This window comes from Rathayibacter sp. AY1A2, assembly GCF_002930935.1.
Lineage (GTDB): Bacteria > Actinomycetota > Actinomycetes > Actinomycetales > Microbacteriaceae > Rathayibacter.
On record NZ_PSTP01000012.1, the window covers coordinates 53525 to 102755 of the forward strand.

Here is a 49231-nt window from a genome sequence, read left to right on the forward strand (position 1 = left end):
CTCGCGTCGACGTCGACCACGAGCTTCGCGAAGCGCAGAGCATCGCCGAGCCGCGCGAACGGCGAGAGCTCGGCGACGAGGGACGGCACGTCCGCCGCGGCGAGGTAGGTGTAGCGGCAGGTCGAGACCACGTAGTCGTCGACTCCGGCCGTCGCCGATCCGGTCGCGACCATGATGTCGCCGAGGTCGACCGGCGCGGTGGCGAGGCCGAGCGCCACCGCGGCGGTCACCTGGATGTCACCCACCAGTGCCGTCACGTGCACGCCGGCGGGCCAGGGCGGCAGGGAGCCGAGCTCGGTCGATCCCGTCCGCAGGCCCTTGCCCGCCGCCGAGGCGAGGGCGTCGATCATCGGCACTCCCGTGCACTCCCCCGCGTGCTCGGCGTCCTCCGAGACGGCGTCCCCGCAGGAGGCGAGCATCGCCGAGACGCTCAGCCGGCTCTGCGGGTCCAGTCCTGCGATCACCGCGGGGCTGACCTGGCCGGAGTCGTCGACCATTCGTCCGAGGCGCTCCGCGACGTCGGATCCCGTGTTCGGGGTGCCGAAGGTGAGGACGGACGAGACCATCGAGGCGACGGCGGTCCCGTCGACCGAGCCGCTCAGCGCCTGGCGGGCGGCGAGCCCTCCCATCGAGTGCGCGACGACGACGGCGCGGTGCCCGGTCGCGGAGACGAGGCAGGCGATCGAGGAGGCGAGCGCGTCGCTGATCCCCGGGTCGGTGACCCAGCGCGCGGCGAGCCGGCGGTAGTCGAAGGTGTAGACCGCGGCGCCGTCGATCTGCTGCAGCCGGCCGAGGAGGGACGGCTCGGGAGCGTGGAGCGGAGCGGTCGCCGACTCCGACGACACCATGTCGACGAGATGGGAGAAGGCCCCTGTGCGGTCGGCGTCGTGCGTCGCCGTGCCCAGCCAGCCGTGCAGCATCACGATGGGGACCAGGGCGGCGGCGGAGCGCGGCCGGACGTCGTCGCCCGTGAGCACGGGAGCCAGCTCCGCGACGCCGCAGGACGAGGGTGCGACCGCCTCGGCCGCCTCCGCCCGCTCCGCGGGCACCACGACGACGCCGACCACCACGAGCAGTGCGGCCAGCACGACGATCACGAGTCTCATCCGCGCGTTTCCTCACGTGCCGCGACCAGGACGGGGAACGGGTACAGGCTCGACCCGACGAGCACGCATCGAGTCAATCACCCCGCTCCTGCGGGGAAGGTCGCTCGTCGCGAACGGGCGGCCCCCCGTGCGGGTGACCGCGGGCCGGGGACGACGAAGGCCCCGCCGGTGTCCCGACGGGGCCTTCGATCGTTCAGCTCACCTGGATCAGCTGTAGTTGCCCGGCTCGTAGCCGTCGCTCGAGAACGAGTCGAAGTCGACGAACGAGAGGTCGGCGTCGCTGAACGCGGCGTCGTCGGCGAAGATGCGGTTGGGGTACCGCTCGGCCTTCGCCTCCTCGGTCGCCTCGACCGACACGTTCCGGTACTTGGGCAGACCGGTTCCCGCCGGGATCAGCTTTCCGATGATCACGTTCTCCTTCAGGCCCATCAGCGGGTCGCGCTTGCCCTCCATGGCCGCCTGCGTCAGGACGCGGGTGGTCTCCTGGAAGGACGCGGCCGACAGCCACGACTCGGTCGCGAGCGAGGCCTTGGTGATGCCCATGACCTCCTGGCGGGCGGACGCGGTCCGCTTGCCCTCGGTCAGAGCCGCACGGTTGACCTCGCTGTAGCGCGAGCGGTCGACGAGCTCGCCCGGCAGCAGCTCCGTGTCGCCGTGGTCGACCACGGTGACCTTGCGGAGCATCTGACGCACGATGACCTCGATGTGCTTGTCGTGGATCGGCACACCCTGCGAGCGGTAGACGCCCTGGACGCCGCCCACCAGGTGCTTCTGGACCTCGCGGACGCCCAGCACGCGCAGGACCTCCTTGGGGTCGACCGTTCCGACGTGCAGCTGCTGCCCGAGCTCGACGTGCTGGCCGTCCTCGATGAGGAGCTGCGAGCGCTTGAGCACCGGGTAGATGACCGCCTCGTCGCCGTTGTCCGGCTGGAGGATGACGCGGCGGGCACGGTCGGTGTCCTCGATGGTGATCCGGCCGGCGGCCTCCGCGATCGGCGACGCGCCCTTGGGGGTGCGGGCCTCGAAGAGCTCCTGCACGCGGGGAAGACCCTGCGTGATGTCGTCGGCCGAGGCCGATCCACCGGTGTGGAAGGTGCGCATCGTGAGCTGCGTGCCGGGCTCGCCGATCGACTGGGCCGCGATGATGCCGACGGCCTCTCCGATGTCGACGAGCTTGCCGGTGGCGAGCGAGCGGCCGTAGCAGGCCGCGCAGACGCCGACGGCGGACTCGCAGGTCAGGACGGAGCGCACCTTGATGTGGCGCACGCCCGCTCCGACCAGCTTCTCGATGAGCACGTCGCCCACGTCCTCGCCGGCCTCGGCGACGAGCTCGCCGGCCTCGTTCGACGCCGGGGTGGCGAGCGAACGGGCGTAGACGGAGTTCTCGACGTTGGAGTCCTTGATCCAGGCGCCGGTGGCGTCCTGGAGCATGATCGGCAGGTCGAGGCCCTTCGAGGTGCCGCAGTCCTCCTCGCGGATGATGACGTCCTGCGAGACGTCGACGAGTCGTCGCGTCAGGTAGCCCGAGTCCGCGGTGCGGAGCGCGGTGTCGGCCAGGCCCTTGCGGGCACCGTGCGTGGCGATGAAGTACTCGGCGACCGACAGGCCCTCGCGGTACGAGGAGATGATCGGTCGGGCGATGATCTCGCCCTTCGGGTTGTTCACCAGGCCTCGCATGCCGGCGATGTTGCGCACCTGCAGCCAGTTGCCGCGGGCACCGGAGGTGACCATGCGGTTGATGGTGTTGTCCGTCGGGAAGTTCGCGCGCATGGCCTTGGCGACCTCGTCGGTCGCCTCGGTCCAGATCTTCACGAGCTCCTGGCGGCGCTCGGCCTGAGTGGTCAGACCCTTGTCGTACTCGGACTCGACCTTCGCGGCCTTCTTCTCGTAGCCCGCGATGATCTCGGGCTTCGACGGAGGCGTGAGGATGTCGGACAGCGCCACGGTGACACCCGAGCGGGTGGCCCAGTAGAAGCCGGCGTCCTTGATCCGGTCGAGGGAGGCGGCGACCTCCACCTTCGGGTAGCGCTCCGCGAGGTCGTTGACGATCCCGGAGATGGTCGTCTTGTCGGCGACCTGCTCGAAGTAGGGGTAGTCGACCGGCAGCGCCTCGTTGAAGAGGGCGCGGCCGAGCGTGGTCTCGAGGAGGACCGGCGCGGTGACCTTGCCGTTCTCGTCGATCTCGACGCCCTCGGGTGCCTGACCCTGCGCGAAGTACACGTCCGACATGCGGATCCTGACCTTCGAGTTCAGGTGCAGCGAGCCCTGGTCCTTCGCGAGGATCGCCTCCGAGACGGAGGAGAACGCGCGGCCCTCGCCGGCGGCGCCCTCGCGGATCGTCGTCAGGTGGTGGAGGCCGATGATCATGTCCTGCGTGGGCAGGGTGACCGGACGGCCGTCCGAGGGCTTGAGGATGTTGTTCGACGCGAGCATCAGGATGCGCGCCTCGGCCTGGGCCTCGACGGACAGCGGCAGGTGGACGGCCATCTGGTCGCCGTCGAAGTCCGCGTTGAACGCGGCGCAGACGAGCGGGTGCAGCTGGATCGCCTTGCCCTCGACCAGCTGGGGCTCGAAGGCCTGGATGCCGAGACGGTGCAGCGTGGGCGCACGGTTCAGCAGGACGGGGCGCTCGCGGATGATCTCCTCGAGCACGTCCCACACCTGCGGGCGCGAGCGCTCCACCATGCGCTTGGCGGCCTTGATGTTCTGCGCGTGCGACAGGTCGATCAGGCGCTTGATCACGAACGGCTTGAACAGCTCCAGCGCCATCTGCTTGGGCAGACCGCACTGGTGCAGCTTGAGCTGCGGGCCGACGATGATGACCGAGCGTCCCGAGTAGTCGACGCGCTTGCCCAGCAGGTTCTGGCGGAAGCGACCCTGCTTTCCCTTGAGCATGTCGCTCAGGGACTTGAGGGCGCGGTTGCCGGTTCCGGTGACGGGGCGGCCGCGGCGGCCGTTGTCGAAGAGGGCGTCGACCGCCTCCTGGAGCATGCGCTTCTCGTTGTTCACGATGATCTCGGGGGCACCGAGGTCGAGCAGGCGGCGGAGTCGGTTGTTGCGGTTGATCACGCGACGGTAGAGGTCGTTCAGGTCGCTGGTCGCGAACCGGCCTCCGTCGAGCTGCACCATCGGGCGCAGCTCCGGCGGGATGACCGGGACGACGTCGAGGACCATCGCGGCCGGCGAGTTGCCGGTGGCGAGGAACGAGTTGACGACGCGCAGGCGCTTGATGGCGCGGATCTTCTTCTGACCCTTGCCCTCGGCGATCTGCAGGTGCAGCGTCTCGGCCTCGGCCTGGAGGTCGAACTGCTCGAGGCGCTTCTTGATCGCCTCGGCGCCCATGTAGGCCTCGAAGTAGACGCCGTACCGGTCGACGAGCTCGTTGAAGACCGCGTCCTCGGGCTTGAGGTCGCCGACCTTGAGGGTGCGGAACTGCTCCCACACGCTCTCGAGCCGCGCGATGTCCTCGTCGAAGGACTTGCGGATCTGGCCCATCTCCTTCTCGGCGCCGTCCTTGGTGCGGCGCTTCTGGTCGCTCTTGGCGCCCTCCGCCTCCAGGGCGGCGAGGTCGGTCTCCAGGCGCGCCAGGCGGTCCGCGATGCGGGAGTCGCGCTGGTCCGAGAGGGTCTTGATCTCGAGCCGGAGCTCGTTCTCGAGCCCGGGCATGTCGGCGTGACGGCCGTCGTCGTCCACGTCGATGATCATGTACGCCGCGAAGTAGATGACCTTCTCGAGGTCCTTCGGCGCCATGTCCAGCAGGTATCCGAGGCGCGAGGGGACGCCCTTGAAGTACCAGATGTGGGTGACGGGGGCGGCGAGCTCGATGTGGCCCATCCGCTCGCGGCGGACCGAGGACTTGGTGACCTCGACGCCGCAGCGCTCGCAGACGATGCCCTTGAAGCGGACTCGCTTGTACTTGCCGCAGGAGCACTCCCAGTCGCGAGAGGGTCCGAAGATCTGCTCGCCGAACAGGCCGTCCTTCTCGGGCTTCAGGGTGCGGTAGTTGATGGTCTCGGGCTTCTTCACTTCACCGTGCGACCAGCGACGGATGTCATCGGCCGTTGCGAGGCCGATGCGCAGCTCATCGAAAGTGGTTACGTCGAGCAATGTTTTCTCCTTGTCGGAAAACAGGGTGTCTCGTCAGAGACGGGAGGTCGTCAGATGCTGGCGCGGATCAGATGTCGTCGACGGAGGACGACTCGAACCGGGAGGAGATGTTGATGCCGAGCTCTTCCGCGGCGCGGTAGACCTCGTCATCGGTGTCGCGCAGGCTGACCGCGGTGCCGTCGGCCGAGAGGACCTCGACGTTCAGGCACAGGGACTGCATCTCCTTGATGAGGACCTTGAAGGACTCCGGGATGCCGGGCTCCTGGATGTTCTCGCCCTTGACGATGGCCTCGTACACCTTCACGCGGCCGAGGATGTCGTCCGACTTGATGGTGAGGAGCTCCTGGAGGGCGTAGGCGGCGCCGTAGGCCTCGAGGGCCCACACCTCCATCTCGCCGAAGCGCTGTCCGCCGAACTGCGCCTTACCACCGAGCGGCTGCTGGGTGATCATCGAGTACGGGCCCGTCGAGCGCGCGTGGATCTTGTCGTCGACGAGGTGGTGCAGCTTCAGGATGTACATGTAGCCGACCGAGACCGGGTCCGGGAAGGGCTCCCCGGAGCGGCCGTCGAACAGCTGCGTCTTGCCGGACGAGCCGATCAGGCGCTCTCCGTCGCGCGTCGGGGTGGTGGAGTCGAGGAGCCCTGCGAGCTCCTCCTCAGCCGCGCCGTCGAAGACGGGGGTCGCGACCTTGGTGCCGGGCGCCGCCTCGCGGGCGTGCTCGGGCAGGCGCGCGGCCCACTCCGGCTGACCCTCGACCTTCCAGCCCTGCTTCGCGATCCACCCTAGGTGGATCTCGAGGACCTGGCCGAAGTTCATGCGGCCGGGGACGCCGAGCGGGTTGAGGACGATGTCGACCGGGGTGCCGTCGGCGAGGAACGGCATGTCCTCGACCGGCAGGATCTTCGAGATGACGCCCTTGTTGCCGTGGCGGCCGGCGAGCTTGTCGCCCTCGGTGATCTTGCGCTTCTGGGCGATGTAGACGACCACGCGCTGGTTGACGCCCGAGCCGAGCTCGTCGTCGCCGTCCTGCGCGTCGAACACCTTGACGCCGATGATCGTGCCCTGCTCGCCGTGGGGCACCTTCAGCGACGTGTCGCGGACCTCGCGGCTCTTCTCGTTGAAGATCGCGCGGAGCAGGCGCTCCTCGGCCGAGAGCTCGGTCTCGCCCTTGGGCGTGACCTTGCCGACGAGGATGTCGCCGGGGCGGACCTCGGCGCCGATGCGGATGATGCCGCGCTCGTCCAGGTCGGCCAGGAGCTCCGGGCTGACGTTGGGGAGGTCGCGGGTGATCTCCTCCTTGCCGAGCTTGGTGTCGCGGGCGTCGACCTCGTACTCCTCGATGTGGATCGAGGAGAGGACGTCGTCCTTCACCAGGTTCTGGCTGAGGATGATCGCGTCCTCGAAGTTGTGGCCCTCCCACGGCATGAACGCGACGAGCAGGTTCTTGCCCAGCGCGAGCTCGCCGTTCTCGGTGGCGGGGCCGTCGGCGACGACCTCGCCGACCTCGATGCGCTCGCCGGCCGAGACGACCACGCGGTTGTTGTACGAGGTGCCCTGGTTGGAGCGGTCGAACTTGCGGAGGAAGTAGGTCTGCGTGCCGCCCTCGTCCAGCTGGACGGTGACGGAGTCGGCGGAGACCTCCTGGACGACACCGGCCTTGTCGGCGGTGATGACGTCGCCGGCGTCGATGGCCGCGAAGCCCTCCATGCCGGTTCCGACGACGGGCGACTCGCTGCGCAGCAGCGGGACGGCCTGACGCTGCATGTTCGCGCCCATGAGCGCGCGGTTCGCGTCGTCGTGCTCGAGGAACGGGATCAGCGAGGTCGCGACCGAGACCATCTGGCGCGGCGAGACGTCCATGTAGTGGACGCGCTCGGCGTCGACGAGCTCGACCTCTCCGCCCTTGGGGCGGACCAGGACCTTGCCCTCCGCGAAGCGGAAGTCCTTCGTGAGGGGGGCGTTCGCCTGGGCGACCAGGTACTCGTCCTCCTCGGACGCGGTGAGGTAGTCGATCTGCGAGGTGACGGTGCCGTCGACGACCTTGCGGTACGGGGTCTCGATGAAGCCGAACGAGTTGATGCGCGCGAAGGACGCGAGCGACCCGATCAGGCCGATGTTCGGGCCTTCCGGGGTCTCGATCGGGCACATGCGGCCGTAGTGCGAGGGGTGGACGTCGCGGACCTCGACGCCGGCGCGCTCACGGGAGAGTCCGCCGGGGCCGAGCGCCGACAGGCGGCGCTTGTGGGTCAGACCCGCGAGCGGGTTGTTCTGGTCCATGAACTGCGACAGCTGGCTGGTCCCGAAGAACTCCTTGATCGCGGCGACGACGGGGCGCACGTTGATCAGGGTCTGCGGGGTGATCGCCTCGATGTCCTGCGTGGTCATGCGCTCGCGGACGACGCGCTCCATGCGGGACAGTCCGGTGCGGACCTGGTTCTGGATCAGCTCGCCGACCGCGCGGATGCGGCGGTTGCCGAAGTGGTCGATGTCGTCGACGTCGAGACGCAGCTCGACCGGCTCGCCGTCGCGCACGCCGGGGAGGGCGGTGCGGCCGTCGTGCAGGGCGACCAGGTACTTGATGGTCGCGATGATGTCCTCGACCGTGAGCACCGAGTCGGACAGCGCCTTGTCGATGCCGAGCTTGCGGTTGATCTTGTAGCGGCCGACCTTCGCGAGGTCGTAGCGCTTGGAGTTGAAGTAGAAGTTGTCCAGCAGCGCGCGGGCGGCCTCGGCGGCGACCTGCTCGCCCGGACGGAGCTTGCGGTAGATGTCGCGGAGGGCGTCCTCCTTGGTGAGGATGTTGTCCTTCTCGAGGGTCAGCTCGATCGACTCGTAGCCGGCGAACTGCTCGAGGATCTCCTCGCTCGTCAGGCCGAGGGCCTTGAGGAACACGGTGACCGACTGCTTGCGCTTGCGGTCGATGCGCACGCCGACCTGGTCGCGCTTGTCGATCTCGAACTCGAGCCAGGCGCCGCGGCTCGGGATGACGCGGGCGGAGTAGATGTCCTTGTCGGACGTCTTCTCCTGCTGGCGCTCGAAGTAGACGCCGGGGCTGCGCACGAGCTGGGACACGACGACACGCTCGGTGCCGTTGATGATGAACGTGCCCTTCTCGGTCATCAGCGGGAAGTCGCCCATGAAGACCGTCTGGGTCTTTATCTCACCCGTGAGGTGGTTCATGAACTCGGCCTCGACGTACAGCGGAGCGGCGTAGGTCTTGCCGCGCTCCTTGCACTCCTCGATCGTGTACTTCTCGGGCTCGAGGTACGGGTTCGTGAAGCTCAGCTGCATCGTCTCGCTGAGGTCCTCGATCGGGGAGATCTCCTCGAAGATCTCGTCGAGGCCGGAGTTGGCGGGGAGGTCCTCCCGGCCGGCGGCCTTCGCCTCGGCGACGCGGGTCTTCCACGCCTCCGAGCCGACGAGCCAGTCGAAGCTCTCGGTCTGCAGCGCGAGCAGATCCGGAACGGTCAGGGTGTCGCTGATCTTGGCGAACGAGAGACGCGAAGCTCCGCGTCCGTTCTTGGGTGAGGTGGTGGTCGCGGTGGACGCAGCAGCCAAGGAAGGAACCTCCGTAGACCCTCGCGGGTCTCAATCTGTGGGATGTGTGGAGTGGGCTCCCGCCGGACGGGCCGCCACCCCTGCCCGCACGCCGTGCGGACCGAGGCGACTCGGTCTTGGGGGCGGGGCTAGAGTGTGGCAACGGCATCCACCATCTGATGCCGGGTTCCGGTGACCTGCCGACCGCGATATGAGGGCATGGGTACTCGGGAGCGCAAAGTACGAATATAGCCGCATCGCGCCACGCCGCGCAAGTGCGGATGCTTGCGCCGCCCCGCGGGGTCCGGTATACGAGGCCGCGGCCTCCCGGATCGATCCGACCGGGCCGGGCGCGGAGCCCCGCCGTCCCGCCGCCGCGGCAGACTGGTCGGATGCAGGAACGCACCGGCCGCCGACGCGGAGACGACTCCGAGCACCCCCGCGCCGTGCTCGCCAGCGGGTACACCGCGCGGATCGAGCCCGACCGCCACTCGCCCGAGGCGGCGACCCTGGTCGTCGACGGCACTCCGCAGTCGCACGTCGACCTCGCGGATCCGACGCACCTCTCGTTCGAGTACGTCCGCCGGATCGGCCACGCGATCGACCTCGTCGCCCCTGAGGGCGAGAGCGTCACGGCGCTCCACCTGGGCGCCGGAGCGCTGACCCTCCCCCGCTACGTCGCCGCGACCCGGCCGGGCTCGCGCCAGCAGGTCGTCGAGATCGAGGGCGCTCTGGTCGAGCTGGTGCGCGAGGCGCTCCCGCTTCCCCGCGGGGCGCAGATCCGCATCCGCCAGGGCGACGCCCGCGAGGTGCTCGGCAAGCTGCCGCCCGGGCTGCGCGGCACGGTCGACGTGGTCGTCGTCGACATCTTCTCGGGCGCGCGCACTCCCGCGCATGTGACCAGCGCCGAGTTCTACGGGGCGATCGCGCCGCTGCTCGCCCCCGGCGGCCTGGTCGCGGTGAACGTGGCAGACGGCGGCGCGCTCGCCTTCGCCCGCGCCCAGGCCGCGACGCTCGCCTCCGTCTTCGCGCACACCGCGATCATGACCGACACCCAGATGCTCAAGGCCAAGCGCTTCGGGAACGTGGTGATGCTCGCCTCGGCCGATCCGCTGCCGCTCGACGGCCTGCCGCGGCGCCTCGCCTCCGACCCCGCGCCCTCCAAGCTGGTGCAGGGGCGGGAGCTCGAGAACTTCATCGCCGGCGCCCTCGTCGTCACGGACGAGACCGCCACCCCGTCGCCGCTGCCGGCGCGGAGCATCTTCCAGGTGCGACGGGGCTGACCCGGGCCGCGCGTCGGGGCGCCGTCCGGGGACCCGCCGGTACACTCGACGCCGGGGTCAGCGACCCCGACCGTCCTCTCGTCCGCCGCGCGCGACGATCCGGATCCGCACTCCACGAGGAAGCATCGCCCTGAGCATCATCATCCGCCACGACCCCGCGACCCTCCACGAGGAGATCGACGTCGACGCCGCCCAGGAGCGCCTGGAGGAGATCGGCGCGCTGCGCAGCCTCGCCGCGCTCACCGAGAAGGCGGAGCTGCTGCGCCTGCTCGGGCGCGTCGACGAGGCGTGGGACCTCGCGAACGAGGCCGTCCGCCGCACCCGCTTCTCCGGCGACCGCGCCGAGCTGCTCACCGCCCGCGTCCGCCGCGCCCGCCTCATGCAGCTGCGGGGCCGCACCGACGAGGCCCTCTCGGAGCTCGCGCTCTGCGTCGAGGAGGCCCGCACGCACGAGTGGCACCTCGAGCACTCCTTCGCGCTCAAGCACCGCGGCCTCACCTTCTTCGAGCTGGGCGAGTACGGCCGGGCGATGCGCGACTTCGACGCCGCGACCGCCCTCGGCGAACGCGTCGGGGTCCCCGAGGAGGAGCTCGAGGTCGCGCGCCTGGGCTACGCCGCCGCCTCCGAGTTCCAGGACGGGACCGACCGCGAAGCCCGCACCGACGGCACCGCCCGCGGCCGCCGCCGCGCCGACGGCGACGAGTCCTAGGCAGCGCCACCGGTGGCCGACCTCGAGGACGTGGCCCGCTGGGCCGACGCGCTGATCGAGGAGCACCTCGACCCCTCCTGGTCCTTCGCGCTCGACCACGCGCGCACCCGCGGCGGCGCCTGCCACTGGACGCGCCGCCGGATCACGGTCTCGCGCCACCTCGCCGCCCGCTGGAGCGACGAGGAGGTCCGGCAGACCCTCCTGCACGAGGTCGCGCACGCGCTCGCCGGGCCCGACGCCGGGCACGGACCGCCGTGGCGGCGGATCGCGGCACGGCTCGGCTACACGGGATCGCGCACCCACAGCAACCCGACCGCGGACGAGCTCGCGCCGTGGGTCGGCACCTGCCCGGGCGGACACCTCTTCTACCGCCATCGCCGGCCCACCCGGCCCCTGGCCTGCGGCCGCTGCGCGCGCCGGTTCGAGCCCGCGAACGCGATCCAGTGGCGGCGCCGACCGGTCCCGGCGCCGTGACCCCGGACGAGGCCTCTCACGGCGGCCGCACGCCGGTCACCGGGCAGTGGCTCCCCGAGGCCGACGGCCGGCGCTGGTTGTTCGACTCCGGAAGCCTCGCACTCGACTTCGCCACGACCGGAGCACTGCCTCCGGGAGCGGCCGAGCACCTCGACTCCGATGCCGCCCTGGCCGCCTGGCTCGCCGAGCGCTTCGAGGCGGTCGTCCCCGAGAGCCGGGACGCGCGCCTCGACGACGCGCTGATGCTCCGAGGCGCGATCGCCCGGCTGGCCGTCGCGGCCGAGGCGGGCACCGCGCCCGACCCGCGCGACGTCGACGTGGTCAACCTGGTCGCGGCGATGCCCGATATCCCGCCGGTGCTGAGCGGCGGATCGCGGCAGGCAGGACGGCTCCACGCGGCGGGCAGGCAGGCGCTCGCGTCCATCGCCCGGGAGGCCGTGGGGCTGCTGGGCCCGGCCGTGGCCGGACGGCTGAGGCGCTGCGCGGATCCGGAGTGCCGGATGCTCTACCTCGACACGTCCCGAGCCGGGTCGCGCCGCTGGTGCTCGATGCAGCGATGCGGGAACCGGTCGAAGGTCCGGGCGTACCGGGCGCGCGCCGCCGCCCCGCGCGGCTGACGCACCGCCGCGGCACCGGGAGCGGCACCGCGGCGGGACGGGTCAGTCGGAGACGCGGACCGAGCGGTCGAAGGCGACGTAGCCCGAGAAGTCCTTGCCGACGCGGTCGAACGCCGTCGGGTAGGGGTGCGGGTACGACCAGGCCTTGTCCTTCTGCAGGCCGTCGCCGGTCTGCACCGAGAAGTACTGGCACTCGCCCTTCCACGGGCAGGTGTAGGGCGTAGGGCTCTCGACGAGCACGCCCTCGGCGATGCTCGACGGCGGGAAGTACCAGTTGCCCTCGATCGAGATCAGGTCGGAGTCGGGGGCGTCGGCGAGGACGACGTCGTTGAGGACGGCTTTCATGCGGGCCAGCTTTCGGTCGGGGCGGGGACGGAGGGACCGCCTCCGCCGAACGCTACGCCGGGGGCGGGCGAGTGGTCGAGGCGGCGGCTCGGATCCGCAGGGGCTTGTGCGCTCCGCGGACGCCCTGCACCGCTCGGAGGCCGCGCCCGCCGGAGCGGCGGGTCAGCGGAGGACCGCCACCTCGTCGACGGTGTCGACCCGGGCAGCGGCCCGGACCTCGTCCGCCCGCCCCTCGGCGGCGAGCAGGCGGCCGGACTCGGACGCGGTGAGCAGATGCGCGCACGCCCGGCGCAGGCCCTCGTAGGACGCGCAGGCCACCGCGGCCTCGGGCGAGACGTGGTCGATGCCCAGCCCGATGAGCGCGTCGACGACGGCGCCGGCCGCCAGCTGGTCCTCCATCGCGAACCGCGCCGCTCCGCTGTCATCGATGTCGCCGAGGGCGATCACGTTGACGCTGGTGCGCCCGCCGTTCTCGTGCTGGCGCTCCAGGATCCAGCGGGCGACGGCCGAGCGGTCGGCCAGGCCCGCGCGGACGACGCGGCCCTCCACTCCCCCGAGGTCGGGGCTCTCGCCTCCGGGCAGAGCGTCGACGAGCACCGTGACGTGGGCGGGGGCGAGCACGCGGAGGGCGCGGGCCCCCCACTCGAAGCGGATCTGGTAGGTCGACTGGTCGACGGAGGCGGCGGGAGCGGTCACCCTGACACGGTAGCGAGCACCGGAGGCGCATACACGTCCGGGGCTCCGCGCGCACCCGGTTCCCGCGCCGGGGCGGGCGGAGGAGGATGTCCCTCGTGAAGGTGATGCTCAAGCACGTGCTCGACACCGACGCCGACTCCGCCTGGCGCGCCCTGCAGAGTCCGGCCGTGTTCCGGGAGGTGATGTCCCCGCTCCTGACCGCCGCGTCGCTGGACGAGGGCGGCTTCCGCCCGACCTGGGGGCTCGGCTCCCACGAGGTCGCGATGGACGCCCTCGGGATCGTGCCGATGGGCGCGCAGGAGATCGACCTCTCCTACCGCCGCGTCCCCTCGATGCCCGACGTGCGGATCCTGCGCGACAGCGGCGGGCCCCTCACCGGCTCCCTCCGACTGATCACCGCGTGGGACCACCGCATGGCCGTCGCCCCGCTCCCCGACGGGCGCACGCTCTTCCGCGACCGCCTCGAGTTCTCGGCGGGCCTCGCCTCGGCCGCGCTCTGGCCGTCGATGTGGGCGTTCTGGCAGTGGCGCGGCATCCGCATCCGCTCCCTCGCCCCGTCCTGGCGCCACGATGTCGGTGCCGACACCCGCCCGCGCGGGGAGTCCGCCGCATGAGCCCCGACGGTGTCGCCGAGGAGGAGACCGAGCTGTCGCGCTCGGAGCTCCTGCGCCTCCAGTGGCCCTCCGCCGACGAGGAGGAGCAGGACGACGACGGCGTCTCGCCCCGCCGCCGCCTCACGACTGCGGTCGAGGTGTCGGACTGGCGCCGCCATGTCCAGGCCCTCTACGCGGAGGTGCGCCGGCTCTCGAACGTGGACCTGCTCGCCGCGCACGCGTCCTGGATCCGCGGGCGCAACGCGCTCTTCGCGCAGCACCCCTCCACCCCCCTCCTTCCGGCCGACCGCGCGCACTTCCGCTCGCTGCCGATCGCGCCCTACGACGCAGCCTGGCGCTTCGAGCTCGAGGTGGCCCCCGCCGAGGAGGCGCGGCGGATGGACGTGGAGACCGGCACCGACGGCACCGTCCCCTTCGAGCTGATCGGCACGGTCGAGGTGCCGGACGCCGGCAGCCTCGACGTCTGGCGCCTCGCGTCCTACGGCGGAGGCCTGTTCCTGCCGGTCAAGGACGCCCTCGCGGGGACACCCGGCGGCACCTACGGCGGTGGCCGCTACCTCCTGGACACCGTGAAGGGCGCCGACCTCGGTCCGGGCTCCGCCCCGGGGACGCTGGTCCTCGACTTCAACTTCGCCTACAACCCCTCCTGCGCCTACGACCCGGCCTGGGCCTGCCCGCTCGCCCAGGCGGGCAACCGGCTGCCGGTCGAGGTGCCGGTCGGCGAGCGCTACCGGGGCTGACACCGACCCTGGACGTTTTCGGAGGGGCGGCCGATAGCCTCCGGGCGGCGGCGTCGTGCGCCGGAAAGCAGGAAAGCCGCATGCCCCGTCCCGTCCTCCTCGTCACCGGAACCTCCACCGGCATCGGCCGCGCCACAGCGATCGAGGCCGCGCGCGCGGGCTGGCGGGTGGTCGCCACCGTGCGGGATCCGGAGCGGGCGGAGGGCCTGCGCGCCGCCGCCGCCGAGGCACGCGTCGAGCTCGACCTGCGGGCGCTCGACGTGACCGACGCGGACTCCGTCGCCGGCTGCCTCCGCGCCGTGGAGGAGGAGCTCGGCGGTCTCGACGCCCTCGTGAACAACGCCGGAGCCGGCCACCTCGGCACCCTCGAGCTGGAGGATCCGGAGGAGCTGCGCCGCGTGATGGAGGTCAACTTCTTCGGCACCGTCGCGGTCACCCGCGCCGCGATGCCGATGCTGCGCTCGTCCCGCGGTCGCATCGTCACCGTCTCGAGCGTCGGCGGCGCGATCGGGCAGCCGTTCAACGAGGACTACTGCGCGGCGAAGTTCGCGGTCGAGGGGTTCTTCGAGGCGCTCGCCCCGGTCGCCGCCTCCGTCGGCGTCCACGTGTCGCTGATCGAGCCGGGAGCGGTCCGCAGCAGCTTCGTCGAGAACGTCGGCATCGACGCGGCGGCGATGCTCGCGCAAGCCGGCCCCTACTCGCCGGCGCTCGGCGCCTACCTCGACCGCGCCGCGTCGTCCTTCTCCTCGACCCACGCGCAGGACCCGTCCGACGTCGCCGCCGTCATCCTGAAGACCCTGCGCGACCCGGAGCCGGCCTTCCGCGTGCAGACCTCGGACTGGGCGGGCGACTTCGTCGGGACCAAGCTGAGCGACCGCGACGGCTCCCGCGTGCAGGCCGCGATGCGCGGATGGATCGGCATCCACTAGAGTGGGACGGTGCGAGCGCAGCGACTGCGCTCCCCCGCGTCGTAGAACGCCCCTTGTCCCCTAGGACTCTGACCGTCGAGGATCCGTCCCGACCATCTGGCGCACGTGCATGAGGCCCCCGGCCGCGCGCACCGAATCGTACGGCGAACGGATGTGACCACCGTCACCTTCGCCCGAACGCCGATCACCCGCGCCCCGGCCACCGCCCGCGCGTCCTCGATCGGCATGATGCCCCCGAAAGGCACCACTCCATGTCGAACACCCCCCTCTCCTTCAGCGCCCTCGGCGTGCCGGCCCCCCTCGTGGCCGCGCTCACAGCGAGCGGCATCACCGAGCCCTTCCCGATCCAGGTCGACACGCTGCCCGACACCCTCGGCGGACGCGACGTCCTCGGCCGCGGCAAGACCGGCTCCGGCAAGACCCTCGCCTTCTCCATCCCGATGATCGCCCGACTCGGCGGCTCGCTCGCCGGCGGACGCCGCCGCCCCGGCCGCCCGCTCGGACTCGTCCTCGCGCCGACCCGCGAGCTCGCCACGCAGATCACCGCCGCGATGCAGCCCCTCGCCGACGCGTACGGCATCGTCACCACCACGATCTTCGGAGGCGTCTCGCAGCAGCGCCAGGTCGCCGCGCTCAAGCAGGGCGTCGACATCGTCGTGGCCTGCCCGGGCCGCCTCGAGGACCTGATGAAGCAGGGCTTCGTGAACCTCGACGCCGTCGAGATCACCGTCCTCGACGAGGCCGACCACATGGCCGACCTCGGCTTCCTGCCGGTCGTCACGCGCATCCTCGACAAGACCCCCCGCGGCGGGCAGCGCCTGCTGTTCTCCGCGACGCTCGACAACGGCGTGGACAAGCTGGTCAAGAAGTACCTCCAGAACGAGGTGCTCCACTCGGTCGACGAGGCCAACTCGCCGGTCGCGCTGATGACCCACCACGTGTTCGAGGTCGACGGCCTCGACGCCAAGAACGCTCTCGTGAAGACGCTCGCGTCCGGCACCGGCCGCCGCATCCTCTTCATGCGCACCAAGCACCATGCGAAGAAGCTCGCCAAGCAGCTCACCGGCCAGGGCATCCCCGCGGTCGACCTGCACGGCAACCTCTCGCAGGTCGCCCGCGACCGGAACCTCGCCGCGTTCGGCGCCGGCACCGTCAAGGTCCTCGTCGCCACCGACGTGGCCGCCCGCGGTGTGCACGTCGACGACGTCGAGCTCGTCATCCACGTCGACCCGCCGATGGAGCACAAGGCGTACCTGCACCGCTCGGGCCGCACCGCCCGCGCCGGCAGCGAGGGAGACGTCGTCACCGTCGTCCTGCCCACGCAGCGCAGCGACGTGAAGACCCTCCTCCGCAAGGCCGCGATCCAGGTCGCGCCCCAGCAGGTGACGGCCGACTCGGCCGCCGTCGCGAAGCTCGTCGGCGACGTCGCTCCGTACGTCACCCCCAGCGCCGTCGTCGAGCCCGTCCGCGGCCAGTCGCAGGGCGGACGCTCGCAGGGCGCCAACGCGCAGCGCAAGCGCGCGGCCCGCACCGAGGGCACCGCCGCACCCCGCGGCGGACGCTCGACGGGTGCCGCGACCGGCGGAGGCGACCGCCCCCGCCGCGACCGCACCGCCGCCGAGGGACCCGCCCGCGGCGGCGCCCGCGGAGGCCGCAGCCGCTCGGCCGCCGGTGCCCCCTCGACCTCGGGCGGATCGCGCTCGTTCTACAGCACCGCGACCGGCGGAGCGGCCTCGGCCGCTCCCGCCCGCGAGTCCGCCGGCGGCGGCGCCCGCCGCGGCGGCCGGCGCGCGCAGGGCTGAGTCCGATTGTGCGCCGCGGAGCGGCGCACCGCGGTCGGCTTCAAGCACGGTTGCGACGCGCAGAGCGTGTCGCGACCGGCTAGGCCGATCCGCTCGCACGCGGATCGACCGTTCGCCTCGAGGGGAGCGGCTGGTCCGGGGGCTGGGCGATCGGTGATCGCACGTCAACGCTCGTCCTGATCAGGGCGCCGACATCACGAAGGGCCGGGGCCCGCGACTACTGGTCGCGGGCCCCGGCCCTTCGTCGTTCACGCTTCACCTCTTCGAGCGGAGTCCCGCGCAGGGAGCTCCGGAAGTCCTCACCGCGTCCTGATCAGGCGATTCCCTGCTGCGCCGTCGTCGGGCAGGGGCGCCGCCTCTCCTCGCCCGGTCACAGAGGTCCCGTGGACGCCGGTTCCACGAGCCGAACGGCCGGCTCGCGCGCGAGCGAATCGGTCCAGGCGGACGCCCGACGCTCCAGCCGGCCCGCCATCCTTGCAAGCCGACCGCGGCGCGCCGATATCGGTGCGCAGAAGGGAGCACCGCGGCCGATCCGCGCCGCTAGGACAGGCGGCCGACGGAAGCGAGCGCGGCGCGGATCAGCGCGCCCCGCCCGCCCTCCATCTCGGCGGAGATCGCGTCGGAGCAGGCCTCGTCGGGGGTCATCCAGGTGAGCTCGAGGGCGTCCTGGCGGGGGTCGCAGGTGCCGGTGACGGGCACGACGTAGGCGAGGGAGACCGCGTGCTGGCGGTCGTCGGTGAACGGTCCCATGCCGGGCATCGGGAAGTACTCGGCGACGTGGAAGGGGAGCGGGCTCGCCGGGAGGAGGGGGAAGGCCATGGGGCCGAGATCCTTCTCGAGGTGGCGGAACAGCGCGTCGCGCAACGTCTCGCCGTACATCACGCGGCCCGAGACGATCGTGCGGGTGATCTGGCCGGAGGGGGTCGCGCGCAGGAGCACGCCGACCTCGGTGACCTGCCCGAGCCCGTCGACCCGGACGGGCACGGCCTCCACGTACAGCAGCGGGAGCCGCCGGCGGATCTCGGCGAGTTCGTCGTCGGACAGCCACCCGGAGTTCGGGTCAGGGGTGCGCACGCTCATGCAGCCATTCTCACCCTTCGCGGCTGGTGTTCCGACCGGCGGCGGCGATCCCGCACTCAGGGGGATGATGGTGCGATGGGAATCGACGCGAACGCGGTGCTGTGGTCCTCCTCCGAGCGCGACCGCGTCGGCAGGCCCCTCCTGGTGCTGCTGCACGGCTACGGCTCGCACGAGGGGGACCTGTTCTCGCTCGGCGCCTACCTGCCGCTGGAGCCGGTCCTCGCGTCCCTCCGGGCGCCTCTCGCCCTGGGCGGCGGGGCGAACGCGTGGTGGCCCCTCCGTGTCCCGCTGGTGCCGGACGAGCCGCGGGCCGATCCCGAGGCCGTCGAAGCGGCGGCGGCGGGGGTGATCGAGTGGCTCGACGGTTTGGAGCACCCGGGCCCGGTGGGGCTGCTGGGCTTCTCCCAGGGCGCCGCGCTGGCGGTGCAGCTGCTGCGGCGCGCGCCGGGCCGCTTCGCCTTCGCGGTCGCCCTGTCCGGGTTCGTGGTCCCGCTCGCCGAGGGCGACGACGCTGACGAGCGGCTCGCCCGCGAGCGTCCGCCGGTGTTCTGGGGCCGCGGGACGCTCGACACGGTGATCCCGGAGGAGCTCGTGCGGGACGCGGCGGCCTGGTTCCCGGAGCACACGGCGCTCGACGCCCGGGTCTACGAGGGCGTCGCCCACGGAGTCGGGCAGGCCGAGCTCGCCGACATCGGCACGTTCGTGCGTCTCGGCTTCGCCTGACGGGCGGACTCCCCCGCGTCAAGGGCTCGCCCCCGGGCCGCGGCCCCGGCAATGTCGGAGGTGGCAGGGAGGATGGATTCATGCCGGACATCCTCGAGCGCTTCTCCCCCGCCACGCGCGCGTGGTTCGAGGGCGCGTTCCCGGCGCCGACCGCCGCCCAGGAGGGCGCCTGGTCGGCCATCTCGAGTGGAGCGCACGCCCTCGTGGTCGCTCCCACCGGCTCCGGCAAGACGCTCTCGGCCTTCCTCTGGGCGATCGACCGGCTCGTGCAGGGCCCGCCGCCGGAGGATCCGCAGCACCGCACGCGCGTGCTCTACGTCTCGCCGCTGAAGGCTCTCGGCGTCGACGTCGAGCGCAACCTCCGCTCGCCGCTCGTCGGCGTCACCCAGACGGCGCTGCGGCTGAGCGCCGAGGGCATCGGCAGCGCGCCGGCCACGGTCACCGTCGGGGTGCGGTCGGGAGACACGCCCGCCGCCGAGCGGCGCGTGCTGCAGAAGACGCCGCCGGACATCCTGATCACGACCCCCGAGTCGCTCTACCTCATGCTCACCTCGGCGGCGCGCGAGTCGCTCCGCGGCGTCGAGACGGTCATCGTCGACGAGGTCCACGCGGTCGCGTCGACCAAGCGCGGGGCGCACCTCGCCGTCTCCCTCGAGCGGCTCGACGCCCTGCTCCCGAAGCCGGTGCAGCGCATCGGCCTCTCGGCGACGGTGCGTCCGCGCGAGGAGGTGGCCCGGTTCCTCGCCGGCCGCTCCCCGGTCGCGATCGTGGCTCCGGCGTCCGAGAAGCAGTGGGACCTCAGCGTCGTCGTCCCGGTCGAGGACATGTCCGAGCTGGGGACGGCGGCTCCGCAGGACGGATCGACGATGGGGGCCACCGGTCCGCAGAGCGGGTCGATCTGGCCGCACGTCGAGGAGTCGATCGTCGACCGGGTCCTCGCGCACACCTCCTCCATCGTCTTCGCGAACTCCCGCCGCCTCGCCGAGCGGCTGACCGCCCGGCTCAACGAGATCTACGCCGAGCGCCGCGAGCTCGCCGCGGAGCGGGCGCGCGAGGCGGGCGAGCCCGTCGCCGTCGGGGCCCTGCTCGCCGAGGCGGCCTCCTCCTCCGTCCGCCGCTCCCCGGCCGAGGCGATGGGAGCGGCCGGGGGCACGAGCGGCAGCGGGCAGTCCGCGCCCGACGAGGAGCCGCTGCTCGCCCGCGCCCACCACGGCTCGGTGAGCAAGGAGCAGCGCGCGATCATCGAGGACGACCTGAAGTCCGGCCGCCTGCGCTGCGTGGTCGCGACCTCGAGCCTCGAGCTGGGGATCGACATGGGCGCGGTCGACCTCGTCGTCCAGGTCGAGACGCCGCCCTCTGTCGCGAGCGCCCTGCAGCGCGTGGGTCGAGCCGGCCACCAGGTCGGCGAGGTCTCGCGCGGGTCCTTCTACCCCAAGCACCGGGCCGACCTTCTCCACTCCGCCGTGACGACGGAGCGGATGCGCTCGGGCCTGATCGAGGCGATCGCCGTCCCCGCGAACCCGCTCGACATCCTCGCGCAGCAGACCGTCGCCGCGACCGCCCTCGAGAGCCTCGACGTGGACGACTGGTTCGACACCGTCCGCCGCAGCGCCCCCTTCGTGTCCCTGCCCCGCTCCGCCTACGAGGCGACCCTCGACCTCCTCTCGGGCCGCTACCCCTCCGACCAGTTCGCGGAGCTGCGGCCGCGGCTCGTCTGGGACCGCGACGCGAACACGCTCACCGGCCGGCCCGGCGCCCAGCGCCTCGCCGTCACCAGCGGCGGCACCATCCCCGACCGCGGGCTCTTCGGCGTGTTCATGGTCGGCGAGCCGGGCTCGACCGGCAACCGCGTCGGAGAGCTCGACGAGGAGATGGTCTACGAGTCCCGCGTCGGCGACGTCTTCGCGCTCGGAGCCACCAGCTGGCGCATCCAGGAGATCACCTACGACCGCGTGATCGTGACGCCGGCGTTCGGCGAGCCAGGGCGCCTCCCGTTCTGGAAGGGCGACTCGCAGGGGCGCCCCGCCGAGCTCGGCGAGGCGATCGGGGCGTTCACCCGCGAGGTGGGCGCCGCCGCCCCCGAGACGGCCCGCGAGCGCTGCACGGCGGCCGGGCTCGACGAGTACGCGACCAACAACCTCCTCTCCTTCCTCGACGAGCAGCGCCTGGCCACAGGGCAGATCCCGGACGACCGCACCCTCGTGCTCGAGCGCTTCCGCGACGAGCTGGGCGACTGGCGGCTGGTGCTGCACTCCCCGTACGGGATGCAGGTGCACTCGCCATGGGCGCTCGCCATCGGCGCTCGCGTCCGCGAGCGGCACGGCGTCGACGGAGCGGCCATGGCCGGGGACGACGGCATCGTCGTGCGGATCCCCGACACGGAGTCGGAGCCGCCGGGCTCCGAGCTGTTCCTGTTCGAGCGCGAGGAGCTGGAGCAGCTGGTCACGAGCGAGGTCGGCGGCTCCGCCCTCTTCGCCGCCCGGTTCCGCGAGTGCGCGGCGCGGGCGCTCCTGCTCCCGAGGTACAACCCGGGCAAGCGCTCCCCGCTCTGGCAGCAGCGGCAGCGGGCGGCGCAGCTGCTCGACGTCGCCCGCACCTACCCGACCTTCCCGATCATCCTCGAGACCGTCCGCGAGTGCCTCCAGGACGTCTACGACCTGCCCGCGCTGCTCCGGCTCGCCGCGCGGCTGGACGGGCGCGAGCTGCGGATCCTCGAGGTCGAGACGCCGACCGCCAGTCCGTTCGCGCGGTCCATGCTCTTCGGCTACGTCGCCGCCTTCATGTACGAGGGCGACAGCCCGCTCGCCGAGCGCCGTGCCGCGGCGCTCTCGGTCGACGCGACGCTCCTCGGCGAGCTGCTCGGCCGGGCGGAGCTGCGCGAGCTGCTCGACCCGGCCGTCCTCGCGCAGATCGAGCGCGAGCTGCAGCGCGTCGAGCCCGAGCGCCGCCTCCGCGGGCTCGAGGGCGCCGCCGACCTGCTCCGGCTGCTCGGCCCGCTGACGCTCGACGAGCTCGGGGAGCGCCTGGTCGACGAATCGGTCGCCTCGGCGGACGTCGCGAAGGCGCCCGCGATCGAGCGCGCGGTGCTCGAGGCCGACGTGGCCGCGCTCGTGAAGGCCAAGCGCGTCCTGCCCGTGGGCCTCGGCGGTGAGCAGCGGTACGCCGCGATGGAGGACGCCTCCCGGCTCCGCGACGCTCTCGGCGTGCCCCTGCCGATCGGCGTCCCCGTCGCCTTCATCGACCCGGTCCGCGATCCGCTCGGCGACCTCGTCGCCCGCTACGCGCGCACCCACGGCCCCTTCACCGCCGCCGCCGTCGCCACCCGCCTGGGCCTCGGAGTCGCGGTCGTCACCGACACCCTGCGCCGCCTCGCGGGCGAGCGCCGCGTCTCGGAGGGCGAGTTCCGCCCCACCGGCACCGGGACCGAGTGGTGCGATGCCGAGGTGCTGCGCCGCCTGCGCAGCCGCTCTCTCGCCGCACTCCGCAAGGAGGTGGAGCCGGTGGACGCGGCCGCGTACGCCCGCTTCCTCCCCGCCTGGCAGCACGTCGGCGGCTCGCTCCGCGGCATCGACGGCGTGGCCTCCGTGATCGACCAGCTGGCCGGCGCGCCCATCCCCGCGTCCGCCTGGGAGTCGCTGATCCTGCCCGCCCGGGTGCGCGACTACTCCCCCGCGATGCTCGACGAGCTCACCGCGACCGGCGAGGTCCTCTGGGCCGGCGCGGGCACCCTGCCCGGCAACGACGGCTGGGTGAGCCTCCATCTCGCCGACACGGCAGGGCTGACCCTCCCCGTCCCCGCCGCCGAGTCCGTGACCCTGACCGAGCTCCAGCAGGAGATCGTCGGCGTGCTCGGCTCGGGCGGCGGCTACTTCTTCCGCCAGCTCTCCGACGCGGTCGGCTCCACCGACGACGCGGGCCTCGTCGAGGCCCTGTGGGAGCTGGTCTGGGCCGGGCTCGTCACGAACGACACCCTGGCGCCGCTGCGCACCCTCGTCGGCTCGACCGGCGGCGCCCACCGCCAGCCGCGCGCCCCCGCCCGCGCCCGCGCGCCCCGGGGCCGGATGACCGCCCGCCCCACGATGGCCACCCGCGTGGGGCCGCCGACCGCCGGCGGCCGCTGGTCGATCGTGCCGCTCGCGGAGTCGGACGCGACGAGACGCGGGCACGCGCTCGGCGAGACGCTGCTCGAGCGGTACGGGATCGTCACCCGCGGCTCCGTGCAGGCCGAGGGCGTCCTGGGCGGCTTCGCCCTCGCCTACAAGGTGCTGAGCGGCTTCGAGCAGCAGGGCCGCGCCCGGAGGGGCTACTTCATCGAGAAGCTGGGAGCAGCACAGTTCGGCACAGCCGGCAGCGTCGACCGGCTCCGCACGTTCGCCCCGCAGGACGAGGCGCAGGAGCGCTCACGACCGGTGCTCGCGCTGGCGGCGACCGACCCCGCCAATCCGTTCGGCGCCGCTCTGCCGTGGCCGCAGGGCGAGGGGCACCGCCCCGGTCGGAAGGCCGGCGCGCTGGTCGCCGTCGTCGACGGAGCGCTCGCGGTCTACCTCGAGCGCGGCGGCAAGACCGCCCTCACCTTCACCGCCGACGAGGCGGCCCTCGCCGACGCGGCCGGCGCCCTCTCGCAGCTCGTCCGCTCCCGCGGGGTCGAGAAGCTGACCGTCGAGAAGATCGACGGCGTCTTCGCGCTCGGCACGCCCTTCGGCGACGCCCTCGTCGCCGCCGGCTTCGTCGCGAATCCGCGCGGCCTGAGGATGCGCTCGTGAGCGCCGGAGGGAGCCCGCGTGCCCGAGGGTGACACCGTCTACCGATCCGCCCACAACCTCGCCGAGGCGCTGGACGGCGAGGTCCTGACCCGGTGCGACGTCCGCGTGCCGAAGTACGCGACGGTCGACCTCACCGGCGAGACGATCGACGAGGTCGTCCCCCGCGGCAAGCACCTGCTGATGCGGGTCGGCGACGCGCTGATCCACTCCCACCTCAAGATGGAGGGCAGCTGGCACCTCTACGCCCGTGGCGAGGGCGAGCGGCCGAAGTGGCACCGGCCGGCGTTCCAGGCCCGGATCGTCCTCGAGACCGAGGACTGGCAGGCGGTCGGCTTCGAGCTCGGACTCCTCGAGATCGTCCCGCGCTCGGCCGAGGAGGACGTGGTCGGCTACCTCGGCCCCGATCTGCTCGGCGCCGACTGGGACGCGGACGAGGCGTTGCGACGCCTGTCCGCCGATCCGGAGCGGCCGATCGGGCTCGCGTTGCTCGACCAGCGGATCATGGCCGGACTCGGCAACGTCTACCGCGCCGAGCTGTGCTTCCTGCGCGGCGTGCTGCCCACGCTCCCGGTCGGCGGGAGCGGCGACCTCGTGCGCACCATCGCGCTCGCGAAGCGGCTCATCACCGTGAACCGCGAGCGGATCGAGCGCACGACGACCGGCAACCTGCGCCCGGGCCAGCAGCTCTGGGTCTACGGCCGCGACCGCAAGCCGTGCCGGCGCTGCGGCACTCCGATCGAGCGCGGCGAGCTCGGCGACGACGAGCTGCAGCTGCGGGTCACCTACTGGTGCCCGAACTGCCAGAGCTGAGGGGCTACTCCTCGACCGCGGAGCGGCGCCCGGGGACGTGCTTCTCGTGGACGCCGACGTCCGTCAGGCGCTCGATGCGGTCGACGTGGCGGCCGGGCTCGCCGCCGTCCGCGACGATCCAGCTGCCGACGAGGAGGAACCCGTCGCGGCCGCCGGCCGTCAGCGGGCCCGTGATCGTGAACGACCCGAGCGCCGGAGTCGAGAACGCCACGCGCACCGGATCCCCGTGCTCGAGTCCCTCGGCCGAGCGCTCCCCGCCGACCTCGTCAGCGTCCGGAGCCAGGGCGATGCTCTGGATCTCGGTCCCCGTGCCGAGGAAGACGTCCGCGACGACGAGCTCGCCGCCGACGGCCTGCCGGACGACCCCCTCGATCCCGTAAAGGCCGTAGCGCGGGGAGCGGACGAGGACGCGCACCGAGTCGCCGATCGCGACCTCGGCGAGAGCACCCCGGATCGAGGCGACGTCCCTCCGCGCGGGAGGGGCGGACAGGGCGTCGAGGATCGGGCTGGGCATCCGATCAGGGTAGCCGCTCCGGGAGCGCACCCGCCCGGCGGATCGGCGGCGGATCCCGGCCGGCTGAGGCGCCGGGTCGCATCGGCCGCCGACGCCGCGCGCGAGCGGCGGAGCACCGGCCGGAAGGCTCCGGCACCGCGAGACCCCGGCACTGCGGCGACACCGGCACCGCCGGGAGACGCCGGTACTGCGGCAGGCGCAGTCACCGCCGGGAACGACGAAGGCCCCGCCTGAGCGGGGCCTTCGGACGATGCGGAGTCGGTGGGATTTGAACCCACGGAACCCAATAAAGGGTTCTCCACCTTAGCAGGGTGGTGCACTCGACCGGACTATGCGACGACTCCCGAGCGCCCGCTGGCGGACGCACGACGACCATCATAACCGCACCCGCGAGGGCCTCGCGACACGGGCGCCCGCCCCTCCGCGGGAAGGCGAGAAGCCGCCTACTGGTCCGACAGGGGCCGGCCGATCGTGCAGGTCTCCTGCTGTGCGGTCTGCCCGGAGACGTCGCTCGGGAGGGTGACCGGCCCGTCGGGTGCGCTCGTCGCGGGGGCGTCGGTCGCGGGGGCGTCGGTGGCCGGCGACTCCGTGGCCGCCGGAGCGTTGGTCGCCCCGGGCTCCTCCCCCGTCGACTGCGAGCCGCCGCCGGTGGTGCCGCTCAGCGCGATCGGCTGGTCGGCGAGGAGCGCCGCGTTCAGCGCCGCCGCCGCGTCCTCGCTGGGGTACACGCCGTTGCCGTCGATGAAGGTCGGGTACTGCACGAAGACCACGTTCGCGAGGTCGACGTCCTTCACCGCGAGGCCGATCGACACGAGGGTGTTCACGTTCTCGAGCGAGGTGGAGAGCTGCATGTTCGAGACGGCCGCCTTCGCGAGGCCGTAGAGGTTCACCGGGTTCGAGAGCGTCGACGCGCTCTTCACCTTGCGCACCAGCGATGAGAGGTACACCTGCTGGCTCGAGATGCGGGTGAGGTCGCTGCCGTCGCCGACGCCGTGCCGGGTGCGGAGGAACGCCAGCGCCTCGGCGCCGACGAGCGTGTGCGTGCCCGCGTCGAGGTTCAGCCCCGTGTACTCGTCCTGGATCGGAGTGGCGACGCAGACGTCCACTCCGCCGACCGCGTTCGACATCTCGATGACGCCCTCGAACTGGATGAGCGCCGCGTAGGGGATCTCGAGCCCGGTCAGCTGCTCGACCGTCTGCACGGTGCACGCCAGCCCGCCGGCCTCGAGCGAGGTGTTGATCTTCGCCGAGTCCACCGCGTCCGAGACGGCGCCAGTGGCCGGGTCGGTGCAGGAGGGGATCGGGACGTAGAGGTCGCGGGGGAAGCTGACGACCTCCACGGTCGAGTGGTCGGCCGAGATGTGCATGAGCATCGTGACGTCGTTGAGGTTCTCGGCACGCTCGCCGTAGGCCCCGGCGGCCGATCCGTCGGCGCTGTCGCTGCCGGCGAGCAGGATGTTGACGCCGCCCTCGATCGCCCCGATCCCGGGCACGTCGCCTCCGCCCGAGTCGATCCCGAGGTCGACGGACGGACGCGCGCTCCCCGCGATCAGCGAGGCGGCGATCGCCACGATGCAGACCACGCTGAGCACGCCGACACCCACGCAGGCCGCGAGGATCCGCGCGGCGAAGCGCATGCCGCTCGGGCGGCGCAGGCGGCCGTGCCGTGCTGCTGTGGTCCGGGTGGACGCGCGTTCGCTCATCGGGTCGTACTCTCTCTCGGCTGCGGGACGCGTGTCGTCCCGGAGTCAGCGCGCGAGGTGGAGAGCACCCGTGGTGCCGCCCGCCCTCGGCTCAGCCGAAGAAGCCGACCGAGCAGGTCTGCTGGTCGGCGCTCTGGCCGGTGACCGATTCTGGCAGGGCAACCTTGGATCCGTCCTCGGGAGTCGCTGCAGGAGTGCCGGGTGCAGGAGTGCCGGGTGCAGCCTCGGCCGTCGCCAGCGGATCCGCGGTCGCCGGGCCGGACGGAGCGGCGGTGTCGGCCGGAGCCGCGGCCTCGCCCTCCACGGTCGCGCCGGCCCCCGTGCCGCCGGTGATGGCGATGGGCTGATCGGTCTGCAGGGCGCTCGCCAGGACGTCGCCCGCGGCGCGGTCCGGCTCCACTCCGCTCGGAGTCGCCCCGGTCGGGTACTGCGCGAAGACGACGTCCGCGAGGTCGACGTCCTTCAGCGCGAGTCCCATCTGGACCATCGTGTTCACGTTGTCGAGACCGGTCGAGAGCGTCATGTTGCCGAGCGCCGCCTTCGCGAGCCCGTAGAGCGCGACCGGGTTGAGGAGGGTGTCCGCGCTCTTGATCCGGCGCACGAGCGCCGAGAGGAAGACCTGCTGGTTGCTGATGCGGGTCAGGTCGCTGCCGTCGCCGATGCCGTGGCGGCTGCGGAGGAACTGCAGCGCCGCCATGCCCTCGAGCGAGTGCACGCCCGGCTCGAGGTAGGTGTTCGTGTAGGGGTCCGCGATCTCGGTCGCGACGCAGACGTCGACTCCGCCGACCGCGTTCGACATCTCGATCACGCCGTTGAACTGCACGACCGCGCCGTAGTCGACCCGGACGCCCATGAGGTCCTCGACGACCCCTGCCACGCAGCCGAGGCTGACGTCGCTGCCCATCGCCTCGTTGATCTTGGTGTCGTACCGGGCGGGGATCGTCTCACCCGTGGCGGCGTTCACGCACTCCGGGATGTCGACGTACATGTCGCGGGGGAAGCTCACGACCGTCGCGTTGCTGTGGTCGGCCGAGACGTGCATCAGCATGTTGACGTCGTTGAGGACGCTCGTCTCCTCATCGGGGTCGCCGTAGGCGTCGCCCTGGCCCTTCCGCGAGTCGCTGCCGACGACGAGGACGTTGAAGCCGCCCTCCAGTGCGCCGATCTCCGGGGCGCCTCCGGCCTCGACGCTGGAGCCGGCCGCGCCCGGGTGCAGGTCGACCGAGGGCTGCACGGACTGGACGATCAGCGTCGCCGCGATCGCGACCACCGACACCGAGGCGACCACACCGACACCGCCCACGAGGGCGGCTCCCTTCACCAGGGTCCGCGCGAGGGTGTGCCGCTTCTGGCGGCCGTGCCGCACGAAGGGGCGCGGCGTGCGCGGAGTGTCGCGAGTCTGTGTCGAAGGGCCCGTGCGGCGCATCCGTCTCCCGGTGTCGAGGCGTCAGTGGTGCGGAGGTGAGGGCCGGGCGTCGATCCCGGGCGTCGCGCAATCCTATACAGGGGGCTGGCGCGTTCCTAAGGAGAGCGGGCAGGCCTCCGTCGTCGCGCGCCAGGACGGGCGTCGGAAGACGCCATCGAGAAGCGGTGCGAAGAACGGGGCTCCGTGGCGGAGGGCGTGGGATTCGAACCCACGAGACGTTTCCGCCCACCAGTTTTCAAGACTGGCTCCATCGGCCGCTCGGACAGCCCTCCCGGCCGCTCCCGCAGGAGCGACACCCGATAGTAACCGCCGAGCGCGCGGGACCGTGATCAGCGCAGCGCCGAGAGCGCGACCGCCACGCCGTCCTGGTGGACCGACGGGATCACGGCGGAGGCCACGGCCCGCACCTCGTCGGGCGCCTGCCCCATCGCGAGCCCTGCGCCCTCGGCGGCGGCCCAGGTGAGCATCTCGATGTCGTTGCGGCCGTCGCCCAGCGCGACCACGTCGCTCCGCTCGATGCCCAGCTCCTCGCGGACGACCTCGAGCGCGGTGGACTTGTTGACGCCGTGCGGGGCGATGTCGAGCCAGGCGGTCCAGCCGATCGCGTAGCTGACCTGGTGCAGGCCCATCTCCTCGACCAGCGAGGTGAACTCCTCGATGCCGGTCTCGGGCGAGATCACGACGACGCGGGTGCACAGCCGGCCGAGCAGCTCCTCGAAGGGGACGTGGGTCGTCTCGGCACCCATCACGGCGCCGCCCGGGAACGCCTCGGTGTAGAAGAAGGCGCCGTCCGCGTCCTCGACGGCGTAGTGCGCGTCGGGGAGGGAGCGGCGGATGGTCTCGAGGACCTCCGTCGGGTCGAAGGTCTCGACCGTCTCGGGGACGTAGGCGCCGGACGCGTCGCGGCGGAGCGTGACCGCTCCGTTGCAGCAGATCACGTACTCGGGCGAGATCCCGAGGCGCTCGACGACCGGCAGGGTGGAGGAGGGCGAGCGCCCGGTGGCGAGCATCACCTCGTCGCCCTGGGCGGCCACGCGGGTGATCGCGTCCGTCACCGCGCGGGTGATGGTGCCGTCCTCGTGCATGACGGTGCCGTCGATGTCGAGGGCGACGAGGCGGCGGCCGGAGGCGCGGGCCGCGCTCATGCGACGGGCTCGAGCACCTCGAGGCCGCCGAGGTGGGGCCGCAGCGCCTCGGGGACGAGCACCGAGCCGTCCGCCCGCTGGTGGGTCTCGAGGAGGGCGACGATCCAGCGGGTGGTCGCGAGCGTGCCGTTGAGGGTGGCGACCGGAGCCGTCCTCCCCGACTCGGTGCGGTAGCGGGTGTCGAGGCGGCGGGCCTGGAACGTGGTGCAGTTCGAGGTCGAGGTCAGCTCGCGGTAGGTCTCCTGCGTGGGGACCCACGCCTCCACGTCGAACTTGCGCGCCGCGCTCTGGCCGAGGTCGCCGGCCGCCGTGTCGATGACGCGGTAGTGCAGGCCGAGGCTCTGCAGGACGTCCTCCTGGTAGGAGAGCAGGCGCGCGTGCTCCGCCTCGGCGTCCTCGGGGAGGGTGTAGACGAACATCTCGAGCTTGCTGAACTGGTGCACGCGGATGATGCCGCGGGTGTCCCGTCCGCCCGAGCCCGCCTCGCGGCGGTAGCAGGTGCTCCAGCCCGCGTAGCGCTTCGCGCCGCCGGAGAGGTCGAGGATCTCGTCGGCGTGGTAGCCGGCGAGGGCGACCTCGCTGGTGCCGGTGAGGTAGAGGTCGTCGTCGCGGAGGCGGTACACCTCGTCGTCGTGCTCGCCGAGGAAGCCGGTGCCGTCCATGATCTCGGGGCGCACGAGGGTGGGCGTGATCAGCGGGGTGAAGCCGGCGGCGAGCGCCTTCTCGAGGCCCAGGTTCATCAGGGCGATCTCGAGGCGGGCGACCAGGCCCTTGAGGAAGTAGAAGCGCGCGCCGCTGACCTTCGCGCCGCGCTGCATGTCGATGCCGTCCAGCAGCTCGCCGAGCTCGAGGTGGTCGCGCGGGGCGAAGTCGAAGACGGGGCGCTCGCCGACCGTCCTGACGAGCTCGAACGACTCCTCGCCGCCCGCGGGGACGCCCTCGATGATCGGGTTGGCGATGCGCTTCACCAGCACGGTGAAGGCGTCGTCGGCCTCGGACGCCTCCTGCTGTGCCTGCTTGGCGGCGGCGGCGAGGCGCTGGGCCTCGGCGACGAGCGCCGCCTTCTCGTCCTTCGGAGCCTTGGCGACGGTCTTGCCGAAGGCGTTCTGCTCGGCTCGGAGCCGCTCCGCCTCGGTGATCGCCGCACGGCGCACGCGGTCGGCCTCGAGCGCCTCGTCGACCAGCTCGACGGAGTCGCCGCGCGCCTCCTGCGAGCGCTTCAGGACGTCCGGGTTCTCGCGCAGAAGTACGGGATCAATCACCCCAGCAGTGTAGAGGAGGGCCGGGACGGGCCGCCGCCCGCGCGTACCCCCGGGGCCGGCTGAGCATCGGCCGCGAGGAGGCATCCGATCGCGCGGGCGGCTGCGAATGTGAGTCGTCCCCCGAGAACGTCCCCCCGCGTTCGACACCCCTGCTCCCCTGAAGGCTCTCCCATGCACGCCACCCCCCTCATCGACGCGACCCCCGGCGTCGTCCTCGAGCGCGACGGCTCCGTCGCCCGGATCACCCTCAACCGCCCCGACGCCCTCAACGCGATCGACCTCGGCACCGCGCGACTGCTGCTGAGCACCGTCGCCGACCTCGACGCCGACGCCGGCTGCTCCGTCATCGTGATCGCCGCGGCCGGCCGCGCGTTCTGCACGGGCGGCGACATCTCGGCGATCATGGGGTCCGAGCACCCGGACCACTACCTGCGCGACGTCGCGACCACGACCGCCCAGGTCATCCGCCTGCTCGAGGACAGCCGCGCCGTCGTCGTCTGCGCGATCGACGGCATGGTCGCCGGCGCCGGCATCGCCTTCGCTCTGGCCGCCGACATCGTGATAGCGACTCCCGCCGCCCTCTTCCTCAGCGCGTACGGCGACGTCGGGCTCGTCCCGGACGTCGGAGTCACCGCCGCGCTCCCCCGCGTCGTCGGCCGCCGCCGCGCGCTGGACTTCGTGCTGTCCGGCCGCCCGGTCCGCGCGGCCGAGGCGCTGGAGTGGCAGCTCGTGACCGAGGTCGTGCCGCGCGCCGACCTCGCCGGCCGCGTCGACGAGCGCCTGCGCGCCCTGGCGGCGAAGCCGGCGCACGTCGCGTCCGCCGCCCGCCGCCTCCTGCGCACCGACCCGCTCGACCGCGCCGAGCGCATCGTCGAGGAGACGGACACCCTGGTCGAGTTCCTGGCGGTCCCCGCCACGCGCACGCTCCTGGACGCCGAGCACGAGCGCCAGGCCCGCCGCGCCGCCCGGGCGACGGCCTCGCTCTGACCCGGCGCGAGCGTCCTCGACGACGCTCCGGCTCCGGGCCGGGCGGACGTCCGCCCGACGGCCCGCGGATCGGCCGGGCGTTCTCCTCCGATCTCGGCTACGGTGGTCCCCGCGAAGGGGAGTAGTTCCCACCGTCCGCCGAGCGGACGACGAGGCGCGTCGACATGCTGGTCCGGGACGATCCGGGCCCGGCGCTCCACCCCGGCTCCGGCCGGGGCGAACGAGACCTTCGGTCAGTCGACGCACGTCCTGACCGGTCCTCTCGCGCGGGTCGGCGGACCTGAGCCAGGAGATCGCATGGCGACCACCGCCCCCACCCCCAGTCCCGCACAGGTGCGCCGCTGGCGCCGCTACCTCGCCGACGAGCTCGCCGAGGCCTCCGTGTACCGCGACCTCGCCGGCCGCCGCTCCGGCGAGGAGCGGGAGATCCTGCTCGCGCTCGCCGTGGCCGAGGGACGCCACGAGGAGCACTGGCGCGAGCTGCTCGGCTCCGCGGCGGAGCCCGCGCCCCGACCGGACCTCCGCACGCGCTTCCTCGGCTTCCTCACCCGCCGTTTCGGCTCCGTGTTCGTCCTCGCCCTGATCCAGCGCGCCGAGGCCCGCTCCCCCTACGCCGACGACGACGATGCCACCGAGGCGATGGCCGCCGACGAGCGGATCCACGGCGAGGTCGTACGCGGGCTCGCCGAGCGCGGTCGCAACCGCCTCTCCGGGACGTTCCGCGCGGCGGTCTTCGGAGCGAACGACGGCCTGGTCTCGAACCTCGCCCTCGTGCTCGGAGTGGGGGCGAGCGGAGTCGGGACGGGCGTCGTCCTGTTCACGGGCATCGCGGGCCTGCTCGCCGGCGCCCTCTCGATGGGCGCGGGCGAGTTCGTCTCGGTGCGCTCGCAGCGCGAGCTGCTCTCGGCCTCCAGCCCGGACCTCGACGCGAACCGCATCGTCCCCGATCTGGACGTCGACGCGAACGAGCTCGCCCTGGTCTACCGCGCTCGCGGGATGACTCAGGAGCAGGCCGACGCGCGTGCCGCCTCCGTCTTCACGGGCCTGCGCGGCGGCGCCGTCACCTCCCCCATCACGCTGGGCGGTCCCGCAGGAGACCCCGACGTCGACGAGCACGAGTCGATCGGCACGGGCATGGGCGCGGCGCTGTCGAGCTTCTGCTTCTTCGCCTCGGGCGCGATCATCCCGGTGCTGCCCTACCTGCTCGGCCTGACGGGGCTCGCCGCGGTGGTCGTCGCCTGCGTGCTCGTGGGCATCGCCCTGCTCGCCACCGGCGCGGTCGTCGGGCTGCTCTCAGGCGCCCCGCCGCTGGCCCGGGCGCTGCGCCAGCTCGGGATCGGCTACGGCGCGGCACTGGTGACCTACCTCCTCGGCCTGCTCTTCGGCGCGTCCGGAGTCTGAGCCTCGGCCTCGAGGAGCTGCGCGGACTCGCGCGGCTCCTCGGCGCGGGGCCGCACGACGACGCCGCGCCACCGCAGCGCGGCCACTCCGACCGCCAGCAGCAGCGACGCCGGCAGGCAGCCCAGCAGGGGGATGCAGGAGTAGTAGAGGAGCTGCCGCTGGATCCACGCGGGCGAGGGCACGTCGGAGTCGCCGTAGTAGGGCGGAGGCGGCGAGGAGTAGCCGGTGTAGAGGAGCGCGAGGCCGATCAGGGTCCCCGCGAGGCCGGCGAGCAGGAGCACGAGGAGCCACGGGTTCCGCAGCAGGGGCGCCTCGCGCACGGGCTCGGCGGGAGGTGCGGGAGCGGGGTCGGCGGCCGGCTCCGGCAGGGGTGCGGGCGCGGTCTCGGCGCCGAGGCGGTGCGACCGCCGGCCCTCGGCGGCTCCGGCGATGTCGGGCAGGGCCATGATGCGGCGCGGTCCCGGCACGGACGAGGAGCCGGGGCGGACCACGCGCGACTCCGGGGGCGCGGGACGAGCGGCGGCTCCGGACGTGGCGGCGGAAGCGCCGGGGGCGGCACCCGTGCCGGGCCTGGCGAACGCCCGCTCGTCGCCTCTCAGACGCTCCACCGGTCCCGAGAACCCGCGCTGGAAGGCCGGGTCGTAGCGCGGGTCGACCCGTTCGTCGTCGTCAGTCATCGTCGCGACCCGTCATCGTCGTCCCCGGTCATCGTCGTCCCCGGTCATCGTCGACCTCCGGCTCGTGGGAGAGGATCCCGCGCAGCCAGTCGCGGGCCTCGAGGAACACCTCGTCGTCGTAGCGTCGCACGGAGGTGACCGGGCGGCGGTCAGCGCGCGGATACGAGCCGAGGAAGATCACCTTCGGGCTGAAGCGCCGCAGCCCCATCAGCGCGTCGGCGACCCGCTCGTCCTGGACGTGCCCGTCGAGGTCGATGACGAACCGGTACCGGCCGAGGGCGTCGCCGATCGGCCGCGACTGGATCATGCTCAGGTTCACCCCGCGGGTCGCGAACTGCTCGAGCATGTCGAGCAGGGCGCCCGGCTGGTCGGCCGGGAGCTCGGCGATCACGCTGGTCTTGTCGGCGCCGGTCGGCTCGGGCAGCGCGTGCGAGCGCGAGACGTGCACGAAGCGCGTGACGGCGTTCGGGTTGTCGCCGATCCGCTCCGCCAGCACCGCGACGTCGTGGTGGGCGACGATCCCGGGAGGGGCGATGGCCGCGTCCGCGGGAGATCCGCCCAGCAGGTCGACGGTGGCCTGGACGTTGCTGGAGGCGGGCAGGTGCTCGTGGCTGGGGATCTCGCGGTCGAGCCACACCCGGCACTGTCCGTAGGCCACGGGGTGCGCGGCGACGGTGCGCACCTCCTCGAGGCTCGTCCCCGGGCGGCCGACCAGGATGAACGACACCGGCACCAGGTACTCGCCGACGATGCGCAGCCCCGGGATCCGCGCCAGCGCGTCCTGCGCGGCCGTCACTCCGCCCTCGACCGAGTTCTCGATCGCGATCACCGCGCCGTCGCTGCGGCCGGTGACCAGATCGCTCAGCGCCTCCCCCACGTTCGCGACGCTGCGCCACAGCTGTCCGCGCGCCTCCGGGACCTGCGCGAGGGCCGCCTCCGTGAACGTGCCGCTGGGCCCGAGATAGCTGTAGGCACGGGTCTCGGGGGCGCTGTCGGGCATGGCGCAAGCCTAGCCAGCCGCGGTACCCCTGGAGGGGGCCGGACTGCCACTATGGACCGCATGACCGATCGCGCAGGGAAGCCGGCACAGGCCTCCGATCTCATCGACGTCGAGGCCCTCGTGAGGGCGTACTACGAGAAGAAGCCGGACGTCTCCGACCCGGCTCAGAAGGTGGTGTTCGGAACCTCGGGCCACCGCGGATCCTCGTTCGACACGGCCTTCAACGAGGACCACATCGCCGCCGTCACCCAGGCGATCGTCGAGTACCGGACCGAGCAGGGCATCACCGGCCCGCTGTTCATCGGCGCCGACACGCACGGGCTCTCCCGCCCGGCCCTCACCACCGCCCTCGAGGTCCTGGTGGGCAACCAGGTCCGCGTGCTCGTGGACGAGTTCGACGACTTCGTGCCGACCCCGGCGCTCAGCCACGCGATCCTCCGCTACAACAACGACCCCGCGCACACCGACCGGGCCGACGGCATCGTGGTCACCCCCTCGCACAACCCGCCCCGCGACGGCGGCTTCAAGTACAACCCGCCGCACGGCGGCCCCGCCGACTCCGACGCGACGACCTGGATCGCCGACCGGGCCAACGAGCTCATCGCCGACGGCAACCGCGGCGTGACCTCGGCCGAGCCCTCCGCGGTCGAGACCTACGACTACCGCACGCACTACGTCGCGGACCTGGCGAACATCATCGACCTCGACGCGATCCGGAAGGCCGGCGTGCGGATCGGGGCCGACCCCCTCGGCGGTGCCTCCGTGCACTACTGGCAGCTGATCGCCGAGATGCACGGCCTCGACCTGACCGTGGTGAACGGGGAGGTCGACCCGGCCTGGGGCTTCATGACCCTCGACTGGGACGGCAAGATCCGGATGGACCCGTCCTCCCCCAGCGCGATGGCCTCGGTGGTCGCGCGCGCCGGCGACTTCGACATCCTCACCGGCAACGACGCCGACGCGGACCGGCACGGCATCGTCACCCCCGACGGCGGGCTGATGAACCCCAACCACTACCTGGCCGTCGCGATCGACTACCTCTACCGCCACCGCACCGGCTGGCGCGAGGACGCGGCGATCGGCAAGACGCTGGTCTCCTCCTCGATCATCGACCGGGTCGCGGAGTCGCTGGGCCGGCGCCTCTGGGAGGTCCCGGTGGGCTTCAAGTGGTTCGTCCCCGGGCTGGTCGACGGCTCGGTCGGCTTCGGGGGCGAGGAGTCCGCGGGCGCCTCGTTCCTCCGCTTCGACGGCACCGTCTGGACCACCGACAAGGACGGCATCCTCCTCGCGCTGCTCGCCTCCGAGATCGTGGCGGTCACCGGGAAGAGCCCGTCGGCGCTCTACCGCGAGCTGACCGAGCGCTTCGGCGACCCGGTCTACGAGCGCGTGGACGCGGTGGCGACGAAGGCGCAGAAGGCGGCCCTCGGCAAGCTGGACGGCGACGCGATCGCGGCGACGACCCTCGCCGGGTCCGAGATCACCGCGAAGCTCTCGAAGGCGCCCGGCAACGGCGCGGCCGTCGGAGGCGTCAAGGTCGTCACGGAGGACGCCTGGTTCGCCGCGCGCCCCTCCGGCACCGAGGACGTCTACAAGATCTACGCCGAGAGCTTCCGCGGCCTCGACCACCTGCACGAGGTCCAGGCCGAGGCGCGCACGATCGTGGACGCGGCGCTGAACTCCTAAGCGCTGCGCTCAGTCGCCCGAGAGGCTCGTTCCCGACCAGGAGAACGAGCCGTCTCGGGAGACTGAGCGGCGGTGAGGCGGGGGCCGGCTACCAGCGCGGGTGGACGGTGGGGCGGAAGTGGGTGTCGTAGAGGGCGTTCACGGCCTCCATGAAGGCGGGGCCGAGGGGCGCGGCGGAGGCGGCGGCCGCGTTGGCGCGGGCCTGCTCGGGCGAGCGGGCGCCGGGGATCACCGAGGTGACGCCCTCCTGCTGGATGATCCAGGCGAGTGCGGCCGCCGCGGGGGCGAGGCCGTGGTCGTCGGCGAGGCGGGAGAACTCCTGCGCGGCCTCCACGCCGGTCGCGAAGTCGACGCCCGAGAAGGTCTCGCCGACGTCGAAGGCGGAGCCGTCGCGGTTGTAGCTGCGGTGGTCCTCCGGCGCGAACACGGTCTCGGTCGTGTAGCGGCCGCTGAGCAGGCCCGAGGCGAGCGGGACGCGCGCGAGGATGCCGACGCCGGCCTCGCGGGCGGCGGGCAGCACCTCGTCGAGCGGCTTGAGGCGGAACGCGTTCAGGATGATCTGGACGCTCGCGACGTTCGGGCGGGCGATGGCGGTCAGCGCCTCCTCCGTGCGCTCGACCGAGACGCCGTAGGCGGCGATCGCGCCCTCGGCGACGAGGGTGTCGAGGGCGTCGTAGACGGCGTCGTCGGAGTAGACGGAGGTGGGCGGGCAGTGCAGCTGCACCAGATCGAGGGTGTCGACGCCGAGGTTGGCGCGCGAGCGGTCGGTCCAGGCGCGGAAGTTGTCGAGCACGTAGTTGGCGGGGATCTGCTCCGCGCGACGGCCCATCTTGGTGGCGACGAAGACCTGCGCGTCGGGGTGCGCCGCGCGGTAGGCGCCGATCGTCCGCTCGCTGCGGCCGTCGCCGTAGACGTCGGCGGTGTCGAAGAGGGTCACCCCCGACTCCACCGCGGCGTCGAGCACGGCGAGGGCGTCGGTCTCGGCGACGTCCCCCCAGTCGGCACCGAGCTGCCAGGTTCCGAGGCCGACGACGGAGACGGGGGCGCCGGTGCGTCCGAGGATTCGAGTTTCCATGCCTCCACCGTAGGTGCGGCCGAGCCCGCGGCGGACCCCCTTGCGCGTGCTCTAACGTCGAGGGCATGCCCCTCCTCGTGCTCGGAAGCGCCAACCTCGACCACGTCCACCGGGTCGCCCGCATCCCCGCTCCCGGAGAGACGGTGCTCGCCCTCGATGCGAGCACCTTCCCGGGCGGCAAGGGCCTCAACCAGGCCGTCGCGGCCGCACGGACCGAGCCCGGCACCGTCTTCGTCACGAGCCTCGGACGCGACTCGGCGGGAGACCGGCTCGCCGCGGTCCTCGGCGAGGAGCCGCTGGAGCTGCGCGCCCGCCGCGGCGACGTCCGCACCGGCACCGCGCAGATCACCGTGGACGAGCGCGGGGAGAACGCGATCGTCGTCGACTCCGGAGCGAACGCCGCCCTGGTCGGGTTGACCGCCGAGGAGTCGGCCCTGGTGGCGGCGGCCGACGCCCTGCTCCTCCAGCTCGAGATCCCGACAGCGACGGTGACGGAAGCGGCCCGCGCCGCGCGCGCCGGCGGCACGGTGTCGATCCTGAACGCCGCTCCGATCGGACCGCTGCCGGAGGAGCTCCTGGCGGTGCTCGACGTGCTGATCGTCAACGAGCACGAGGCCCGCGAGCTCGCCGCCGATCGCGGCATCACCGCCGCCGACGACGACGCGCTCGCCGCTGCCCTCACCGCGCTGGTGCCGCTCGTGCTGGTCACCCTCGGCTCCGACGGCGTCGTCGTGGCGGTCCGCGACCGCGAGCCGGTGCGCACCCCGGCCTTCCGGGTGGAGGCCGTGGACACCACCGGCGCCGGCGACACCTTCTGCGGCGCCTTCTCGGCCCGGCTCGCCGCCACGGGAGCACGGCTCGACGATCCGGAGCAGCTGGTCGCCCTCACCCGCTGGGCGAGCGCGGCCGCGGCGATCTCGGTCACCCGCGCCGGAGCGGCGGTGTCCGCGCCGACGGCGGCCGAGACGGACGCGTTCCTCGCCGAGCGCGCCTGAGGGGGAAGCTCTTCGGGGAGGCTCGCCTGAGCGGGAAGCTCCTCAGGGAGGACGGAGCGGACACCGACCTCGGGCGCCCTGCAGCACCGTCGCTCCGGTCGGCACGGTGCACTCCGGAGAAGCACGAGAGCGCTCGGCCCGGCTCCGCTCCTCACGGCGGGGCGTCCCGCCCGGCGGACAGCCGCGCCCGCTCCCCGATCCGGCTAGTCGATCGCGGCGACCCGGACGGTCACCCGCGGCCGCAGCTCCGGATGCACCCGGACGCACCACTCGCGCACCGCGGCTCCGATCGCGCGCGCCACGTCCGGCGCGGACGCCTCCGCGGTCACGCAGAGGTCGACGGCCACGGACACCTCGTCCCCCGCGACGCGGACCAGAACCGGATCGGCGAACGTGCCGCCGCTCGCGGTGCCCAGCGGCTCGACCACGATCCCGGTCGCGCTCAGCGCCGTCGCCGCGTGCGCGAGCACGTCGCGCACCTCGGGCCTGGCCGGCATCAGGGTCGCGACGCCGTCCAGGGCGCGCAGCTCCGCAGCGAGCGCGGACACCGGATCGACCGGGGCCGCCGCCTCGAGGCCGCTCACGACTCCTCCGTCCCGGGGACGTAGACGTCCTCCACGCGGACGTCGATCCTCGACACCCGCAGCTCGGTCTGGGTCAGCAGCCGCGAGTGCACGCGCTCGCGCACCTGCTGGGCCGCCTCGGCGATCGGCACCCCCCAGAAGACCGAGATCGTCAGCTCCACCACGACCTCCGCGCCCGGCTCGGCGATGTCGCCGACCAGGCGGCAGCGGCCGACCAGCACGCCGGCGACGCTGTCGCCCGCCTCGCGCACGAGTCCGCGGACCGCTCCCTCGGTGATCGTGAGCGCCACGTCGGGCTGGACGCTCGCCAGCGGGATGTCGCGTCCGGCCCGCGACTCGCGGCGCACCTGGGTGAGGATCGAGCCGAACCAGCTCTCCTCCGGCGCGGGCAGGCGTGCGGCGTCGTCGTCGATGAGCGCGCCGGAGAGGGCGCGCACGCGCTCGAGGGCGCGCAGAGTGCGCCGGTGCTCCGGCGACTCCTCGATGGCGGGGTCGTACGGAGTGCGCCCGCGGTCGAGGTAGTCGCTCAGCTCGTCGATGCCGATGCCGTCGCCCTCCTGCTCCGTCGCGTCCGCCTCCCGCTCGAGCGCGGGCGGCAGCACGACGTCGTGCTCCCCCGCGCGCTCCGGCCCGTCGCCGGGACCCTGGTCCGCGTTCATCGCGTCTGCTCCCTCATCGCCAGTCCTCCATCGCCACGACCAGCGACTCGCGCGCGCGGGCGAGCTTGCCCCGCACGGCGGTCACCGTGAGACCGAGGTGATCGGCGATCTCGTTGTACGACTCCCCGCCGACCTCGCGCAGCACCCAGCACTGCCGCTGCGACTCCGGCAGCTCGGACAGGGCGTGCGCGAGAGCCCGCATGGCGTCGCTCTGCTCGGCGGCCTCGAACGGGCCGGGCTCTCGGGCCGGGGGATGCTCCACGGCGTCGACGTCGTCGGTCGGGCGGCGCTGGCGCAGCAGGTCGACGCTGGAGCGGCTGACGATCCGCATCATCCAGCTGCGCACGCTCGCCGGCTCCTTGAGCTGCGGGAGCTGCGCCCAGACCGTGATCAGCGCGTTCTGCACGGCGTCGGAGGCGTCGGCCTGCGAGCCGGTGAGGCGCCAGGCGTAGGCGCGGAGGATCGACTGGTGCCGCTTGACGAGCACCTCGAAGGCGCGCACGTCGCCCTCGGCGGAGCGCTCGGCGAGCAGCGCGTCGCTCGCCGCTTCCAGTCCGGGCACGGCGCCTCCTCCCTCCCCGCTCACGCGGCCTCGGGCCGCCTCTCAGGTGACGCTCAGGATAAAGTCCACCGAGCACCGTGACGAACGCCGTCCGGGCTCCGTCTCACTCATGAAAGCACAGCCCGACCGGATTTCCGCCGGGCCTTCGACCCCGGTCTGCTCAGCAACGGCAGCCGATGAGACGTCCAGGAGACCTCATGAGCGACACCACGCGCACCCCCTCCACCACCCGCGTCGACAAGACCTCCGTCGACACGGTCACGACCCTCGGCGGCTCGCGGACCTCCGGCACCGCCCAGGGCACCACGGTCATCGACGACAGCGTCGTGGCCAAGGTCGCCGGCATCGCGGCCCGCCAGGTGCCCGGCGTCTTCGCCCTCGGCAACAACGCCGCCCGTGCCTTCGGCGCGATCCGCCAGGCGGTCGGCGGCGCCGACCACGCCCAGGGCGTGAGCGTCGAGGTCGGCGAGACCCAGGTCGCGGCCGACGTGACCATCGTCGTCGAGTACCCCGTGCCGATGCAGAAGGTCGCCGACTCCGTCCGCGCCGCCGTCTCCGAGGCCATCACCGAGCTCGTCGGCATGGCCGTCTCCGAGATCAACGTCGCCGTCGTCGACGTGCACATCCCCGGCGACGACAAGGACGACGAGGCCACCGAGAGCCGCGTCCGATGAGCGACTTCCAGCGACCCGCGCCCACCGCCCCCGGCGGCCGCAGCACCGTGCTCGGTGTCGTGATCGGCGCGATCCTCGCCTTCGCGGCCCTGATGTTCGGCTTCTGGGGCTTCGTCCTGACCGCCCTCTTCATGGCCCTCGGCGTCGTGATCGCCCGCATCGCCGACGGCACCCTCGACGTGCGCAGCCTCGTGGACGTGTTCCGCGGCCGCACCACCTCCCGCTAGGAGCCCACCGTGACCGCTCTCGACACGCGTCCCGCATCGCCGGTGGCGGGCACCGTCACCATCACCGTCCGCTCCATCGAGCGCGCCGCCGTGGCGATCGTCCACGAGGAGCTGGGCGTGGAGGTCTCCGCGATCCGCGTCCGCCTCTCCGACGACCGGGGCGGCCTCGCCCTCGCGGTGACCGCGCCGGTCGTCGTCGAGCCGGGCACCGCCCCGGCCGGCGGCTCCCTGCTCGAGCGCCTGCACGGCGACCGCACCCGCATCGCCTCCCGCATGGAGGCGCTGACCGGGCGCACCGTCAGCCGGATCGACATCCGGGTCACGGGCACCCGCACCCGAAGCACGAGGAGAGTCGCATGAGCCCCGCACCGTCGGCGCCCGACACCCGCTACAGCCGCTACCTCCGTCGCGAGACCCACAAGTCCCGCTCCGCCGCGCAGATCGTCGTCCTGGTGCTCATCGCCCTGGTCGCGGCCTACGTCGGCACGGAGGCGGTGCTCGCGATCCTCGGCGCCGCGCCCCTGCTCGCCGCACCGTCCGCCCTGCTGGGCGCGATCGTCGGAGTCGCGTCGCTGGCGAACCCCGCCCTCATCGGCGTGGCCGTCGGCGCGGGCGTCCTCGCTCTGGTCCTTCTGGTGCTCGCACTGGCACCCGGAGCCCGGGCCCGCCACACCGTGGACGACGACCGCCTCGCCGTGGTCGTGGACGACGGCGTGATCGCCTCCTCCCTGGCCCGCGCAGCCCGCACGGCCGCCCACTCCCGCCGCGAGGACACCCGCGCCTCGCTCGGCCGGCGCACCGCACTGGTCGAGGTGACCCCCGCCTCCGGCATCGCGGTCGACCGCGACGCCGTGCAGAGCGCCGTCGACGAGGAGCTCGTCCGCATCGGCGCGAAGCCCGCCCCGCGCTCCACCGTCCGCGTCTCGACCTCCGGGAGGATCTGATGACCACGAGCAACCGCTTCGTCAACCGGCTCGTCCTGCTCGTCGTGGGCCTCGTGCTCGCGCTGGTCAGCGCCGGAGCCGTCCTGATCGCCGTCTCGCAGCCGGTCCGCGACTCCGTCCTCTCCTTCGCCGACGGCGAGGGCGCGGCCCTGGTGTCGCGCCTCTCCCCCGAGGAGGGCACCGCCTGGAGCGATGCCGCCGTCCTCTGGCCGCTCTACGCCGTCGTCGGGATCTGCCTCCTCGGCATCGTCCTCGCGCTGGTGATGGCCTTCGCCCACGGTCACGGCCGCACCGGCACCGTCCTCCGCGACGAGGCCGAGGGCGCGCCCGCCGGGGGGATCGAGATCGCGACCGGCTTCGCGGAGGACGTCCTCGAGACGGCCCTCGCGGGCCGGACGGAGCTCCTCGACGTCACGGTCGCGGCCTACCGCCACGGCTCCGAGACGGCGCTGAAGGTGCGCGTCCTCCCCCGCGGCGGCGTCTCGCCCCGCACCGTGGTCGACGCCGTGCACCAGGAGGTCGACGCTCTCGACACTCTCCTCGGCGCCCGCCTGCCGGTCCTGCTCGAGGTCGCCTCGAGCGCCCGGGCCGGCTTCTCCAAGGAGGACCGGGTCGCCTGACCCCGGTCCCGCAGCTTCCCCGGCACCCGCCGGCGGATGGTCACACCGAACAGAAGGAGCCCCTCATGGGTGCAGACGACAAGATCCGCAACGCAGCCGAGAACCTGGTCGGCAAGGCCAAGGAGGCCGTCGGCAAGCTGACGGACAACGAGCGCCTCGAGGCCGAGGGCCAGGCCGACCAGACCAAGGCCCACACCAAGAAGGTCGGCGAGGACGTCAAGGACGTCTTCAAGAAGTGATCTGACCGGAACCTCGACGGGGCCGTCACCGCATCAGCGGTGACGGCCCCGTCGTCGTGCGTGGAGCGGGTGCGTCGAGCGTCAGACGCCCCAGAACATGATCCGGCCGGCGGAGGCCGCGTCGATGCTCTGGTCGTGGTTGTCGGCGGTGTGCGAGGAGTAGAGGATCCTGTCGCCGTCGACGCTGGTCACGACGCCCGTGTGGTCCCAGTCGCCCGAGCCGTCCCAGTCGAACTGGACGATGTCGCCCGGCTTCACCCGGCTCCGCTCGGAGTCGGGGATGGCGGTCGCGCGCTCGGGGTGCGCGGCGAGGTAGGCGTTGAACGCTGTCGACGACGCCCAGGCTGAGCTGTAGCCGCCGGAGGAGGAGTAGCTCCACTCGCCGTCCATCTCCCAGCCGCGGGCGATCAGCGACTGCGAGGTGAAATTGACGCAGTCGTTGCCCGAGATCACGCCGTACTGGGCCGAGTTGTAGTCGTTCCAGTAGGTGGAGAGGTAGTCGAGCTGCGAGGCCAGGCGGCTCGCGTCCAGCGCGGCCTGGGCCTTCGCGGCCTCGATCGCCGGGTCGGGCGTGTAGGCGAAGGTGATCGCCGAGGCGACGACCTTCGTGCTGGCGAGCACGCCGGTCGCGGCGGGGCTGGGAGTGGCGGTCGCGGTCGGGGCGGCGAGGTCGGTCGAGGCCTCGGCCGTCGTGCCCTCCGCGGCGCCCGACGTGTCGACGGCCGGCTGCACCGCGTCGGCCGGGGTCCCGTCGACGGTGACCGCCGCGGCGGAGTCGGTGACCGCGTCGAACGTGATGGCCTGACCGTCGGCGTCGAAGAAGGCGACCGGGACCTCGCCCGCTGCCTCTCCGTCGGCCGGAGGGGCGGTGACCGTGATCTGGTCGGGGTTGTCGACCGCGACGCTGCCCTCGGCCTCGCCGAAGCGGACGGTGGCGACCGAGTCCAGGTTCGATCCCTCGAGCGTCACGCTCGTGCCGCCGGCGACGGTGCCGGAGGTGGTGGAGACGGAGCTGAGGACGACCCGGGCGGAGGCAGTGGTCGCGGGGAGCACGGCGACGCTGGTCGAGGTCGGAGCAGCGGAGGGCGTCGCGGTGGCCGACTCGGCCGAGGAGCCGGTGCCGACGGTGAGGCTCAGGCTCGACGCGACGGCCACGACGACGAGCCCGCCGGAGACGGCGAGCGCCAGCGTGCGCGGGGACGGGCGGAAGAAGGAGGCCCCGCGGCGGGCGGGCGCGGTGCGGAGCCGGTGCCCCTCCGCTTCGCGGCGGTCGCGGCGGGACGAGAACGATCCCTCCGGGGCGGGGTGCACCGGGGCGGGAGCCGAGGGCTGCTCGGGAGCGGCGGCGGGTGCGGCGGGCCGGATGCGGCCCTCGCGCTCGCGGGCCTCGCGGCGGGTCAGCGGAGCGCCGGGCCTCGGCGCAGGGGTCGCGGGGTGGTCGGCGGGCAGGGTGGAGCGGGTGGAGCGAGGGGGCACAGAGAGGTCTCACGGGTCGGCGGCTCGGCGGGGGACCGGGCTCGGGAGCAGGGGAAGCGGCTATGTCACCAGGCGGGGGTGGGAGATCCGTCAGACGGGCCTCCGAAAGCGCTCCGAATAACAGTACGGTAACGAGCGGCGCGTGTCACGCCCGATCGTGTCCGTCTGTGATCGCTAGACCGCCTAGGAAGTGGTCCCCGGCGCGTAATCGGGCGCATCCGGAAGGCCGAAGGCGCGCTCGAGCGTCTCGATGCCGGAGTCGTGCAGGTACCCGGAGAGCTGGGTCCCGACGTACCGCAGGTGGTACGGCTCCGACTCGTACCCCGTGATCGGAGTGGTGTCGGGCTTGTAGCGCACGAGAAAGCCGAAGCGGTGGGCGTTGGCGCCGACCCACTGCCCCTCCGGAGTGTCGCCCCAGCAGATCTCGAGCGCGCACGCGCCCGACGCTCCCACCACGTCGACCGCCCAGCCGGTCTGGTGCTCACTGTGCCCCGGGCGCGCACTCGTCGCATCCGCTCCCGCCTGCCCGCGCGAGGACACCCAGCCCGCGTAGACGCTGACCTGGGTGTCGTAGGAGCGGTAGGCGCTCTGCACCGCCAGCGAGAGGCCGGCCTCGGAGCGGGCGGCGGCGAAGAGCGGGACGAGGGCGTCCGCGGTCGCCTGGCGCATCGGCTGCCGGTTGACGTAGGGCACGTCGGGGAAGGTCAGGTCGGCGGGGACGTAGTCGACCGGCGCGAGCGTCCGCAGCTTGTTGACGACGACCCAGGTGCTCGCCGGGTCGTCGACGGACTGCGCGGTGAGGTCGATCCCGGAGGCGGTGGGAGTGGGAGTGGGAGTGGCGGTCGGCACCGCCGTGGGCGTCGAGGTGGTCGCGGCCGCGGAGGGCGACGGAGCGGGCGGCGCCGTCGAGGGGGTCGGCGAGGGCGCCGGCGCTCCGTTCCCGATGGCGGCTCCGACCCCCAGCGCGGTCAGGCCCGCCGCGGCGGCCACACCCCCGATGACCAGGGCTCGGCGGCCGACGGGGCGCCCATCGGTCGGCTCGTTCTCGTTCGACGTCATCCTCCGAGCCTAGACAGACCCGTTCCTGCGCATCTGCTGAAGCACCGGCGATCGGTTCTGTCCACCCGTGCCCCTCCACGCGGGTCGCGCATATCCTCTAAGGATTCACATAAGCAGACCCCCTAGCTTGAGTGACAGCCACGACTCCGCGTGCGACCGCCCCCTCGGCTGCACGGCCCCCCACGGAGCCGTCGATGGAAGGACCCCATGCTCCGACCCCTCACCGCACCCTCCGTCCCTCTCGCCGCCCTCGCTCGGACGCTCGAGATCGGCGACGAGGGCGGCCTGACGGCCGAGATCAGCGGAGTGACGCTGATCGCCTCCGACGTCGAGCCCGGCGACCTCTTCGTCGCCCTGCCCGGGGTCAACCGCCACGGGGCCGAGTTCGTCGAGCAGGCCGTGGCCCGCGGCGCCTCCGCCGTGCTGACCGACGCCGCGGGCGCCGACGCCGCGCGCGCGACCGGTCTGCCCGTCCTCGTGGTCGACGACCCCCGCTCCCGCCTGGGCGCCGTCGCCGCCGCCGTCTACGGGACGGCCGAGCGCTCCCCCGTGCTGCTCGGCGTGACCGGCACCAACGGCAAGACGTCGACCGTCCACATGCTCGAGGGGATCCTCCGCCAGCTCGGCGTCGTGCCCGGCCTCAGCTCGACCGCGGAGCGCCACATCGGCGACACCTCGGTGACCAGCGGCCTGACCACCCCGGAGGCGACGGAGCTGCACGCGCTCGTCGCCCGCATGGAGGAGGAGGGCGTCGGCGCGGCCGCGATCGAGGTCAGCGCCCAGGCGCTCACCCGCCACCGCGTCGACGGCGTGGTCTTCGACGTCGCCGGCTTCACGAACCTCAGCCACGACCACCTCGACGACTACGGCGACATGGACACCTACTTCGGCGAGAAGGCCCAGCTGTTCCAGCCCGATCGCGCGCGCCGGGCCGTCGTCTCGCTCGACTCCCCCGCGGGCGCGCGCCTCGTCGAGGTCGCCGGCGTGCCGGTCACCACGATCACCTCCCTCCCGGGCGTCGACGCCGACTGGACCATGACGGTGCTCGAGCAGGAGTTCGGCCGCACCCGCTTCCGGATCGGCAACCGCGAGGGCCGTGCCATCACGACCTCCGTCCCGATCATCGGCACCCACATGGCCGCCAACGCCGGACTGGCGATCGTGATGCTGATCGAGTCCGGTCGGCCGATCGGCGAGATCCGCGCCGCGCTGCACCGCGACGGCGGAGTGGACGCCTCCCTCCCCGGCCGCACCGAGCGCGTCTCCGGCGACCGCGGCCCCACGGTGTACGTCGACTTCGGACACAGCGCCGACGCCTTCGCCCGCACCCTGGAGGCCGTCCGCGAGGTCACTCCCGGCCGCGTGGTCATGGTGTTCGGCGCCGACGGCGACCGGGACGCGCTCAAGCGCCCGGCCATGGCCGAAGCCGCCGTCCTGGGCAGCGACGTGCTGGTCGTGACCGACCACCACCCGCGCTTCGAGGACCCGGCCTCGATCCGGCGCACCCTCGTCGAGGCCGCCCGCGCCGCACGTCCGGACGCCGAGATCCACGAGGTCGACGACCCCAAGCGCGCCATCCGCGTCGCCGTGTCCCTGGCGCACGAGGGCGACGCCATCCTCTGGGCCGGCCCCGGGCACCAGAACTACCGCGACATCCTCGGCGTGCGCACGCCGTACTCGGCCCGAGCCGAGGCCCGCGCAGCGCTCCGCGAGGCCGGCTGGGCGGACGAGGCGGTCCCCGCTCCGGCCTGATGCACGGCCCCGGCACGGCGGCCCTGAGATCCCGTTCAGGCTCGCCGGACGCTCTGTCGCGCTCTCCGCACGCGGTGTAACTTTGCGCAGCACGCAACGTTTGCGGCGGATCGCCGTGCCTGGACGCGTCCGCCAGACAAGGGGACCACCGTGGCCGACTCCGCCTCCGCTCCATCCGCTCCGACCTCGACGCCGTCCGGCGCCGTGATGTCGCACCGGCAGATCCTGTTCGTCATCTTCGGCCTGATGGCGGGGATGTTCCTCTCCTCGCTCGACCAGACCATCGTCGGCACCTCGATGCGCACCATCGCGGACGACCTCGACGGCCTCTCGCAGCAGGCGTGGGTGACCACCGCCTACCTGATCGTCTCGACGATCGCGACGCCGATCTACGGCAAGCTCTCCGACATCTTCGGACGCCGCCCGCTCTACCTGATCGCGATCGTGCTGTTCCTGATCGGCTCGACGCTCGCCGGCTTCTCGACCTCGATGCTCGGCCTCGCGGGCTTCCGCGCCGTGCAGGGCCTCGGCGCCGGCGGGCTCATGTCGCTCGCGCTCACGGTGATGGGCGACATCCTGCCCCCGCGCGAGCGCGCCAAGTACCAGGGCTACTTCCTGGCCGTCTTCGGGATCTCCAGCGTCGTCGGACCGCTCATCGGCGGCCTGCTCGCCGGCACCCCCGAGATCCTCTTCATCACCGGCTGGCGCTGGGTCTTCCTGATCAACCTCCCGATCGGCGCCGTCGCGCTCTTCATCGTCGTGCGGTTCCTCCACCTGCCCAAGCCCGCCGGCAAGCGCTCGGTGCGGATCGACTGGTGGGGCGCCTCCCTCGTCGTCATCGCCGCGGGACCGCTGCTGCTGATCGCCGAGCAGGGCCGCGAGTGGGGCTGGGGCTCGCCGATCGCGTGGGTCTGCTACATCGTCGGCGCGCTGGGCGTCATCGGCTTCATCGCGGCCGAGCGGATGATGGGCGACGACGCGCTCATCCCCCTCAAGCTCTTCCGCTCGCCGACCTTCTCGATGGCGACCGTGCTGGGCGTCCTCGTCGGCTTCGGCATGTTCGGCGGCATGATGGCGATCCCGCTGTACCTGCAGCTGGTGAACGGCGCCACGCCGACCGAGTCCGGCTTCCTGATGCTGCCGATGATCCTCGGCCTGATGATCGCCTCGATCGTCTCGGGTCAGATCATCTCGCGCACGGGCCGCTACCGCGCCTTCCCGATCGTCGGCACGTTCCTGATGTCGGCCGCGTTCTTCTACTTCACCTTCGTGACGATCGACAAGCCGGTGATCTTCATGATGGGCGGGATGCTGATGCTGGGCCTCGGGCTCGGGCAGATGATGCAGACCCTCACCCTGGCCTCGCAGAACTCGGTCGACGTGGCGAACATGGGAGTCGCGACCAGCGCCTCCACGTTCTTCCGCCAGATCGGCGGCACCCTGGGCACCGCCGTGATCTTCTCGGTGCTGTTCAGCCGGATCCCCGACACCATCGCCGCGGCCTTCAAGAACCCGGCGCTCGCGGCGGATCTGCAGCGGGCCGTCACCGATCCGGCCGTCGCCGCGGACCCGGCCAACGCCGGGATCCTGAAGCTGCTGCAGTCGCAGGACACCGCCGCGATCGGCTCCGCGCTCGACGGGGACACGTCGTTCCTGAACACCGCGGACCGCGCCCTGTCGGCCCCGTTCCTGACCGGGTTCAACGACGCGACCGTGACCGTGTTCCAGGTCGCGCTGGGCGTGGTCCTGCTGGCCTTCGTCCTCTCGTGGTTCCTCAGGACCCCGCCGCTGCGGGCGAAGTCGGCCATGCAGGAGGCGCACGACCTCGCGGCCGAGGACAGCGCGGAGGAGCTGCGCGACACGGACCCGCAGCTGGCCGCGCGCGCCGGGGCCGACCTGGCCGCGGGCAGCATCGAGCCGGACGTCCGGACGGACTCGATCCGCACCGCTCCTCCCCGCGACGGGCACGGCGCCCACCGGGCCTGATCGGGAAGCGCCGACCGGCCCGCGTCCTGCGCTCCGCTCCTCTCCTCCGAGGCGCCGCCTCCGCCGCCCGGACACCGCCCTCACCGCGGTGTCCGGCCGGGGAGGCGGCGCCTCGCGGTCGTCCGGGGTGCGGTGTCCCGCGTTCCGGGGCGAGAGAGCGCTCCACCGGGGCTCTAGGATGGTCGGACCGCTGCCGAAGGAGTCCGCAATGAGCGCCGCCTCCCCGGCCGGACACCGCGGTGAGG

Annotated in this window: 42 protein-coding genes and 2 tRNA genes (1 of these 44 only partly in view); 23 read left to right on the top strand and 21 right to left on the bottom strand. The window is 72.9% G+C overall.

The features are described 5' to 3' along the window. The 3 genes from C5B93_RS11285 to rpoB form a co-directional block, all read right to left on the bottom strand. Positions 1 to 1106, bottom strand: partial view of a triacylglycerol lipase gene (locus C5B93_RS11285; protein WP_104292492.1) — the 5' portion only. 169 nt of this gene lie to the left of the window's left edge; the window shows 1106 of its 1275 coding nt (coding positions 1–1106); its start codon is at positions 1104 to 1106; the stop codon falls past the left edge of the window. A 207-nt stretch (positions 1107 to 1313) separates the two neighbouring features. Beyond that, positions 1314 to 5213 carry a DNA-directed RNA polymerase subunit beta' gene (locus C5B93_RS11290; RefSeq protein ID WP_104224580.1) on the bottom strand — a complete coding sequence of 1300 codons (3900 nt, stop codon included), beginning with the start codon at positions 5211 to 5213 and terminating at the stop codon, positions 1314 to 1316. A gap of 67 nt (positions 5214 to 5280) precedes the next feature. Next, a complete protein-coding gene (gene rpoB / locus C5B93_RS11295) occupies positions 5281 to 8772 on the bottom strand; it encodes a DNA-directed RNA polymerase subunit beta (protein WP_104224581.1) in 3492 nt (1163 codons plus the stop codon). A 371-nt stretch (positions 8773 to 9143) separates the two neighbouring features. Between rpoB and C5B93_RS11300 the strand changes: the two genes are divergently transcribed. The 4 genes from C5B93_RS11300 (at position 9144) to C5B93_RS11315 (ending at position 11834) form a co-directional block, all read left to right on the top strand. Continuing rightward, on the top strand, positions 9144 to 10034 hold the full coding sequence (locus tag C5B93_RS11300; protein WP_104226766.1) for a spermidine synthase: 891 nt from the start codon (positions 9144 to 9146) through the stop codon (positions 10032 to 10034). A 379-nt stretch (positions 10035 to 10413) separates the two neighbouring features. After that, complete coding sequence (locus C5B93_RS17280) at positions 10414 to 10743, top strand: hypothetical protein (protein ID WP_181027192.1); 330 nt, start codon at positions 10414 to 10416, stop codon at positions 10741 to 10743. Positions 10744 to 10755: 12 nt separating this feature from the next. Further along, positions 10756 to 11217 carry a SprT-like domain-containing protein gene (locus tag C5B93_RS11310; RefSeq protein WP_104233929.1) on the top strand — a complete coding sequence of 154 codons (462 nt, stop codon included), beginning with the start codon at positions 10756 to 10758 and terminating at the stop codon, positions 11215 to 11217. After that, positions 11187 to 11834 (top strand): CGNR zinc finger domain-containing protein, encoded by a 648-nt coding sequence (locus C5B93_RS11315; protein WP_258068205.1) that lies wholly within the window; start codon positions 11187 to 11189, stop codon positions 11832 to 11834. Before C5B93_RS11310 ends, C5B93_RS11315 begins: the two co-directional genes overlap by 31 nt. Before the next feature lie 42 nt (positions 11835 to 11876). Here the strand turns inward: C5B93_RS11315 and C5B93_RS11320 are convergent, their stop codons facing one another. Together C5B93_RS11320 and C5B93_RS11325 are read right to left on the bottom strand one after the other, a co-directional pair. Further along, positions 11877 to 12179, bottom strand: a complete 303-nt coding sequence (locus C5B93_RS11320; RefSeq protein WP_104224584.1) for a DUF427 domain-containing protein — start codon at positions 12177 to 12179, stop codon at positions 11877 to 11879. Positions 12180 to 12341: 162 nt separating this feature from the next. Continuing rightward, complete coding sequence (locus tag C5B93_RS11325; protein ID WP_104292493.1) at positions 12342 to 12875, bottom strand: 2-phosphosulfolactate phosphatase; 534 nt, start codon at positions 12873 to 12875, stop codon at positions 12342 to 12344. Between the two features lie 86 nt (positions 12876 to 12961). Here C5B93_RS11325 and C5B93_RS11330 point away from each other — a divergent pair, with 86 nt between their 5' ends. The 4 genes from C5B93_RS11330 to C5B93_RS11345 all read left to right on the top strand — a co-directional run bounded on the left by C5B93_RS11330 (position 12962) and on the right by C5B93_RS11345 (position 16960). Beyond that, the gene (locus C5B93_RS11330; RefSeq protein ID WP_104238079.1) at positions 12962 to 13489 is read left to right on the top strand and encodes a hypothetical protein; all 528 of its coding nucleotides are present in this window, start codon (positions 12962 to 12964) and stop codon (positions 13487 to 13489) included. Further along, complete coding sequence (locus C5B93_RS11335; protein ID WP_104260906.1) at positions 13486 to 14229, top strand: DUF1684 domain-containing protein; 744 nt, start codon at positions 13486 to 13488, stop codon at positions 14227 to 14229. The genes C5B93_RS11330 and C5B93_RS11335 overlap by 4 nt, the downstream gene beginning before the upstream one ends. 80 nt (positions 14230 to 14309) lie before the next feature. Then, entirely contained in the window at positions 14310 to 15158 is an 849-nt protein-coding gene (locus C5B93_RS11340) for an SDR family oxidoreductase (RefSeq protein WP_104233932.1), read from the top strand. A gap of 251 nt (positions 15159 to 15409) precedes the next feature. Continuing rightward, positions 15410 to 16960, top strand: coding sequence for a DEAD/DEAH box helicase (locus C5B93_RS11345; protein ID WP_104225114.1), 1551 nt, complete (start codon positions 15410 to 15412; stop codon positions 16958 to 16960). Positions 16961 to 17500: 540 nt separating this feature from the next. On the opposite strand, the gene C5B93_RS11350 is transcribed toward C5B93_RS11345, so the two are convergent. Then, positions 17501 to 18040, bottom strand: a complete 540-nt coding sequence (locus C5B93_RS11350; protein WP_104225113.1) for an NUDIX hydrolase family protein — start codon at positions 18038 to 18040, stop codon at positions 17501 to 17503. Positions 18041 to 18115: 75 nt separating this feature from the next. Between C5B93_RS11350 and C5B93_RS11355 the strand changes: the two genes are divergently transcribed. From C5B93_RS11355 to C5B93_RS11365, 3 genes are all read left to right on the top strand, one after another. Continuing rightward, positions 18116 to 18763 carry an alpha/beta hydrolase gene (locus C5B93_RS11355; protein WP_104260904.1) on the top strand — a complete coding sequence of 216 codons (648 nt, stop codon included), beginning with the start codon at positions 18116 to 18118 and terminating at the stop codon, positions 18761 to 18763. An 80-nt stretch (positions 18764 to 18843) separates the two neighbouring features. After that, complete coding sequence (locus C5B93_RS11360; RefSeq protein ID WP_104292494.1) at positions 18844 to 23526, top strand: ATP-dependent helicase; 4683 nt, start codon at positions 18844 to 18846, stop codon at positions 23524 to 23526. An 18-nt stretch (positions 23527 to 23544) separates the two neighbouring features. Then, positions 23545 to 24336, top strand: coding sequence for a DNA-formamidopyrimidine glycosylase family protein (locus C5B93_RS11365; protein WP_104292495.1), 792 nt, complete (start codon positions 23545 to 23547; stop codon positions 24334 to 24336). Between the two features lie 4 nt (positions 24337 to 24340). Here C5B93_RS11365 and C5B93_RS11370 read toward each other — a convergent pair whose 3' ends face one another. From C5B93_RS11370 to serS, 7 genes are all read right to left on the bottom strand, one after another. After that, positions 24341 to 24850 (bottom strand): hypothetical protein, encoded by a 510-nt coding sequence (locus C5B93_RS11370; RefSeq protein WP_104233937.1) that lies wholly within the window; start codon positions 24848 to 24850, stop codon positions 24341 to 24343. Between the two features lie 253 nt (positions 24851 to 25103). Continuing rightward, positions 25104 to 25194 (bottom strand) — tRNA-Ser (locus tag C5B93_RS11375). A 99-nt stretch (positions 25195 to 25293) separates the two neighbouring features. Continuing rightward, a complete protein-coding gene (locus tag C5B93_RS11380) occupies positions 25294 to 26553 on the bottom strand; it encodes an LCP family protein (RefSeq protein WP_104292496.1) in 1260 nt (419 codons plus the stop codon). 91 nt (positions 26554 to 26644) lie between these two features. Further along, positions 26645 to 27874 (bottom strand): LCP family protein, encoded by a 1230-nt coding sequence (locus tag C5B93_RS11385; RefSeq protein ID WP_258059994.1) that lies wholly within the window; start codon positions 27872 to 27874, stop codon positions 26645 to 26647. A 289-nt stretch (positions 27875 to 28163) separates the two neighbouring features. Beyond that, positions 28164 to 28251, bottom strand: a tRNA-Ser gene (locus tag C5B93_RS11390). Between the two features lie 57 nt (positions 28252 to 28308). Next, positions 28309 to 29124: an HAD family hydrolase gene (locus C5B93_RS11395; protein ID WP_104247582.1), complete on the bottom strand. Its 816-nt coding sequence runs from the start codon at positions 29122 to 29124 to the stop codon at positions 28309 to 28311. Then, positions 29121 to 30386 (bottom strand): serine--tRNA ligase, encoded by a 1266-nt coding sequence (gene serS, locus C5B93_RS11400; protein ID WP_104233941.1) that lies wholly within the window; start codon positions 30384 to 30386, stop codon positions 29121 to 29123. The genes C5B93_RS11395 and serS overlap by 4 nt, the downstream gene beginning before the upstream one ends. A gap of 171 nt (positions 30387 to 30557) precedes the next feature. Here serS and C5B93_RS11405 point away from each other — a divergent pair, with 171 nt between their 5' ends. Further along, entirely contained in the window at positions 30558 to 31373 is an 816-nt protein-coding gene (locus tag C5B93_RS11405; RefSeq protein ID WP_104292497.1) for an enoyl-CoA hydratase/isomerase family protein, read from the top strand. Positions 31374 to 31670: 297 nt separating this feature from the next. Then, entirely contained in the window at positions 31671 to 32774 is a 1104-nt protein-coding gene (locus tag C5B93_RS11410; RefSeq protein ID WP_104224963.1) for a VIT1/CCC1 family protein, read from the top strand. Here the strand turns inward: C5B93_RS11410 and C5B93_RS11415 are convergent. Together C5B93_RS11415 and pheA are read right to left on the bottom strand one after the other, a co-directional pair. Then, positions 32735 to 33451 carry a hypothetical protein gene (locus C5B93_RS11415; RefSeq protein ID WP_104267752.1) on the bottom strand — a complete coding sequence of 239 codons (717 nt, stop codon included), beginning with the start codon at positions 33449 to 33451 and terminating at the stop codon, positions 32735 to 32737. The two genes, C5B93_RS11410 and C5B93_RS11415, sit on opposite strands and share 40 nt — an antisense overlap. 28 nt (positions 33452 to 33479) lie before the next feature. After that, positions 33480 to 34451, bottom strand: a complete 972-nt coding sequence (gene pheA / locus C5B93_RS11420; protein ID WP_104247578.1) for a prephenate dehydratase — start codon at positions 34449 to 34451, stop codon at positions 33480 to 33482. Between the two features lie 60 nt (positions 34452 to 34511). Between pheA and pgm the strand changes: the two genes are divergently transcribed. Continuing rightward, a complete protein-coding gene (gene pgm / locus C5B93_RS11425) occupies positions 34512 to 36134 on the top strand; it encodes a phosphoglucomutase (alpha-D-glucose-1,6-bisphosphate-dependent) (protein WP_104226793.1) in 1623 nt (540 codons plus the stop codon). Positions 36135 to 36222: 88 nt separating this feature from the next. Here the strand turns inward: pgm and C5B93_RS11430 are convergent, their stop codons facing one another. Continuing rightward, the gene (locus C5B93_RS11430; protein WP_104226781.1) at positions 36223 to 37209 is read right to left on the bottom strand and encodes an aldo/keto reductase; all 987 of its coding nucleotides are present in this window, start codon (positions 37207 to 37209) and stop codon (positions 36223 to 36225) included. Between the two features lie 65 nt (positions 37210 to 37274). Here C5B93_RS11430 and C5B93_RS11435 point away from each other — a divergent pair, with 65 nt between their 5' ends. Next, entirely contained in the window at positions 37275 to 38204 is a 930-nt protein-coding gene (locus C5B93_RS11435) for a ribokinase (protein WP_104292498.1), read from the top strand. 203 nt (positions 38205 to 38407) lie between these two features. On the opposite strand, the gene C5B93_RS11440 is transcribed toward C5B93_RS11435, so the two are convergent. Genes C5B93_RS11440 through C5B93_RS11450 form a run of 3 tightly spaced genes read right to left on the bottom strand, consistent with a single transcriptional unit; the run spans position 38408 to position 40009 of the window. Next, positions 38408 to 38788, bottom strand: a complete 381-nt coding sequence (locus C5B93_RS11440; RefSeq protein WP_104224958.1) for a hypothetical protein — start codon at positions 38786 to 38788, stop codon at positions 38408 to 38410. Beyond that, positions 38785 to 39447 carry an Asp23/Gls24 family envelope stress response protein gene (locus C5B93_RS11445; RefSeq protein WP_104292499.1) on the bottom strand — a complete coding sequence of 221 codons (663 nt, stop codon included), beginning with the start codon at positions 39445 to 39447 and terminating at the stop codon, positions 38785 to 38787. Before C5B93_RS11445 ends, C5B93_RS11440 begins: the two co-directional genes overlap by 4 nt. Positions 39448 to 39460: 13 nt before the next feature. After that, positions 39461 to 40009 (bottom strand): RNA polymerase sigma factor, encoded by a 549-nt coding sequence (locus tag C5B93_RS11450; protein ID WP_104224956.1) that lies wholly within the window; start codon positions 40007 to 40009, stop codon positions 39461 to 39463. 197 nt (positions 40010 to 40206) lie between these two features. Between C5B93_RS11450 and C5B93_RS11455 the strand changes: the two genes are divergently transcribed. The 6 genes from C5B93_RS11455 to C5B93_RS11480 all read left to right on the top strand — a co-directional run bounded on the left by C5B93_RS11455 (position 40207) and on the right by C5B93_RS11480 (position 42713). Further along, positions 40207 to 40683: an Asp23/Gls24 family envelope stress response protein gene (locus tag C5B93_RS11455; protein ID WP_104224955.1), complete on the top strand. Its 477-nt coding sequence runs from the start codon at positions 40207 to 40209 to the stop codon at positions 40681 to 40683. Beyond that, positions 40680 to 40910 (top strand): DUF2273 domain-containing protein, encoded by a 231-nt coding sequence (locus C5B93_RS11460; RefSeq protein ID WP_104292500.1) that lies wholly within the window; start codon positions 40680 to 40682, stop codon positions 40908 to 40910. The genes C5B93_RS11455 and C5B93_RS11460 overlap by 4 nt, the downstream gene beginning before the upstream one ends. A gap of 9 nt (positions 40911 to 40919) precedes the next feature. Beyond that, positions 40920 to 41270, top strand: a complete 351-nt coding sequence (locus tag C5B93_RS11465) for a hypothetical protein (RefSeq protein WP_104224953.1) — start codon at positions 40920 to 40922, stop codon at positions 41268 to 41270. Further along, on the top strand, positions 41267 to 41854 hold the full coding sequence (locus C5B93_RS11470; protein ID WP_104257943.1) for a DUF6286 domain-containing protein: 588 nt from the start codon (positions 41267 to 41269) through the stop codon (positions 41852 to 41854). Before C5B93_RS11465 ends, C5B93_RS11470 begins: the two co-directional genes overlap by 4 nt. After that, on the top strand, positions 41854 to 42474 hold the full coding sequence (locus C5B93_RS11475) for a hypothetical protein (RefSeq protein WP_104292501.1): 621 nt from the start codon (positions 41854 to 41856) through the stop codon (positions 42472 to 42474). The genes C5B93_RS11470 and C5B93_RS11475 overlap by 1 nt, the downstream gene beginning before the upstream one ends. Before the next feature lie 65 nt (positions 42475 to 42539). After that, positions 42540 to 42713 (top strand): CsbD family protein, encoded by a 174-nt coding sequence (locus tag C5B93_RS11480; protein WP_104226788.1) that lies wholly within the window; start codon positions 42540 to 42542, stop codon positions 42711 to 42713. Positions 42714 to 42794: 81 nt separating this feature from the next. On the opposite strand, the gene C5B93_RS11485 is transcribed toward C5B93_RS11480, so the two are convergent. Next, on the bottom strand, positions 42795 to 44189 hold the full coding sequence (locus C5B93_RS11485) for an amidase domain-containing protein (RefSeq protein ID WP_104292502.1): 1395 nt from the start codon (positions 44187 to 44189) through the stop codon (positions 42795 to 42797). Between the two features lie 183 nt (positions 44190 to 44372). Then, entirely contained in the window at positions 44373 to 45248 is an 876-nt protein-coding gene (locus C5B93_RS11490) for a D-alanyl-D-alanine carboxypeptidase family protein (protein ID WP_104292503.1), read from the bottom strand. A gap of 207 nt (positions 45249 to 45455) precedes the next feature. Here C5B93_RS11490 and C5B93_RS11495 point away from each other — a divergent pair, with 207 nt between their 5' ends. Together C5B93_RS11495 and C5B93_RS11500 are read left to right on the top strand one after the other, a co-directional pair. Next, a complete protein-coding gene (locus C5B93_RS11495) occupies positions 45456 to 47000 on the top strand; it encodes a Mur ligase family protein (protein WP_104292504.1) in 1545 nt (514 codons plus the stop codon). Between the two features lie 207 nt (positions 47001 to 47207). Then, complete coding sequence (locus C5B93_RS11500) at positions 47208 to 48986, top strand: MDR family MFS transporter (RefSeq protein WP_104292508.1); 1779 nt, start codon at positions 47208 to 47210, stop codon at positions 48984 to 48986. Positions 48987 to 49231: the final 245 nt, after the last annotated feature.

Bases quoted from the DNA above. Each gene is read 5' to 3' on its own strand.
- C5B93_RS11300 (WP_104226766.1), top strand. From the start codon at position 9,144: ATGCAGGAACGCACCGGCCGCCGACGCGGAGACGACTCCGAGCACCCC.
- C5B93_RS11500 (WP_104292508.1), top strand. From the start codon at position 47,208: ATGTCGCACCGGCAGATCCTGTTCGTCATCTTCGGCCTGATGGCGGGG.
- pgm (WP_104226793.1), top strand. From the start codon at position 34,512: ATGACCGATCGCGCAGGGAAGCCGGCACAGGCCTCCGATCTCATCGAC.
- C5B93_RS11480 (WP_104226788.1), top strand. From the start codon at position 42,540: ATGGGTGCAGACGACAAGATCCGCAACGCAGCCGAGAACCTGGTCGGC.
- C5B93_RS11350 (WP_104225113.1), bottom strand. From the start codon at position 18,040: ATGAGCGTGCGCACCCCTGACCCGAACTCCGGGTGGCTGTCCGACGAC.
- C5B93_RS17280 (WP_181027192.1), top strand. From the start codon at position 10,414: ATGCAGCTGCGGGGCCGCACCGACGAGGCCCTCTCGGAGCTCGCGCTC.
- pheA (WP_104247578.1), bottom strand. From the start codon at position 34,451: ATGCCCGACAGCGCCCCCGAGACCCGTGCCTACAGCTATCTCGGGCCC.
- C5B93_RS11475 (WP_104292501.1), top strand. From the start codon at position 41,854: ATGACCACGAGCAACCGCTTCGTCAACCGGCTCGTCCTGCTCGTCGTG.
- C5B93_RS11415 (WP_104267752.1), bottom strand. From the start codon at position 33,451: ATGACTGACGACGACGAACGGGTCGACCCGCGCTACGACCCGGCCTTC.
- C5B93_RS11345 (WP_104225114.1), top strand. From the start codon at position 15,410: ATGTCGAACACCCCCCTCTCCTTCAGCGCCCTCGGCGTGCCGGCCCCC.
- C5B93_RS11470 (WP_104257943.1), top strand. From the start codon at position 41,267: ATGAGCCCCGCACCGTCGGCGCCCGACACCCGCTACAGCCGCTACCTC.
- C5B93_RS11410 (WP_104224963.1), top strand. From the start codon at position 31,671: ATGGCGACCACCGCCCCCACCCCCAGTCCCGCACAGGTGCGCCGCTGG.
- C5B93_RS11430 (WP_104226781.1), bottom strand. From the start codon at position 37,209: ATGGAAACTCGAATCCTCGGACGCACCGGCGCCCCCGTCTCCGTCGTC.
- C5B93_RS11380 (WP_104292496.1), bottom strand. From the start codon at position 26,553: ATGAGCGAACGCGCGTCCACCCGGACCACAGCAGCACGGCACGGCCGC.
- C5B93_RS11355 (WP_104260904.1), top strand. From the start codon at position 18,116: ATGGGAATCGACGCGAACGCGGTGCTGTGGTCCTCCTCCGAGCGCGAC.
- C5B93_RS11320 (WP_104224584.1), bottom strand. From the start codon at position 12,179: ATGAAAGCCGTCCTCAACGACGTCGTCCTCGCCGACGCCCCCGACTCC.
- C5B93_RS11455 (WP_104224955.1), top strand. From the start codon at position 40,207: ATGAGCGACACCACGCGCACCCCCTCCACCACCCGCGTCGACAAGACC.
- C5B93_RS11405 (WP_104292497.1), top strand. From the start codon at position 30,558: ATGCACGCCACCCCCCTCATCGACGCGACCCCCGGCGTCGTCCTCGAG.
- C5B93_RS11340 (WP_104233932.1), top strand. From the start codon at position 14,310: ATGCCCCGTCCCGTCCTCCTCGTCACCGGAACCTCCACCGGCATCGGC.
- C5B93_RS11370 (WP_104233937.1), bottom strand. From the start codon at position 24,850: ATGCCCAGCCCGATCCTCGACGCCCTGTCCGCCCCTCCCGCGCGGAGG.
- C5B93_RS11490 (WP_104292503.1), bottom strand. From the start codon at position 45,248: ATGACGTCGAACGAGAACGAGCCGACCGATGGGCGCCCCGTCGGCCGC.
- C5B93_RS11395 (WP_104247582.1), bottom strand. From the start codon at position 29,124: ATGAGCGCGGCCCGCGCCTCCGGCCGCCGCCTCGTCGCCCTCGACATC.
- C5B93_RS11435 (WP_104292498.1), top strand. From the start codon at position 37,275: ATGCCCCTCCTCGTGCTCGGAAGCGCCAACCTCGACCACGTCCACCGG.
- C5B93_RS11335 (WP_104260906.1), top strand. From the start codon at position 13,486: ATGAGCCCCGACGGTGTCGCCGAGGAGGAGACCGAGCTGTCGCGCTCG.
- C5B93_RS11445 (WP_104292499.1), bottom strand. From the start codon at position 39,447: ATGAACGCGGACCAGGGTCCCGGCGACGGGCCGGAGCGCGCGGGGGAG.
- C5B93_RS11330 (WP_104238079.1), top strand. From the start codon at position 12,962: ATGTCCCTCGTGAAGGTGATGCTCAAGCACGTGCTCGACACCGACGCC.
- C5B93_RS11495 (WP_104292504.1), top strand. From the start codon at position 45,456: ATGCTCCGACCCCTCACCGCACCCTCCGTCCCTCTCGCCGCCCTCGCT.
- C5B93_RS11460 (WP_104292500.1), top strand. From the start codon at position 40,680: ATGAGCGACTTCCAGCGACCCGCGCCCACCGCCCCCGGCGGCCGCAGC.
- C5B93_RS11360 (WP_104292494.1), top strand. From the start codon at position 18,844: ATGCCGGACATCCTCGAGCGCTTCTCCCCCGCCACGCGCGCGTGGTTC.